The 57,671-nt window shown below is 69.1% G+C and carries 48 protein-coding genes and 2 pseudogenes (1 of these 50 running past the window's edge); 29 read left to right on the top strand and 21 right to left on the bottom strand.

What is annotated here, in order from left to right; all coding sequences use genetic code 11:
* From CUT39_RS16750 to CUT39_RS20500, 3 genes are all read left to right on the top strand, one after another.
* Nucleotides 1–276 carry the 3' end of a phosphatase PAP2 family protein gene (locus CUT39_RS16750; protein ID WP_100448606.1) on the top strand. The gene continues 414 nt to the left of window position 1, outside the view, so 276 of the gene's 690 nt are visible here — the last part of the coding sequence; its start codon lies off the left edge, out of view; it ends in the stop codon at nt 274–276.
* A gap of 3 nt (nt 277–279) precedes the next feature.
* Entirely contained in the window at nt 280–1,518 is a 1,239-nt protein-coding gene (locus tag CUT39_RS16745; protein ID WP_100448605.1) for an APC family permease, read from the top strand.
* A 286-nt stretch (nt 1,519–1,804) separates the two neighbouring features.
* Nucleotides 1,805–2,137, top strand: a complete 333-nt coding sequence (locus CUT39_RS20500; protein ID WP_157930771.1) for a hypothetical protein — start codon at nt 1,805–1,807, stop codon at nt 2,135–2,137.
* A gap of 564 nt (nt 2,138–2,701) precedes the next feature.
* On the opposite strand, the pseudogene CUT39_RS21885 reads toward CUT39_RS20500, so the two are convergent.
* Nucleotides 2,702–3,481 (bottom strand): annotated as a pseudogene (locus CUT39_RS21885) (HAD-IIA family hydrolase); the annotation flags it as partial.
* 151 nt (nt 3,482–3,632) lie between these two features.
* On the opposite strand from CUT39_RS21885, the gene CUT39_RS16730 reads away from it, so the two are divergent.
* Entirely contained in the window at nt 3,633–4,223 is a 591-nt protein-coding gene (locus CUT39_RS16730) for a nitrobindin family protein (RefSeq protein WP_100448603.1), read from the top strand.
* Nucleotides 4,224–4,366: 143 nt separating this feature from the next.
* On the opposite strand, the gene CUT39_RS16725 is transcribed toward CUT39_RS16730, so the two are convergent.
* Both CUT39_RS16725 and CUT39_RS16720 read right to left on the bottom strand, forming a co-directional pair.
* Nucleotides 4,367–4,804: a hypothetical protein gene (locus CUT39_RS16725; RefSeq protein WP_157930770.1), complete on the bottom strand. Its 438-nt coding sequence runs from the start codon at nt 4,802–4,804 to the stop codon at nt 4,367–4,369.
* 68 nt (nt 4,805–4,872) lie between these two features.
* Nucleotides 4,873–7,200: a DEAD/DEAH box helicase gene (locus CUT39_RS16720; protein ID WP_232805799.1), complete on the bottom strand. Its 2,328-nt coding sequence runs from the start codon at nt 7,198–7,200 to the stop codon at nt 4,873–4,875.
* 114 nt (nt 7,201–7,314) lie between these two features.
* On the opposite strand from CUT39_RS16720, the gene CUT39_RS16715 reads away from it, so the two are divergent.
* The 10 genes from CUT39_RS16715 to CUT39_RS16670 all read left to right on the top strand — a co-directional run bounded on the left by CUT39_RS16715 (nt 7,315) and on the right by CUT39_RS16670 (nt 22,293).
* On the top strand, nt 7,315–7,674 hold the full coding sequence (locus tag CUT39_RS16715) for an STAS domain-containing protein (RefSeq protein ID WP_232805798.1): 360 nt from the start codon (nt 7,315–7,317) through the stop codon (nt 7,672–7,674).
* A 38-nt stretch (nt 7,675–7,712) separates the two neighbouring features.
* Nucleotides 7,713–8,180 carry an ATP-binding protein gene (locus tag CUT39_RS16710; RefSeq protein WP_157930769.1) on the top strand — a complete coding sequence of 156 codons (468 nt, stop codon included), beginning with the start codon at nt 7,713–7,715 and terminating at the stop codon, nt 8,178–8,180.
* 226 nt (nt 8,181–8,406) lie between these two features.
* The gene (locus CUT39_RS16705) at nt 8,407–10,725 is read left to right on the top strand and encodes a sodium-translocating pyrophosphatase (RefSeq protein ID WP_100448600.1); all 2,319 of its coding nucleotides are present in this window, start codon (nt 8,407–8,409) and stop codon (nt 10,723–10,725) included.
* A gap of 132 nt (nt 10,726–10,857) precedes the next feature.
* Nucleotides 10,858–13,632 (top strand): type I DNA topoisomerase, encoded by a 2,775-nt coding sequence (gene topA / locus CUT39_RS16700; protein WP_198587221.1) that lies wholly within the window; start codon nt 10,858–10,860, stop codon nt 13,630–13,632.
* A 234-nt stretch (nt 13,633–13,866) separates the two neighbouring features.
* A complete protein-coding gene (locus tag CUT39_RS16695; protein ID WP_100448599.1) occupies nt 13,867–15,069 on the top strand; it encodes a glycosyltransferase family 4 protein in 1,203 nt (400 codons plus the stop codon).
* A 118-nt stretch (nt 15,070–15,187) separates the two neighbouring features.
* A complete protein-coding gene (locus tag CUT39_RS16690) occupies nt 15,188–16,879 on the top strand; it encodes a CDP-glycerol glycerophosphotransferase (RefSeq protein ID WP_157930768.1) in 1,692 nt (563 codons plus the stop codon).
* 161 nt (nt 16,880–17,040) lie between these two features.
* Nucleotides 17,041–17,736 (top strand): phosphocholine cytidylyltransferase family protein, encoded by a 696-nt coding sequence (locus CUT39_RS16685; RefSeq protein WP_100448597.1) that lies wholly within the window; start codon nt 17,041–17,043, stop codon nt 17,734–17,736.
* 73 nt (nt 17,737–17,809) lie between these two features.
* Entirely contained in the window at nt 17,810–19,015 is a 1,206-nt protein-coding gene (locus CUT39_RS16680) for a hypothetical protein (protein ID WP_157930767.1), read from the top strand.
* Nucleotides 19,016–19,462: 447 nt separating this feature from the next.
* Entirely contained in the window at nt 19,463–20,917 is a 1,455-nt protein-coding gene (locus CUT39_RS16675; RefSeq protein ID WP_198587220.1) for a polysaccharide pyruvyl transferase family protein, read from the top strand.
* Complete coding sequence (locus tag CUT39_RS16670; protein WP_100448594.1) at nt 20,914–22,293, top strand: polysaccharide pyruvyl transferase family protein; 1,380 nt, start codon at nt 20,914–20,916, stop codon at nt 22,291–22,293. Before CUT39_RS16675 ends, CUT39_RS16670 begins: the two co-directional genes overlap by 4 nt.
* A gap of 3 nt (nt 22,294–22,296) precedes the next feature.
* On the opposite strand, the gene CUT39_RS16665 is transcribed toward CUT39_RS16670, so the two are convergent.
* From CUT39_RS16665 to CUT39_RS16650, 4 genes are all read right to left on the bottom strand, one after another.
* Complete coding sequence (locus tag CUT39_RS16665; protein WP_100448593.1) at nt 22,297–23,979, bottom strand: CDP-glycerol glycerophosphotransferase family protein; 1,683 nt, start codon at nt 23,977–23,979, stop codon at nt 22,297–22,299.
* Nucleotides 23,976–25,982 (bottom strand): hypothetical protein, encoded by a 2,007-nt coding sequence (locus tag CUT39_RS16660; RefSeq protein ID WP_198587219.1) that lies wholly within the window; start codon nt 25,980–25,982, stop codon nt 23,976–23,978. The genes CUT39_RS16665 and CUT39_RS16660 overlap by 4 nt, the downstream gene beginning before the upstream one ends.
* Before the next feature lie 53 nt (nt 25,983–26,035).
* On the bottom strand, nt 26,036–27,535 hold the full coding sequence (locus CUT39_RS16655) for a bifunctional cytidylyltransferase/SDR family oxidoreductase (RefSeq protein WP_198587218.1): 1,500 nt from the start codon (nt 27,533–27,535) through the stop codon (nt 26,036–26,038).
* Between the two features lie 286 nt (nt 27,536–27,821).
* Nucleotides 27,822–28,631: a hypothetical protein gene (locus tag CUT39_RS16650; protein ID WP_100448591.1), complete on the bottom strand. Its 810-nt coding sequence runs from the start codon at nt 28,629–28,631 to the stop codon at nt 27,822–27,824.
* A 65-nt stretch (nt 28,632–28,696) separates the two neighbouring features.
* On the opposite strand from CUT39_RS16650, the gene CUT39_RS16645 reads away from it, so the two are divergent.
* The 6 genes from CUT39_RS16645 to CUT39_RS16620 all read left to right on the top strand — a co-directional run bounded on the left by CUT39_RS16645 (nt 28,697) and on the right by CUT39_RS16620 (nt 33,177).
* Nucleotides 28,697–29,485, top strand: a complete 789-nt coding sequence (locus tag CUT39_RS16645) for a sugar phosphate isomerase/epimerase family protein (protein WP_100448590.1) — start codon at nt 28,697–28,699, stop codon at nt 29,483–29,485.
* A 158-nt stretch (nt 29,486–29,643) separates the two neighbouring features.
* A complete protein-coding gene (locus CUT39_RS16640) occupies nt 29,644–30,564 on the top strand; it encodes a proline dehydrogenase family protein (protein WP_100448589.1) in 921 nt (306 codons plus the stop codon).
* Nucleotides 30,565–30,654: 90 nt separating this feature from the next.
* The gene (locus tag CUT39_RS16635; RefSeq protein WP_157930766.1) at nt 30,655–32,259 is read left to right on the top strand and encodes a hypothetical protein; all 1,605 of its coding nucleotides are present in this window, start codon (nt 30,655–30,657) and stop codon (nt 32,257–32,259) included.
* A 105-nt stretch (nt 32,260–32,364) separates the two neighbouring features.
* Nucleotides 32,365–32,568 carry a helix-turn-helix domain-containing protein gene (locus CUT39_RS16630; protein WP_100448587.1) on the top strand — a complete coding sequence of 68 codons (204 nt, stop codon included), beginning with the start codon at nt 32,365–32,367 and terminating at the stop codon, nt 32,566–32,568.
* 143 nt (nt 32,569–32,711) lie between these two features.
* Nucleotides 32,712–32,813: a 30S ribosomal protein bS22 gene (locus CUT39_RS16625; protein ID WP_081687713.1), complete on the top strand. Its 102-nt coding sequence runs from the start codon at nt 32,712–32,714 to the stop codon at nt 32,811–32,813.
* Between the two features lie 49 nt (nt 32,814–32,862).
* Nucleotides 32,863–33,177: a DUF2516 family protein gene (locus CUT39_RS16620; protein WP_100448586.1), complete on the top strand. Its 315-nt coding sequence runs from the start codon at nt 32,863–32,865 to the stop codon at nt 33,175–33,177.
* Here CUT39_RS16620 and htpX read toward each other — a convergent pair.
* The 7 genes and pseudogenes from htpX to CUT39_RS20495 form a co-directional block, all read right to left on the bottom strand.
* Complete coding sequence (gene htpX / locus CUT39_RS16615; protein WP_100448585.1) at nt 33,174–34,031, bottom strand: zinc metalloprotease HtpX; 858 nt, start codon at nt 34,029–34,031, stop codon at nt 33,174–33,176. The genes CUT39_RS16620 and htpX overlap by 4 nt on opposite strands.
* Nucleotides 34,032–34,104: 73 nt before the next feature.
* A complete protein-coding gene (locus CUT39_RS16610) occupies nt 34,105–35,496 on the bottom strand; it encodes a proton-conducting transporter transmembrane domain-containing protein (protein ID WP_100448584.1) in 1,392 nt (463 codons plus the stop codon).
* Nucleotides 35,497–36,909, bottom strand: a complete 1,413-nt coding sequence (locus tag CUT39_RS16605) for a complex I subunit 4 family protein (protein WP_100448583.1) — start codon at nt 36,907–36,909, stop codon at nt 35,497–35,499.
* Nucleotides 36,900–38,672, bottom strand: a complete 1,773-nt coding sequence (locus tag CUT39_RS16600) for an NADH-quinone oxidoreductase subunit 5 family protein (RefSeq protein WP_198587217.1) — start codon at nt 38,670–38,672, stop codon at nt 36,900–36,902. The genes CUT39_RS16605 and CUT39_RS16600 overlap by 10 nt, the downstream gene beginning before the upstream one ends.
* A 50-nt stretch (nt 38,673–38,722) precedes the next feature.
* A pseudogene (gene nuoK, locus CUT39_RS21325) lies at nt 38,723–38,962 on the bottom strand (NADH-quinone oxidoreductase subunit NuoK); the annotation flags it as partial.
* A gap of 200 nt (nt 38,963–39,162) precedes the next feature.
* Nucleotides 39,163–40,407 (bottom strand): outer membrane protein assembly factor BamB family protein, encoded by a 1,245-nt coding sequence (locus CUT39_RS16590; protein WP_157930764.1) that lies wholly within the window; start codon nt 40,405–40,407, stop codon nt 39,163–39,165.
* Between the two features lie 40 nt (nt 40,408–40,447).
* On the bottom strand, nt 40,448–40,666 hold the full coding sequence (locus CUT39_RS20495) for a hypothetical protein (RefSeq protein WP_157930763.1): 219 nt from the start codon (nt 40,664–40,666) through the stop codon (nt 40,448–40,450).
* A 144-nt stretch (nt 40,667–40,810) separates the two neighbouring features.
* Between CUT39_RS20495 and CUT39_RS16585 the strand changes: the two genes are divergently transcribed.
* Together CUT39_RS16585 and CUT39_RS16580 are read left to right on the top strand one after the other, a co-directional pair.
* Nucleotides 40,811–41,221, top strand: a complete 411-nt coding sequence (locus tag CUT39_RS16585) for a YciI family protein (RefSeq protein ID WP_100448579.1) — start codon at nt 40,811–40,813, stop codon at nt 41,219–41,221.
* A 13-nt stretch (nt 41,222–41,234) separates the two neighbouring features.
* Nucleotides 41,235–42,416, top strand: coding sequence for an RNA polymerase sigma factor (locus CUT39_RS16580; protein ID WP_100448934.1), 1,182 nt, complete (start codon nt 41,235–41,237; stop codon nt 42,414–42,416).
* Between the two features lie 169 nt (nt 42,417–42,585).
* Here CUT39_RS16580 and CUT39_RS16575 read toward each other — a convergent pair whose 3' ends face one another.
* Nucleotides 42,586–42,891, bottom strand: coding sequence for a hypothetical protein (locus tag CUT39_RS16575; RefSeq protein WP_100448578.1), 306 nt, complete (start codon nt 42,889–42,891; stop codon nt 42,586–42,588).
* A 333-nt stretch (nt 42,892–43,224) separates the two neighbouring features.
* Here CUT39_RS16575 and CUT39_RS16570 point away from each other — a divergent pair, with 333 nt between their 5' ends.
* Both CUT39_RS16570 and CUT39_RS16565 read left to right on the top strand, forming a co-directional pair.
* Complete coding sequence (locus CUT39_RS16570; protein WP_157930762.1) at nt 43,225–44,034, top strand: Scr1 family TA system antitoxin-like transcriptional regulator; 810 nt, start codon at nt 43,225–43,227, stop codon at nt 44,032–44,034.
* The gene (locus CUT39_RS16565) at nt 44,031–44,282 is read left to right on the top strand and encodes a DUF397 domain-containing protein (RefSeq protein WP_100448576.1); all 252 of its coding nucleotides are present in this window, start codon (nt 44,031–44,033) and stop codon (nt 44,280–44,282) included. Before CUT39_RS16570 ends, CUT39_RS16565 begins: the two co-directional genes overlap by 4 nt.
* A gap of 101 nt (nt 44,283–44,383) precedes the next feature.
* Here the strand turns inward: CUT39_RS16565 and CUT39_RS16560 are convergent, their stop codons facing one another.
* From CUT39_RS16560 to CUT39_RS16545, 4 genes are all read right to left on the bottom strand, one after another.
* Nucleotides 44,384–44,842 carry a DUF4279 domain-containing protein gene (locus tag CUT39_RS16560; protein ID WP_100448575.1) on the bottom strand — a complete coding sequence of 153 codons (459 nt, stop codon included), beginning with the start codon at nt 44,840–44,842 and terminating at the stop codon, nt 44,384–44,386.
* 16 nt (nt 44,843–44,858) lie between these two features.
* Nucleotides 44,859–45,362, bottom strand: coding sequence for an SPFH domain-containing protein (locus CUT39_RS16555; RefSeq protein ID WP_157930761.1), 504 nt, complete (start codon nt 45,360–45,362; stop codon nt 44,859–44,861).
* Nucleotides 45,363–45,404: 42 nt separating this feature from the next.
* The gene (locus CUT39_RS16550) at nt 45,405–45,608 is read right to left on the bottom strand and encodes a hypothetical protein (protein WP_100448573.1); all 204 of its coding nucleotides are present in this window, start codon (nt 45,606–45,608) and stop codon (nt 45,405–45,407) included.
* Between the two features lie 141 nt (nt 45,609–45,749).
* Nucleotides 45,750–46,190, bottom strand: coding sequence for a MerR family transcriptional regulator (locus CUT39_RS16545; RefSeq protein WP_100448572.1), 441 nt, complete (start codon nt 46,188–46,190; stop codon nt 45,750–45,752).
* 92 nt (nt 46,191–46,282) lie between these two features.
* Here CUT39_RS16545 and CUT39_RS16540 point away from each other — a divergent pair, with 92 nt between their 5' ends.
* Together CUT39_RS16540 and CUT39_RS16535 are read left to right on the top strand one after the other, a co-directional pair.
* Nucleotides 46,283–46,717: a hypothetical protein gene (locus tag CUT39_RS16540; RefSeq protein WP_100448571.1), complete on the top strand. Its 435-nt coding sequence runs from the start codon at nt 46,283–46,285 to the stop codon at nt 46,715–46,717.
* Nucleotides 46,718–46,963: 246 nt separating this feature from the next.
* A complete protein-coding gene (locus CUT39_RS16535) occupies nt 46,964–47,494 on the top strand; it encodes a DoxX family protein (protein WP_100448569.1) in 531 nt (176 codons plus the stop codon).
* A gap of 39 nt (nt 47,495–47,533) precedes the next feature.
* On the opposite strand, the gene CUT39_RS16530 is transcribed toward CUT39_RS16535, so the two are convergent.
* Complete coding sequence (locus CUT39_RS16530) at nt 47,534–48,118, bottom strand: hypothetical protein (protein WP_100448567.1); 585 nt, start codon at nt 48,116–48,118, stop codon at nt 47,534–47,536.
* 328 nt (nt 48,119–48,446) lie between these two features.
* Between CUT39_RS16530 and CUT39_RS16525 the strand changes: the two genes are divergently transcribed.
* The 3 genes from CUT39_RS16525 to CUT39_RS16515 all read left to right on the top strand — a co-directional run bounded on the left by CUT39_RS16525 (nt 48,447) and on the right by CUT39_RS16515 (nt 56,701).
* Nucleotides 48,447–54,296 (top strand): hypothetical protein, encoded by a 5,850-nt coding sequence (locus tag CUT39_RS16525; RefSeq protein ID WP_157930760.1) that lies wholly within the window; start codon nt 48,447–48,449, stop codon nt 54,294–54,296.
* Nucleotides 54,296–54,772: a hypothetical protein gene (locus CUT39_RS16520; protein WP_100448563.1), complete on the top strand. Its 477-nt coding sequence runs from the start codon at nt 54,296–54,298 to the stop codon at nt 54,770–54,772. The genes CUT39_RS16525 and CUT39_RS16520 overlap by 1 nt, the downstream gene beginning before the upstream one ends.
* A 324-nt stretch (nt 54,773–55,096) precedes the next feature.
* Nucleotides 55,097–56,701, top strand: coding sequence for a carbohydrate-binding protein (locus CUT39_RS16515; RefSeq protein WP_157930759.1), 1,605 nt, complete (start codon nt 55,097–55,099; stop codon nt 56,699–56,701).
* A 13-nt stretch (nt 56,702–56,714) separates the two neighbouring features.
* Here CUT39_RS16515 and CUT39_RS16510 read toward each other — a convergent pair.
* The coding region (locus CUT39_RS16510) for an ATP-binding protein (protein WP_198587214.1) at nt 56,715–57,671 on the bottom strand (957 nt) is incomplete at its 5' end.

Genomic DNA, 57,671 nt, shown 5'->3' with positions numbered 1-57,671 from the left:
GCCTATCCGTCCGGCCACGTGCTCAACACGATCGTCTGGTACGGATTCGTCATCCTGCTCGTCGGCGCCGCCATCCGCCCCTGGCTGCGGCGCCTGATGGTGCTGGTGCCCCCGGTGGTCGTAACGTTCTCGACGACCTATCTCGGCTACCACTGGTTCAGCGACACTCCGGCCGGCATCTTCATCGGGGTGCTCATACTGAGGGTTATACGACGAACATCCTGGGGCACAATGGAACTGCCCAAATGGCTCGAACCAGAGAAACGATATCTTTAGGACATGCCCGCACAATCATCCCAAAGCCGCCCCTCGCCGGCCCTGCGCCGCCGCATCGGACTTCCCTCCGCGATCGCCATCGGGCTGGCCTCCATGCTCGGCGCCGGCGTGTTCTCCGTGTGGGGACCGGCCGCCGCAGCCGCAGGCTCCGGACCGGCCCTGCTGACCGCCCTCGCCATCGCCGGTGTCATCGCCTACTGCAACGCCCGGGCCTCGGCCCGCCTGGCCGCACTCCACCCGCAGGCCGGAGGCACCTACGTCTACGGCACCCGCCGCCTGGGCCCGGAAGCCGGCTTCGCCGCCGGGTGGGGCTTCCTGATCGGGAAGACCGCCTCCGCAGCCGCCATGGCCCTGACCCTCGGCAACTACCTCCTGCCCGACCACCCCCGGGTCCTCGGGATCGCCGCGGTGGTCGCCTTCTGCGCGATCAACCTGCTCGGCGTCAAGAAGACCGCCGTCGCCTCGGCGGTCTTCGCCACCGTGACCATCGCCGTCCTCGCCGCCGTCGTCATCGCCGGAGCCGCCGTCCCGGTCGCCGGCCGGGGCGTCGGCGACGCCGACCCGTGGGGCGTGCTCACCGCCGCGGGATTCATCTTCTTCGCCTTCGCCGGCTACGCCCGCATCGCCACCCTCGGCGAGGAGGTCAAGCGCCCCGAACGGACCATCCCGCGGGCGATCCCGATCGCCCTGGCGATCACCCTGGCGGTCTACGCGGCCGTGGCGCTCACCGCGCTCGGCGTCCTCGGCCCCGGCATGCTCGCCGGATCCGAGGCGCCCCTGGCCGACCTGGCCGCCGCCAGCGCCCCCGCGCTCGAACCGGTCGTAGCCATCGGCGCCGGTATCGCCGTCGCCGGGGTCCTGCTCAGCCTCCTGGCCGGGATCGGCCGCACCGCTCTGGCCATGGCCCGCGACCGCCGCCTGCCCGGCCCGCTCGCGGCCGTGTCCGTCCGGTTCGGCGTCCCGTGGGCGGCCGAGGTCGCCGCAGGCGTCGTCGTGCTGGTCATCGTCGCCACCTTCGACCTGGCCGGAGCGATCGGCTTCTCCAGCTTCTGCGTCCTGGTCTACTACGCGGTCACCAACGCGTCGGCGACGACGCTCGACCCCCGCGCGCCGCTGCCGTGGATCGGGCTGGCCGGCTGCCTGCTCATCGCCGCGAGCCTCCCGCTCGAGTCGGTCCTGAGCGGCCTGGCGGTCTTCGCGATCGGCGCGGTCTGGTATCTCATCGCCGGTCGTCGCGGGTAAGGCCACTGGCATTATGCCTCAGTGAGGCCCTCTCGCGAATTCGAAAAATTTGACTATCAGTATTTGATTCGAAGTTGCAAGTATCCAGGCTCTATATTATGGAGACGCAGTAATCGTGTAGCGAACTGTGGATAGATTCCGGTGTAGGTTGTATTGCAGGCTCGGGTCGAGACCACGACCGATAATCTGATCAAGAGGTGGATGATTTATGGCACGGAGAGCTATCGTTGGAATTGTATATATCGGAATGCTGTTCGCTGCAGCTGGGTGCACAGACTCCTCGACCGTGGCCGAGGAATCCTATCCTGACATGATCGCCAATGGGTTCATGCAGATCTGTCGATCCGGTGAAGAGTCCTCAGATGAGGAAATGGTCTGCGGCCTCGCGCCCATTCCTGACGCTACAGTTGAAGTGATCGCGCATGGTGAAGTCATCTGGGAAGGTGAACTCGGGAGTGATGGAACTGTCGAGGGGTCATTTGATAGCGACGCTCCTTGGCATATAGAACTTTCTGCTCCACTTCTCGAGGAAACACTTGTAAGTGAAGACTTCGATCCCACCAATTCGCAAACCCAGGAATGGTCCTCCTATTCGCCAACGCTTATCGTGCAGTCCTGATTTTTACCTCGATTCTTAGGATCTAAACCCGACGCCTCCGTCATGCCGTCCTGGCGTTATATGGCGGTCACCGTCCAGTGAGAAACCTTTGTAGACTTATGAATGTGTGTGCATGAGGCAGGGTTGAGGATAGGGTGCGATCGCGAGAGCGTTGCGAAGAGCCGGATTCGTGCCGAATTGCGCTCGAATGATGTGGCGCCTCAGCGCCTCGACCGCTCCGCACGGGCTGCTCGGAGCCGCCGGATGACCGCCGGCTGCTCGGCGGCCGCCTCCGGATGGTCGATCAGCCGCGCCAGGTGCTGGTAGTACTGCTCCGGCGTCAGCTCCAACTCGTCGGCGATCGCCTGCGTCTTGGCCCCCGAGGCCCGCCACCACTGGGACTCGAAGCCCAGGATCCGCTGCTCCAGGTTCGTCAGCTTCGGCTCCGGCTCTCGCCGTGCGCCGCCGGAGTCCGATGGTCCGCCGGCCGGCCTCGGTGCAGGCACGAACTCTTCGGCCTCCGCGCGCGTGCGCGACGGGGCCCGGGCCGGGGTGTGTCCGGGGGACATGGTCCGCTCCTAACTCGATCCAGTCAATGAGGTCCGCCACCGAATCCTTGACGTGGTTCGGGCGGAAGGGGTATTTCTCGACCGTTTCCATACTGTCAGTCACCCCCGACATGACGAGGACCGTCTCGAGCCCGGCCTCCAGGCCCGAGAGTACGTCGGTGTCCATGCGGTCGCCGATCATGACCGTCGACTCCGAGTGGGCCTCGATGCGGCGCAGGGCGTTCCGCATCATCAGCGGGTTCGGCTTGCCCACGAAGTACGGATCGGCGCCGGTCGCCTCCGAGATCATCGCCGCCACCGCCCCGGCCGCCGGAAGGATGCCCTCCAGGCTGGGGCCGGTCGCGTCCGGGTTGGTGCAGATGAACCTGGACCCGGCCTTGATCAGCCGCACCGCCGTGGTGATCGCCCCGAAGTCGTAGCGGCGCGTCTCCCCGAGCACCACGTAATCGGGCTTGGTGTCGGTCAGCACGTAGTCGATCTCGTGCAGGGCCGTGGTCAGGCCCGCCTCGCCGATCACGTACGCCGACCCCTCGGGCCGCTGCGACTGCAGGAAGTCGGCGGTCGCCATCGCCGAGGTGTAGATCGACCCGGCCGGTACGGTCAGCCCCGAGTTCTTCAGGCGCATATGCAGATCGCGCGGCGTGTAGATCGAGTTGTTGGTGAGCACGAGGAACCGTTTCCCCGCCGATTGCAGCTTCTCGATCAGCTTGTTGGCCCCGGGCACGGGGACCCCCTCGTGGACGAGCACGCCGTCCATGTCCGAGAGCCAGCTATCGAACGGTCCAGGTGTATCCATGCACAACATCTTGCCATCGCAGGATCGGTTCGGCGAAACGCGTGCGTAGAGTGGGGACCGTGGAGACGGCACTGACCGCCGCGCTCGTCATCGCCTGCGGGGCGCTGGCGGGCGTTTTCGGATACTGGACCATCAGAACCGGGAGGAATCGATGAGCGAGAACGAGGTGCCTCCGGAGTTCGCCTCGACGTACGAGAAGGTCGACCCCTACCCGTTCGAGGAGACGCACGACCTCCGGGAGGGTCCGAGCCTGCACGACGACCTGCTGCCGCTGCTGCCGCTGGTGGGGCGCTGGCGCGGGCGCGGGCAGGGCGGATACCCGGGCACCGAGGACTTCATGTACGCCCAGGAGCTCACCTTCGCGCACGACGGGCGCCCGTTCCTGCATTACACGGCGCGGTCGTGGATCATCGACGCCGACGGCAAGGCGGTGCGCCCGGCGGCGCAGGAGACCGGCTGGTGGCGCGTCATCGGCGGTGACGACCCGAAGAAGCCGGAGGTGGAGGTGCTCCTGGCCCACCCGACCGGAATCCTCGACCTGTACTACGGGCACGTCGACGGCGTGCAGATCGAGCTGGCGACCGACGCGGTGGTCCGCAGCCCGAAGGCCAAGGAGGTCACGGCCGCCAAGCGCCTGTACGGGCTCGTGGAGGGCGCGCTGATGTACGCGGTGGAGATGGCCGCCGAGGGCAACCCCCTGACCCCGCACCTGTCGGCCCGCCTCGACCGCATCGCAGGTTAGGCGTCATTACGTTCGACCTGCCTGAACACACGGCAAGATCAGCGGCAGGGCCGGGGTCCCCTGGGTACCGGAATCCGGCAGCCGCAGCTCGAACCGAACGAGACCGGGCCTCGGCGGCCGGGGACCCACGGCCACCAGGCCGCTTAGTGGCGCTTGGAATCTTTCATCCTGCGTTGACGGTCTTGAGATTCGATCACCCGGATCAGGCGCTCCCGGTCGGCGCGCTCGCAGCCCCATCCCAGGTGTACGAACTTGGCTTTGCCGTCGAGGCCGATTCGTCGGATTCTGCCGTTATCCACATAGAGCCGCTCGCCGTTCTGGGCGCCGAACGTCCATCGGACACGGCGGGTACCGCCCCAGTAAACGAACACGGTCTTTGCCCTGACGTCGTAGGAACAGTAGGGCTTTCGCGCGAGCCAGAGCGAAGCGACGATGGCCGCCACGCCGCCGAAGAGGAAGTGCAGATCCCACCATTGTGCGGCGAAACCGACCGAGCCGACCGCGATCAGCACTCCGCCGCCGACGAGATTTACCACACGAGCAGCGTTTCCGTAGCGGACCTCGATGATTCTCGAATTCATTTGTGCTCCGGGGGTTTTCAGGGGCTCGGGCTCGCGTCACCGTAGCAGATTGCCTGGTCCGGCAGGGTTCAGAAGTCGCCGGGCCAGAGGTCGTCCTCTTCGCTCTTCGCCGGTTCGGGCCGCGGGTCGTGGACGGTCACCGCCGCGTTCTCGTCCTCGGCGGCCAGGACCACCCCCAGGGTCGCCACGGCGTCGGCCTTGTCCAGCGGTTCGTTCCCGTTGCCGCACTTGGGGGACTGGATGCAGCTCGGGCAGCCGGTCCTGCAGTCGCAGGAGGCGATCGCGTCCCTGGTCGCCCCGAGCCAGTCGGTCCACTTCCGGAAGGCCTGCTCGGCGAAACCGGCCCCTCCCGGGTGGCCGTCGTAGACGAACACCGTCGGCAGCTCGGTGTCCGGGTGCGCCGCGGTCGACAGGCCGCCGATGTCCCACCGGTCGCACGTGGCCACCAGCGGCAGCAGCCCGATCGAGGCGTGCTCGGCCGCGTGCAGCGCTCCGGGCAGGTCCTTCACGCCTCCGAGTGCCTCGGGCTCGACCGTCCACCAGACCGCGACCGTTCGCAGGGTCTGCGGCGGCAGGTCGAGCATCTGGGTGTCGATCACCTCGCCCGAGGGGATCCGCCGCTTCTGATAGGAGATCACGGCCGAGGTCACCTCCACCTCGCCCAGGCACAGCGCCACCTCGCCCAGATCGAGGCTCTCCCTGGTGCCCAGGATCTCCAGGTGCGTGATCTCCTGCGGGCTGGTCGTCCACGGCGGCTTGGCGGCGTGGACCAGCGCCAGGCCGTCGTCGAGGTCGAGGTCGTCGACCAGGTAGGTCTCGCCCTGGTGCAGGTAGACCGCCCCGCGGTGCACCAGGCGGTGGGCCGCCGCCGCGTCGACCGTGCCGACGAGTCGGCCGGTGCTCGTCTCGGCGATGTCGACCGCCATCGGCCCCGACCCCCGCAGGGACACCTCCGGGCGCTCCGATCCCACCCAGTAGTAGCGGCCGCCCGGCCGCCTCCGCAGGAGCCTCCGCTCGCACAGGTCGTCGGCGACCTCCCGGCTGCCGGGGATCGACCGGAAGTCGGCCTCGCGCAGCGGCAGCTCCTCGGCGGCCAGGCACAGGTGACCGGCCAGCACGTACGGGTTCGACGGGTCGCAGACGCTCGCCTCGACCGGCCGGTCGAAGACCGCCTCCGGGTGGTGCACCAGGAATGTGTCGAGCGGGTCGTCCTTGGCGAGCATGATCGCCAGCGCCTCGTCCCGGCCGCGCCCGGCCCGCCCGATCTGCTGCCAGAACGAGGCCAGCCTCCCGGGGTAGCCGCACAGCAGCACCGCGTCCAGGCCGGTGACGTCGATGCCGAGTTCGAGCGCGTTGGTGGTCGCCACGCCCAGCAGTCGGCCCTCGCGCAGGTCGGCCTCCAGGTCGCGGCGGTGCTCGCGCAGGTATCCGGCCCGGTAGGCGGCGATGCGGTCGGCGGCCGGATCTGCGCCGAGCCTGGCCTTGGCGTCGGCGGCGATGATCTCGGCTCCGCGCCGGGAGGGCACGAACGCCAGGGTCCTCAACCCGAGCCGGGTCAGGGCCGCGAGCATCCGCGCCGTCTCGCTCAGCGTGGACGCCTTCTGCGGCTCGCCTTCGATCTCGATCGTCTCGGGCTCCCACAGCGCCACGCTCGCTCCCGGTGAGGGCGAGGCGTCGGCGGTCACCGCCTCGGCGGGGCGCCCGGTCAGGGTCGACAGCGATGCGGCCGGGTCGGCGGCGGTGGCCGAGGCGGCGATCACGGTGGGTTCGGCGCCGTAGTGGGCGGCCAGCCGCAGCAGCCGCCGCAGGGTGAGCGCCACGTGGGCGCCGAACACGCCCCGGTAGATGTGGCATTCGTCGACCACCACGTATTTCAGGTTCTTGAGCAGCGATCGCCACCTGCGGTGCCGGGGGAGCACGGAGTGGTGCAGCAGGTCGGGGTTGGACAGCACCAGGTTCGCGAACCGCTGGGCCCACCGGCGGTGCTCGTACGGGGTGTCGCCGTCGACGATGGCCGGCAGCAGCCCGGGGGCGTCGAATTCGGCGACGGCGCGGGCCTGGTCGGCCGCGAGCGCCTTCGTCGGTGCCAGGTAGAGGGTCCGCCCGTCCCCTTCGGCGGCGGCCTCGGTCAGGACCGGCAGCAGGTAGGCGAGGCTCTTGCCGGAGGCGGTGCCGGTCGCGACCACCACGTCGCGGCCGGCGAACGCGTGCGTGGCGGCCTCGGCCTGGTGCGGCCACAGGCGGAGGATCCCCTGCTCGGCCAGGGCCTCGCGCACCCGGTCGGGCACCCATTCGGGCCACTCGCAGCGCTGGGCCGCGCGAGGGGACAGGCGCCGCAGGTGGCGCAGCCCTTCGTGGTCGGCGCCGAGTGCGCTGATGAGTCGGTCGGAGGACACGGTGGCAATGATGCCGCACCGGGCCGACACCGAGAGCTGTGCTCCCGATACGCTCCCATCGGGAACGCAGTACGCTTATGCGCTAGAACACACCGAACGCTTTGGAGAGTGCGCGTGAGGGGAACATCCAGTGACGGAGCGCCCGAGCCCGAGCTGGGACTCGAGCTGACCCAGGTCGGTGCCTACGCCGTCGTCGCGGTCACCGGCGAGATCGACATGTACACGGTGCAGAAGCTCCGCGAGGCGGTGCGGCAGCTCATCGCCGAGGGCAAGACCCGGGTGGCGATCGATCTGACTCCGACCGACTTCTGCGACTCCTCCGGCCTGGGCCTGCTCATCGGGGCCCGGCGCCGCCTGGCCGACGCCGGGGGAGCGCTGGTGGTCGTCTGCGGCAACCCGCGCATCCGGAAGCTTCTGGACATGACCGGACTGGACAAGGTGCTCGATGTCCGGGAAGCGGTGCCCAGCGAGTGAGCGCCTCCAAACACGACCAGCGCGGGGAGCCGGCGGCCGTGCGGTTCGCGTTCACCCCCGCCGCCGCGTACGTGCGGGCCGCCCGGCTGGTGGCCGCCGACGTCGCCTCGCACGCCGGGGTCGCGACGGGTCTGCTGGACGAGGTGCGCCAGGCCGTCGGCGAGGCCTGTACGCGAGCGATTCTCAGGCATCGTGACTGCGGGCTCGACGACCTCGTGCGCGTAGAATTTTCGATCGGTGATCGTTTCATTGCAAAAATCACCGATAACGCGCAAGATCTGCGCGCGGATTCCGAGGGCGACCACGCCTCCTCCCCCCATCGGAACGAGGCGCGATCGAATGATCATGAAGCGATCGAGGAGGACACCCTCTCCGAGGAGATCACCCTCATCGTCCTCGGCGGACTGGTAGAAGACCTGGTCGTGACCGGTCCCGACCGCGAACACGGCACCACCGTCACCATGAGCTGGCCCCTGCCCGGCCGCTCCCCGTCGGCCGATCACTGACCCCCTGCGGCCGTCCTCCACCCCGCGCGACCGATCCCGCGCCCAAAGAACGCACGTCGTTACACTCCGCACGTTATGCCGACCGCGCCGCAAGGCCCGGAATCCACGCCGCCCGCCCGCCGCGAGCGGCGTTTCTCGGACCTTCGCACGTAGCCGCACCCGAACCGGCAGACCATTTCGATGAATCGCACGCGCGCACCGCGCGACAGTTCTATGGAGGAACGACATGCACACGTTGCTCGCCAACGGCGACGGGGACGTAGGCCAACTCACCGGCTCGAACGTGAGCCTGGTGGTCCTGGCCGCCGTGCTCGCGCTCATCGCGCTGGGCGGCGCCGCCGCGCTCGTCAAGAACATCCTCGGCGCCGGGACCGGCACCGACAAGATGCGCGAGATCGCCGGCGCGGTACAGGAAGGCGCCTCCGCCTACCTGCGGCGCCAGTTCCGCACCCTGAGCATCTTCGTGGTCGCGGCCGTGGTCCTGCTGTACCTGCTGCCGGTCGGTGACGCGGGCACCGACGTCCGCATCGGACGCAGCCTGTTCTTCGTCGTCGGCGCCGCGTTCAGCGCCTTCATCGGCTGGGCCGGCATGAACCTGGCCACCCGCGCCAACCTGCGCGTGGCCGCCTCCGCCCGCGAGGGCAAGGCCACCGGCGCCATGCACCTGGCCTTCCGCACCGGCGGCGTGGTTGGATTCCTCACCGTCGGCCTCGGCCTGCTCGGCGCCGCGATCGTCGTGTTCGCCTACCGCGGCGACGCCCCCATCGTCCTCGAAGGCTTCGGCTTCGGCGCCGCCCTGCTGGCGATGTTCATGCGCGTCGGCGGCGGCATCTTCACCAAGGCCGCCGACGTCGGCGCCGACCTGGTCGGCAAGGTCGAACAGGGCATCCCCGAGGACGACCCCCGCAACGCCGCCGTCATCGCCGACAACGTCGGCGACAACGTGGGCGACTGCGCCGGCATGGCCGCCGACCTGTTCGAGTCCTACGCGGTCGTCCTGGTCGCCAGCCTCATCCTCGGCCGCGCCGCCTTCGGCGAGACCGGCCTGATCCTGCCGCTCCTGGTCGCCTCCGTCGGCATCGTCTGCGCCATCGTCGGGGTCATCATCACCCGCATGCGCGCCGGAGACGCCTCCGGCCTCACCGCCATCAACCGCGCCTTCTACCTCTCGGCCGCGCTCGCGGCGGCACTGACCGCGGTCGCCGTGCTCCTGTACGTCCCGGCCGACTGGGCCGGACTCGGCTCCGGCGTCGACGCCGAAGGCATCCCGGTCAACCCGCAGGCCCTGGCCATCATCGCCGTGGTCATCGGCATCGCCCTGGCGGCCGCGATCATGACCCTCACCGGCTACTTCACCGACACCCGCTACAAGCCCACCAAGACCGTCTCGGCCTCCACCCGCACCGGCGCGGCCACCAACATCCTCTCCGGGTTCTCGCTCGGCCTGGAGTCGGCGGTCTACTCCGCGATGCTCATCGGCGGCGCGGTCATGGGCGCCTACCTGCTCGGCGGCGGCGAACTCCTGGTGAGCCTGTTCGCGGTCGCGCTGGCCGGCTGCGGCCTGCTGACCACGGTCGGCGTCATCGTCGCGATGGACACCTTCGGCCCGATCAGCGACAACGCCCAGGGCATCGCCGAGATGAGCGGCGACGTCGACGAGGAGGCCGCCCAGACCCTGACCGACCTGGACGCGGTCGGCAACACCACCAAGGCCATCACCAAGGGCATCGCGATCGCCACCGCCGTGCTGGCGGCGACGGCCCTGTTCGGGTCCTACACCGACGCGGTCGCCTCCGAGGGCCTGGCCGGCGGCGCACTGTTCGAGGCGCTCAGCATCGCCGACCCGGCCAACATCGTCGGCTTCATCCTCGGCGCCTCGGTGGTCTTCCTGTTCTCCGGGCTCGCGATCAACGCCGTCGCCCGCTCCGCCGGCGCGGTGGTCGACGAGGTCCGCGACCAGTTCGCCCGCTTCCCGGGCATCATGACCGGCGAGCAGCGCCCCCAGTACGGCCGCGTGGTCGACATCTGCACCCGCGACGCCCAGCGCGAACTGGCCACGCCCGGCCTGCTGGCCGTCCTGGCGCCGGTGGCGGTCGGCTTCGGCCTCGGGGTGGGGCCGCTCGCGGCCTACCTGGCCGGCGCCATCGCCTGCGGCGTGCTCATGGCGATCCTGCTGGCGAACTCGGGCGGCGCCTGGGACAACGCCAAGAAGGACGTCGAGGACGGCAACCACGGCGGCAAGGGCTCGGAGGCCCACGCCGCCGCGGTCATCGGCGACACGGTCGGCGACCCGTTCAAGGACACCGCCGGTCCGGCGATCAACCCGCTGCTGAAGGTCATGAACCTCGTCAGCCTCATCATCGCCCCGGCGGTCGTGGTCGCCACCGTCGGCGACGACGCCAACGTCGGGATGCGCTGGTCGATCGCCGGCGGCGCCGTGGTGATCCTGGTGGCGGTCATCCTCATCTCCAAGCGTCGCTCCGCGGTGGTGGAGTCGGGGGAAGGCCGGAGCCCGGAGCCGCGTGAGGCCGTCAAGGTCGGCTAGCGGTCCGGGTTGGACGCAAGCGCGCCCCGGCCCGAGCGGCCGGGGCGCGCCCATACTCGGAGGGCGCCCGGTCGATGCGTGAGCTAACGTAACGAATCGAGTGCAGTTTCCGGTACAGCAACGAGTGGAGTAGTGGGATCCGTGGCCGACCTCAAGCGCCTGGTCATCGTCGAGTCGCCGGCGAAGGCCAAGACGATCTCGTCTTACCTCGGCCCCGGCTACATCGTCGACTCCTCCCTCGGGCACATCCGCGACCTGCCGCGCAGCGCCAAGGAGATCCCCAAGCAGTACAAGGACAAGCAGTGGTCGCGCCTGGGGGTCGACGTCGAGAACGACTTCGCGCCGCTCTACATCGTCAACCCCGACCGCAAGGACCACGTCAAGAAACTCAAGGCCTACCTGGCCGAGGCCGACGAGCTCTACCTCGCCACCGATGAGGACCGCGAGGGCGAGGCGATCGCCTGGCACCTGATGGAGGCGCTCAAGCCGAAGATCCCGGTCAAGCGCATGGTCTTCCACGAGATCACCCCGCAGGCCATCGCCGACGCCGTGGCCAATCCGCGCGAGCTCAACCAGGACCTGGTCGACGCCCAGGAAGCGCGCCGCATCCTCGACCGGCTCTACGGCTACGAGGTCTCCCCGGTGCTGTGGAAGAAGGTCATGCCGCGCCTGTCGGCAGGGCGCGTCCAGTCGGTCTCCACCCGCATCGTCGTCGAGCGCGAGCGGGCCCGCATGGCGTTCCGCTCGGCCGACTACTGGGACATCACCGCCCGCCTGGCCACCGACGAGGACCAGGTGTTCAAGGCCAACCTGGCGGCCGTCGACGGCGACCGGGTCGCCGGCGGCAAGGACTTCGACGCCGCCACCGGCAAGGTCAAGGGCAACGTCGTCCACCTCGACGAGGCCGGCGCGCGCGGCCTGGCCGAGCGCCTGCGGGGGCGGGACTTCACCGTCCTCAAGGTCGACAAGAAGCCCTACCGCCGCCGCCCGTACGCCCCGTTCATCACCTCCACCCTGCAGCAGGAGGCCAGCCGGAAGCTCCGCCTGTCGAGCTCCCAGACCATGCGCGTGGCGCAGCGGCTGTACGAGAACGGCCACATCACCTATATGCGGACCGACTCGACCAACCTCTCCGAGACCGCCGTCAGCGCCGCCCGCTCCCAGGCCGCGCACCTGTACGGCGGCAAGTACGTCTCGCCCGAGCCGCGCCGCTACTCCCGGAAGGTCAAGAACGCCCAGGAGGCGCACGAGGCGATCCGCCCGGCCGGCGACGAATTCAGGACCCCCGACCAGCTCAAGGGCCGGCTCAGCGTCGAGGAGCACCGCCTCTACGAGCTGATCTGGCGGCGCACCCTCGCCAGCCAGATGGTGGACGCCACCGGGAACTCGACCTCGGTGCGTTCGCGCGCGACCTCCACCGCCGGGGAGGAGGCCGATTTCACCGCCACCGGCAAGTCCATCACCAACCCGGGCTTCCTGCTCGCCTACGTCGAGTCGATCGAGGAAGGCGACGCCGACGACGCCGAGAAGCGCCTGCCCGAGCTGGCCGAGCGCCAGCACCTCAGCGAGCGCGGCCTGGACGCGGCCGGGCACACCACCCAGCCGCCCGCCCGCTACACCGAGGCCAGCCTGGTCAAGGCCCTCGAGGAACGCGGCATCGGCCGCCCCTCCACGTACGCCTCGATCATGCAGACCATCACCGACCGCGGCTACGTGTTCAAACGCGGCCAGGCGATGATCCCCTCCTTCCTGGCCTTCGCGGTGGTCGGCCTGATGGAGCGGCACTTCCCGCGGCTGGTCGACTACGACTTCACCGCCGGGATGGAGAACGAGCTCGACGAGATCGCCGCCGGCGACGAGCAGCGGCTGGACTTCCTGCGCGCCTTCTACTTCGGCGGCGCCGACCAGGAGGGCACCGTCGCCGCCTCCGGAGGGCTGCGGCTCCTGGTCGAGCAGGAGCTGGGCCGCATCGACGCCCGCGGGGTCAACTCGATCCCGCTCTACACCGACGAGGCCGGCCGCAAGGTCGTGGTCCGCGTGGGCCGCTACGGCCCCTACCTGGAGCGGACCAGCCCCGAGCAGGCCGAGGCCGGCGAGACCGGCGAGCGCACCTCGGTCCCGGAGTCGCTGGCTCCCGACGAGCTGACCCCGGCGAAGGTCGAGGAGCTCTACGAGCTGAGCGCCGGCGAGGGCGAACTGGGCACCCACCCGGAGACCGGCGAGCCGGTCCTCGCCAAGACCGGCCGCTACGGGCCCTACGTCACCTCCGGCGAGAAGTCGTCGTCGCTGCTGACCGGCCAGAAGCTCGCCGACCTGACCCTCGAAGACGCGCTCAAGCTGCTGACGCTGCCGCGACTGGTCGGGGTCGACGACGACGGCGAGGAGGTCCGCACCGGCCTGGGCCCGCACGGGCCGTACGTGGTCAAGAAGCGCGACTACCGGTCGTTGGAGAACGAGGACCAGTTGTTCACGCTCACCCTCGAGGAGGCCAAGAAGCTGCTGGCCCAGCCCAAGACCCGCGGGCGGCGGCGCGCGCAGGCCACGCTCAAGGAACTGGGCGCCGACCCGGTCACCGCCAAGGAGGTGACCCTCAAGGACGGCCGGTTCGGTCCGTACGTCACCGACGGGGAGACCAACGCGAGCATCCGCAAGACCGACACGGTCGAGGCGATGACGATCGACCGCGCCGCCGAGCTGCTGGCTGAGCGCCGCGAGAAGATCGCGGCCGGCGGCGGCAAGAGGCCCGCGAAGAAGGCCGCCAAAAAGACGGCCAAGAAGGCCGCCGCGAAGAAAACCGCCAAGAAGGCCGCGAAGAAGACCGCGAAGAAAGCGGCGAAGAAGTCCACCGCCAAGAAGGCCGCGAAGAAGACGGCCAAGAAGACCGCCAGGAAGCGCACCTCAGGGTAGGCCCGCCGCGCGCCCCGGCGGCTGTGGCCGATCCGACAGCTCCACCCGGTTTGGGAAGCGGCAATCCTGGATTCCCTGTGCCGTAAGGGGGACGGCGATCGAACTCGGTTCCGAAGCCGAGACGGCCGGCGGTCCCGTCGGAGCGGCCGAGCACCGCGGGTCGACGGCCCGCGCCGGACGGCGGCCGTCCACCCGGGAAGTCGAAAATCCGTTTCAAGCTGGGGCTGCGAGTTCATGCGCATCACATTTCTCGTTCGCAACATCTGGGGCATCGGCGGCACCATCAGGACGACGCTGAACACGGCGGAAGCCCTGGCCGACCGCGGACATCAGGTCACGATCGCCTCCTGCGTCCGCACCAAGGAGCGACCCGACTTCGCAATCGACCCCCGGCTGGAGATCGTCACCCTCTGGGACCGGCGCCGGCCCGAGAACGGCGGCGAGTGGCCCTCGCCGGCCGACCGGATCAACCGGCGGCTCCCCTCGTACCTGGACGCCGACAACGTGAACAACATGGACGAGTCCTCGCGGCTGCTCGACCGGCGCGTCAAGGGCTACCTCCGGCACGTCGACACCGACGTCCTGGTCAGCACCCACGTCAGCCTCAACCTCTACCTCGCCCGCTGGGGCAGGTCCGACACCGCCAAGGTCGCCCAAGAGCACCTCTTCCTCGACCACTACCGGCCCGCCGTCCGAGACCGCATCGTCGGGAACTACGGACGGCTCGATTCGATCGTCACCACCACCGAGGCCGACGCCGAGGCCTACCGCCGCGCCCTCCCCGAGCACGCCGGCAAAGCCGAATGCATCCCCAACTCCATCCCGCCCAACCCGAACCCGCCGTCCGACCTGACCGAACCGGTCATCATGACCGCCGGGCGCCTCACCGGCATGAAGGGCTTCGACCGCCTCATCGAGGCATTCGGCCGGATCGCCGACCGCTTCCCCGAATGGAAGGTCCGCATCTACGGGCGCGGGCGCGACCGCCGGAAGCTCCAGCGGATCATCGCCGAACACGGCCTGGACTCCCGAGTCGAACTCATGGGCGCGGTCACGCCGCTGGAAGCCGAATGGCGCCGGGCCTCCATCGCCGCAGTCCCCTCCCGGTTCGAACCGTTCGGCCTGGTCATCGTCGAAGCCATGGCCGCCGGACTGCCGGTCGTGTGCACCGGCGTCAAGCACGGCCCGCGCGAGATCGTCGACAACGAGGTCAACGGCCTGCTGGTCAAACCCAAGAACCTCAACGCGCTCGCCGACGCGCTGGCCCGGCTCATGGGCGACCCGGAGCTGCGCCACAAGCTCGCCGAGGCCGGCCGGTACACGGCCCGGCACTTCGAACCGAGCGCGATGGTGGGCCGCCACGAGCGCCTGTTCGAGTGCCTGCTCGCAGCAGATGCAGACGTTTCCGCTTCAGGTGAACTCCGGGCATTTCGTTGATATCGTGAAGAAAAATCAGGAATGAACAGACCAATCCGGTAGTTGCGAAAGCCCTCCGAATGCGAACCGTTCGGCCCGCCCCGGTCCGACCGATCTCGATAAGGAGTCGCAGCCGAACATGAAGAGTGTTCTGATGTCCTGGACCTCCAGGCTCAACCTGATCGCACTGGCCGCCGTCGCAGCAGCGGTGACCGTGTCATCCCCCCTGCCTGCCTTCCTGGCGGCCGCAACCGTGTTCGTCGTCGTCGCCTGGCATGATCGACGCGCAATCGCTACCAGGCGAATCGCCCGCATTCTCGGCGCCCTCGCGGTCCTCATCGCCGCCTGGCGCGACTCCGGACTCGACCGCTGGCCGCTGCTGGCCGCCGGCGGCATGCTCGTCCTGTACTTCACCTACACCGACATCGTCAAGCGTGCACTCGATATCTACCACCTCACCACGCGACACCTCGATGTGCACCGGACGAGGCGGGAGCAACTGTCCGCTCCGGCGTCCATTGCTTTCGCGGTCAACGGCCTCTGCCTCGGATTCGTGTTCGCCGCGGTCGTCGGCACTTGGCCCTGGGCCGCCGGGATCGACGTCGTGGCCCTGGTCGCGACGGTCGCCGTCCTTGGCTGGACCGCGTCGGTCGTGCTGTCCAACGCGATCCGACGCCGTGCCGAGTCGCACCCGGTCGACACCGCCGTCGCCGAGGCCGTCGCCGACCTGGCGCCCCGCTTCGTCGTCCATTTCGCAGGTGCGCCCCGCTCCGAATACCAGATTCGCATGTGGCTGCCCTACTTCGACCTCGTCGGCGACCCCTACCTGGTGATCGTCCGCGACCGGTACCTGCTCAGGCGTGTCGCCTCGGCGACCGAGGCCCCGATCGTGCTCGTTTCCGACCAGTCGGTGCTCGACCGCCTCTTGCCTGAGAGCGTCGGCGCCTGCTTCTACTCCAACCACGCGGTCAAGAATGTCCAGATGATCAAGCTGAGCGAGTACATGCACGTCCAGCTCATGCACGGCGACTCCGACAAGGCCATCAGCCGCAGTCCCGTCTCGCTCATGTACGACCGGGTCTTCGTCGCCGGACGGGCCGGCGTCGACCGCTACCACCGCAACGGCGTCGACCTCCCCGAGTACAAATTCCGTCTCATCGGCCGCCCCCAACTCCACGGCATCAGCGTCGGGCCCCGCGAACGCGACGCCGACGAGCCGCCTACGGTCTTGTACACGCCCACCTGGGCGGGCTTGCACAGCGACACCGACTATTCGTCCCTGCCCGAAGGCCGAACGATCGTCGAGGCCCTGCTACGCCGCGGCGTGCGAGTCATCTTCAGGGCCCACCCGTACACGGCCACCAGCAAGGCCTACCTCGAACTGGCCGACCGCATCCGCGAACTGCTCGCCGAGGATGCCGCACGAACCGGGCGCGACCACTGGTGGGGCCGGAGGGCCGACGCCGAGTCGACGCTCACCGACTGCATCAACGCCGCCGACGCCGCCGTATCCGACATCAGCGGCACCGCCTCCGACTGGCTCTACTGCGGGCGGCCGCTCGCGATGACCGATCCGCGCGGCTTCCGGGACCGCTACGTCGACCAGTTCCCGCTGGCGCGGGCCGCCTATCTCCTCGAACCCGACGCGGGCAACCTTGAGCAGGTCCTCGACCGGATCCTCGTCGACGACCCCCTCCAGGCGGTCCGGGCCGAAGTTCGCGAGTATTATCTCGGCGACATCGCCCCTGAGGACCTCATCGACGTCTTCCGGGACGAGGTCAGGGCCACCTACCTGGAAGAGGCCGCCGACTCGGCGTTCGCGTCGGGCTGACCTCCGAGAGGCGAGGGCCAGAGCCCCGCGCCTGGCCATATATAGCCAATGTGGATCAGGAGGTCGTGGCCGCTCGGTGGACCTGTCGTTATCTTGGTCGCCTCGTGTTCAACTGGGTAAACTCAGAGGATATTCGCCGATCAACCACTTGAGGTGTAAACGTGACCACGAACATCGTCATTCTGGCCGCGGGAGTGGGATCGCGTCTTGGAAAACCGCACCCGAAGCCGCTCACCCCGCTCGACACCGGTGAGACGATCCTGGGGCGGTCGCTGCGCCTGCTTACCTCGCGCTTCAACCTTCATTCCATCCACCTGGTGGTCGGGTACAAGAAGGAGATGATCATGGAGGAGGTGCCCGACGTCGGCTTCATCTACAACCAGGCGTACGGGGACACCAACACCTCGAAGAGCCTCCTGAAGGCCCTGAGGATAACGGGACCGGGAGGCCTCCTCTGGCTCAACGGGGACGTGGTCTTCGATCCGCAGGTGCTCGATGCGCTGCTGCCCCACATCGCGATGGACAAGTCATTCATCTCGGTCAATACCGCGCGGGTCTCCGATGAAGAGGTCAAGTACACCCTCGCCGCGGACGGCTACATCAGCCGCCTCTCCAAGGAGATCGCCGACGGAGCCCTCGGAGAGGCGGTGGGGATCAACTACGTCTCGTCCCTCGACCGCACGCCGCTGGCCAACCGGCTCGAAGGGGTCGGCGAACAGGACTACTTCGAGGCGGGCATCGAGGCCGCCATCGACAAGGACGGCCTGCGCTTCGAGGCGGTCGACATATCCTCGCACAACGTCGTCGAAGTCGATTTCGACTATGACCTGGCAGACGCGAACCGGCGGTTCAAATGAGGACTCGGACGCGATTGTTGCTCGCAAGTTTGCTCTCGGCGGTCGACGCGTTCGCAGGCGCTAGCATGCTGGGATGAACAACGGTGATTCTGGCAAGTCCGAGGGTGTCGGTCTGCTCGGGCTCGAGCCGGGGGCGGTGCTTCTGCACATAGGCCCCACCAAGACCGGCACCACCGCGATTCAGCACGCGCTCCATAACGCCCGCGGCGAACTGGCCGGGCACGGAGTGTTCCTGCCCGCGAGAACCCGGCATCCGATGAACGTGTTCGGCGTGGCCGCCGGAAGACGCCCGCAGGCGGGAGACCCGGAGCGACTTCTCTCCAAGTGGCAGGAGATCTCGGCGGCCACATGTGCGGCCTCCGACAGGATCTCGGTCCTCAGCGGCGAACTCTTCGGGGATGCCGACGACGAGTTCGCGCGGAGGCTCGTCGACGACCTCGGCGGCGCCGAGCGAGTCCATGTACTGATCACATGCCGTTCCCTGCCGGGACTGTTGGCTTCCCAGTGGCAGCAGTACGTCCAGAATGGCGTCCGGAACTCATACGACGACTGGCTTACCGGCATGCTCCGAGAAATACCTTACGACAAGCCGACGCCGTCGTTCTGGCGCCGTCACCGGTACGATCGGCTGGCGTCCCGCTGGAGTGAGGTGGTGGGTGCCGATCGAGTATCTGTTCTAGTCGTGGACAACTCCCAGCCCGAGGGGCTGCCGAAGGACTTCGAATCGCTGTTGGGACTCCCTGAAGGGGTGCTCGAAGTGAGTCAAGACTCCGGCAACCGATCGTTGACCTGGGGTGAGATCGAGGCGGTTCGGCAGTTGTACATCATCGCGAAGGATCCAAAGATCGCGGGACGCACAAAGGTCGACACCAATATTCTGCGCCACAAAATCATCCCGAGATTTCAGCGGGCGCACCGGCCGGGCGCGGACGAGCCTCGAATCGTGACCCCGGACTGGGCGTTGGACGAAGCGGCCGCTGTCGGCGAGGAGATCGCCGCCGGGCTCACCGAATCGGGACTCCGTGTCATCGGCGACCCCGCCTTGCTTTCCCGGCGGCCGAGTCGCCCACAGACTGAGCGGCCGGAACGGCCCATGGTCAGCTCCGAGGCGGTGGCGAAGCTCATGTTCGAGTCGCTGGTCGAAGCGACCGACCGTCCGCGACGGCGGCCGCGGCCGACGATTCCAAAGCAGAGCCCTCCACCCGTCGAAGACAAAGTCGAGCGGCGCTTTGAACGGCTCGTCAAGCGCTTTCTCGGGAGATTCGCCTCGAAAGCGTAGTTCCTTGGACCTGGGAGTAGGGGCCGATGTGCGCGTGATCTTCCGGGCTCATTCGCGAGCGGTCTCTATCAATGCCTATCAGGAAGCGGGCGCTGTGATCCGAGCAATGATCGCCGCCGAAGTCGGTCGCTGGGGTTCCGTGTGACGGGACTGAAGCGACGCTCACCGACTGCATCAACGTCTCAGACGCCGCCGTTTTCGACATAGTGGTACTGTCTCGGACAGAATCTACTATGGATGGACGTTGGTGATTGCCGACATTGCGGACTCAGGGAGCGGCAAATCCGACCACGATGGGGGCCGCCCGTGACTACGACATGACCGGGTCGTCGTCCGGTACTCGAGTTGCTCGAGCGTTTGCGATGGCGTCGTTGAGGCCGCGATCGTGGCACTGAGCAGCGGCCACGGCCCTGGGGACCGACTATGGTCCCTGTTAGGCTCCACGATGTGAAGAAGATCCTGATCAGGGCCGCTAAACATCCCTTCGACGCCGCCTCCGCGGCGGCGACTCTGAAGCAGAACACCATCGCCACCAACGTCGGCAACCTGATCTTCAGCAACGCGGTCTTCAAGCACCTCAAGACGGCCGACACCGAGGTCGAGGTGAACGGACCCAGGCTCAACGGCGACCCCGCGGATGCCGAGGCGATCAACGAGCGCTATGACGCGTTCGCAATCCCGCTGGCGAACGCCTTCAGGCCGAGTTTCATGCGGCATCTCGACACGCTCACGCGCTTGGTGGAGCGGCTCGACATCCCCGTCGTGGTCGTCGGAGTCGGGGCCCAGACCGACGTCCACTACGACCTCGACGCCGTGAGTGGTCTCAACGAGCAGGTGCGCCGCTTCATAACCGCGGTCCTCGACCGTTCGGCCTCGATCGGTGTACGCGGCGAGTTCACCGCCGACTACCTTCGCCGACTCGGCTTTAACGACGTCGAGGTCATCGGCTGCCCGTCGATGTACACACACGGCCCCGGCTTCCGCATTCCCGGACCGACCGGCACGCTCGATCCAGAGACTTCAGTCGCGCTCTCCTACACCCCGTGGGCCGACGACGAAGGGACTGCCGCGGCGCTCGTCGAGTCGGCACTTCGCGAACATAGCCGGGTCACCTACTTCCCGCAGGAGTCCAAGGATCTGTCGCTGCTGTACTGGGGCGACACCTCGCAGCTCACCGGCACTTCGGCCGAAGCCCCGGTCCACCTGACACACCCGCTGATGCGACCCGGCAGGACCGTCTTCCCACTCGACCCGCGAACCTGGATCCGCGAGCTGGCCGAACACGACTTCGCCTTCGGCACCCGACTCCACGGCAATGTCGCGGCCCTCCTCGCCGGGGTTCCTGCGATGCTGCTCGCCCACGACTCCCGCACGCTCGAGCTCGCCCGGTACCTGGGCCTCCCCCACCGCAGACTGAGCGAAGTCGAGGGTGGTACCACCGTGGCCGACCTCTACGAACAGGTCGACACCGGTGATTTCAACCGAGGCTATGACAAGCGGTTCGAAGCATACTCTGCGTTCCTGTCGAAGAACGGCCTTGACAACTGCTTCGCGCACGGTGACGGGGGCGCCGCCTTCGAGGCCGAGATGGCGCGCACGGTCTTCCCACCTCCGGTGCGCCCATGGGCCGAATCGGCCGACCCCGAGACCGCTACCCGCATAGCCTGGCTCAAGGAACGCGTCGACAACGCAGGACAACGCACAGGTAAACTCTCGGGACGCCTCAACGCCATGGAGATTGCCCAGGCCGACAACACTCGGCGACTCCTTGACGTCGAGGACCGTCTCGAGGACATGACCAAGCGCGTCGCGCGACTCGAGCGAGCCTGGCCGCAGCGGCTCGCCAAGCGCGTACGCCGAATCTTGCGCCGACGTCAACGACCGAACAAGGAGCGCTCATGAAACGGATCCTGATTCGGGCGGCGAAGCACCCCTTCGAGCCCGTTTCGGCGCTGGGTACGATCAAGCGCAGAACCATTGCCACCAACGTCGGCAACCTTCTGTTCAGCGACGCGGTCTTCAAGCACCTGACCACCCCCGAAGTCGAGGTGCACATCAACGGCCCCCAGCTCAACGGTGATCCGCGCGACGCCGAACGCATCAACGAGGAGTACGACGCCTTCGTCGTCCCGCTCGCCAATGCCTTCCGCCCGTCCTTCAAGGGACCGCTCTCGCAGATGACCAAGTTGATCAAGCGGCTGCGCATTCCGGTCGTCGTTCCTGGCGTCGGCGCCCAGACCGGGCTCGCCGGCGACCTCGAGCGGCTCAAAGCGGTCGAGGAAGAGGTCATCGAGTTCGTCCGCGCCGTGCTCGACCGCTCTGCGACCATGGGCGTGCGCGGAGAGCTGACCGCCGATTATCTCGCCTCCCTCGGCTTCAAAGACCATGTGGAGGTCATCGGCTGCCCGGCGATGTTCGCCCACGGAAAGGGCTTTCGCATCGAGAAGAAGGTCGACAAGCTCACCGCCGATTCATCCGTCGCCCTGTCCTACTCGCCGGCTTCGCGAGGTCTCGGCGCGTTCCAAGAGCTTGTCGAGTCGATGCTGTCCGAGTACTCAGACCTCACCTACTTCCCCCAGAACGACGTCGATCTGGAGATGCTGTACTGGGGCGACACTTCTCGCCAGTCGGACTTGGCCACGTCCGGCACGGCCCGCAACCTGGCCGACCCGATTCTGCGCGGCACACGTGCGGTATTCCCTATCGATCCGCGGCCGTGGATGGACGACCTCGCCGAACGGGACTTCGCGATCGGCACCCGTATCCACGGCAATATGGCCGCGATCCTGGCGGGGACCCCGGCCTACGTAATGGCGCACGACTCGCGCACCTTGGAACTGGCGCGATACCTTGGTATCCCGCACCGCGACCTCAGCAAGCTCGAAGCCGGCGCGACCGCGGCCGACCTCTACGAGGAGCTCGACTTCAGCGGATTCAACGCGGGTTACTACGAGCGCTACGAGCGCTACATCGCCTTCCTGACCGCGAACGGGTTGGACAACTGCTTCGACCACGGCGACGGCGGCGCCGGGTTCGAGCGTCGCAAGCGCGAGACCAACTTCCCGCGTCTCGTCGAGTCCTGGGCCGACACCGTAGACGAGGGGATCGCCGAGCGGATCGCGTGGCTCAACGAACGGGTCAGCGCCACCGAGAAGCTTGAGAAGCGGGTCGCCGAACTCGAGGCGACCGTCAAACGTCAGGGAAACAGAAGGGCCGACGCCTCCTTGCGGCAGCAGGTCGCCCGCCGTATGAAGCGGATCAAGCGCCGCCTGCGCTGAGGGTCAGGCTTCGAGCGATTCACGGACGGCTCTCACGAACCGGTCGAGGGCGTCGGCGGCGTCGCCTTCCCCGAGGAAGTACCGGCGGGTCGCCTCCCGCTCCCCGGCGCGGCTGTCGGTCTTCAGCAGCTCGTCGAATACGGTGTCGAGTCCGGTGGCTTCCACGCTGATGTGGTAGGCCCCGCGGGCGATCCAGAACTGCTCGGCGAAGGCTTCCTCACCAAGACCTCCCATGTCGCAGATCGCGAACGGCCTGTTCGAGTACAGCCAATCGACTGCGGCGCCGCTGACGTCGGTGACGGCTATGTCGGCGGCGTTGATGCAGTCGGCCAGGTCGACGTCGTCGATGGCCGGACCCCACTGATGCTTGCGGCCGGTGCGCTGTCGGTCTGAGCGAAGCAGCTCCTCGACCTCGGCCAAATGGCGCGCCGAAGCCGCGTTGCGGCGGGTGTAGGGGTGCGGACGCAGCCACAATGTCACCTCCCTGCGCAGCGCCTCGGCGACGATGTGCTTGCCGATGACCAGCGAGGAGTAGTCGAACTCACCGGTGAGCCCGGCCCAGGTGGGTGCGTAGAGCATGGTGACCGTTTCCGACTCGTCGGTTTGGCGGGCGCCGACCTCGACGGAAGCGAGTTGGGGTCGACCGACGATGCGGAACTTGTGGTCGGGGATGTCGACGCCGCGCGCGCGGTACCGGTCGACAGCAGCCTGCCCGGCGACGAAGATCTGGTCGTAGATCGCGGTCACCCGATTGAAACTGGAGGCCTTGTCGGACTCGCCGTGGAACAGCTGCACGTGGGTCAGATCTCCGAAGCGCAGCAGTTGCGTGTTCAGGGCGGCGTTGTTGACGTAGTACACGGCCCTGACGCTGTCGACGAGCATCTGCTCCAACGCGGCGATGGTGGGCGCCAGCACGATCGGCCTATCGGTGTGGTCGCGGAGGTCGTCCAGGTGCTCCCGTTCGCGGCAGACGATGAGGTAGGGCTCTCCGACACGATCGAGGTGTGGCAGCCACATGCGCAGTTGATAGGCGGAGTTCGACGGCCCGGAGAAGTGGACGATGAACCGCGGCCCGAGCGTGGCCAACGCCTCCCGGACGGCGCCGTCGCCGGGGTGGGCTGAACTGCGCCGCTCTCGCCAGGCCGCCGCCGTCCCGGCGGCGAGTGCGACCGTGAGGGCTGCCGTGCATGCGGCCGAGATCCACATCGGTGCCTGTACGGAGGTCAGGATCGCGGCGGTCGCGGCCGCGCCGAAGACCACGGTGGTGGCGGTGACGGCACGGCGCACCGGGGCCGGGCTGAAGCTCCGACCGGCGCGTCCGCGGCGTACCGAGAGGTTGGCAGATTCGAGGTGACCGGTGGCGACGGCGGCAGTAAGGAGTCGTTCGACACCGATGATGAGTGCCAGCCCGCCACCGCCGATCGCGGTCGCCCAGCTCGCGTCGGGGACCTGCCCGGACGCGCCGACACTGAGGGCGCCTACGGCGAGGATGCGGCCGATCTGGTCCTCGGGCTGAATCTGCGCACGGCGTCGTCCCAGTATGAGCGCAAGGGCTGCGGCGGCGCAGACCAGGCCGAGCCAGCCTGGCGCGCCGACGATGAACGCGGCGAGTGCTGCCGCGCCGATCGGCACCGGAGCGGCCGTGGAGATCGGATTCGAGGTGAGCAGCCGACTCAGGCGTTTCATCTGGACACGGACTCCTCGGCCGCGAGTTGTTGTTTTCGGTTGCGGGCCTCTGCCTGCTCGGCGAGGTCGCGGACGGCCGCGGCGAACCGTTCCTGTGAGGGCGGCACGTCGGGGCCCAGGAGATACCGTTTGAGCGCGTCGCGGTCCTCGCGCAGCGGGTCGGCTTCGTGATCGCGCACTGCCGCTAGCAGCGATTCGAGACCTCCGCCGTCCCGGTCGAGGATGAACGCGGCCCGGGCGGCTGTGTTGTCGCGCTTGAAGACCGCCTCGCCGAGCCCGGCCGAGTCGGCGATGGCGTAGGGCTTTCCGCTGGCGATGAAGTCCGTTACGACGCTGGAGACGTCCGCGATCAGCGCGTGCGCCTGGTTGAAGCAGTCGTAGACAGTCGGTTCGGCGCCGGTGATCACCACGTGGCCGCCGGTCGGACGGGAGGACCAGAAGTCCGCGTCGCGTTTCGCGGCGGCCCGCCGGTTGGCTTCGACTTCGGCCGTCGAAGTCATGTCGTCGCGTGAGAAGGCGGCGTCGACGCGGCTTGCCTGCGACTGGGCGGCCTGGGCCCGCCTCACTCCGGTCGAGTCCGTGTCGGCACCGGACTCGTGGCCCCGCCGGCGGTTGGCTGCCTCGATCATCTCGACGATGCGGTCGTTGGCGGTCCTGGCGGCCTTCGAGCGGATACCGGTGAACGGGTGGGGTTTGTAGACCAGTCGAATCGGCGGATCGGTCCGGAGGAGTGCGGCTACGATCGCCTCGCCGACCTCGACGAGGCTCGTATTGCCCGGTTCGTCGGTCCAGCCCTCCCAGGTGGGCGCGTAAAGGATGGTGGGAATCTCCGCGTCCGGAGCCGCGGTCCGGATGGAGTGAAGCTGTGGACGTCCGACCGACACGATGGCGTCGTCGCGGACGCCGACGTCGGCGCGTTCCCATCGTTCCCGGCCCGCTTCGCCCGCGGTCCAGAGCTGGTCGTATGCCTTGCCGAACGGATTGACGCTGGCCACCTTGTCGCTGTCGCCGTGCCCGAGGAAAACGTGCTTCATGGTCGGCACCCGCAGCAGGTGCAGATTCTTGCCGACGTGCGCTGGATACATGGCGACTCGGACGGTGGACAGGTCCATATTCATCAGATGGACGGCGCTGGGCACACAGACTACCGGCAGGCTGGTGTGCTGGAGACCCGGAAAGGTGTGCTGCTCCCGCATGATCACCAGGGGCCGCTCGCCGTCGAGACGCTCCAAAGGCTCCAGCCACATGTTGAGCTGGTAGGTCGACTCCTTGGAACCGGAGAAGTAGAGAATGGTCGTCGGCGCGTATTCACGAAGCCACCTGTCGAACCAGTCCAGTGTCCGCTCCTCCTTGGGCACCCATTTGGATGGCCGTAGCCACAGGCTCGTGACCAGGACATAGCCGACGGCCAGGATCATGGTCGCCACAGTACCGGCGACGCCGAAGGAGGCCCTCCCGGTGGCCGCGGTCGCGAGCAGCCCTGCGATGAGCGGCAGGTCCATATGGAGGATTTTGTCGCCGGCCCGGTTGAGTAGCACGGCGGGCGGGGCGTCGCTGATCTTCATTCCTGACAGGTCGATGTTCTTCGTCGAGATCGGTAGTCGTCGGGTCTTGCGCACGACCGCGACTAGACCGCCGTGCACGGCTTGGAGGCCGTAGAACGCGACGCTCGCGACCGCCGCGAGGACGACTGGCCCGAAACCGATTTCTCCGGTGGCAGCGAGTCTCGCCAGGAGGCTGATCACCAGCAACTGACGGACCGCCACTCGGTTCGAGACACCGAACCGGAATTGCCGCAGGTGGCCGGCGACGCTGCTCTGCCCTCGCAGCAGGGACAGGTCGACGACCAGGCTTACGGCGACTGCTCCGATGAAGACCGGGGCCGACGGGATTATCGCAGCGACCAGCATCACCGGGTAACACGTGATGAGCAGCAGCGTGAGCGCCATGTCCCAGGTGCCGATGCCGCTGAGGAAACGGCTGGTGCGCGTCGCATCGGACATGTTCTCGAGTCTCGCTTTCCGGAGGCGGGATCGGTTGGAGTAACGGGCCGTCTTCAGCCCTCGAATCCGGTGTCGAGGATCCGGGCGATCGCCTGTTCGAAGTTGTCGGATCGATCGGCCGTGGCCGTCGGGTCTTCGCGCCGCACATCGATCACCGCACCGTTGAGGCTTGACAGGAGCACGTCCAGCGAGGTCCTGGCGACTTCGGCGGAGTCCAGAAGGGTCTCAGGGTCCTCCCGGCCGAATGCGTTGGTGCGCATCGGGGTAGCGGTGCGTTCGGGATTGATGCAGTTCACCTGGATGCCGTCGTCGCTCCATTCGTCGGACAGCGCCTGCGTCAGGTTGACCAAGGCGGCCTTGGTGGAGGAGTAGAGACTGTAATTGGCTCGCCCGCGCGTATAGCTGGAGGAGGTGTAGTAAAGCAATTGCCCCTGGGTCTCGGCGAGGTACGGGAAGGCTTCGCGTGCGATCTGCACGGGGGCGAGGTAGTTGACCTGAAAGGTCTTCTCGAGGTCCTCGGTGCCGGTCTCATTCAGTCGTCCGACCTGCAGAACACCGGCGGTATTGACCACGTAGTCGATTCGGCCGGTCTCCTGGTGGGCCTTCTTCAGGGCCGCGGCGATGTCATCGGGGTTCTCGACGTGCGTGCCGGTGGTCGAGCGGGCGAAGCGGTACACGTCGGCGCCGTAGGATTCGGCCAGTTCGGCCAGATCCCCGCCGATGCCGTACGAACCGCCGAAGACCACCAGGGTCTTGCCGGCCAGACGAGTCCGGTAGTCCTCGTCAGTGGACGGCGGCACCGCGGTCGACGCCAATTGGAACAGCTTGTCCGCGATGTAGAGGTCGACCGGCTGGGTCACCTTGAGGTTCCACTCGTCGCCGGTGACGACGTGGACCGGAACGCTGGGCAGGTACTTCAGCACGACCGAGCAGTCGTCGGTGGCCTTGAAGTTGGGGTCTCGGTCCGCTTCCCGGTAGGCGGCGCGGATCGTGGCGAGTTTGAACGCCTGGGGCGTCTGTCCGCGCCGCAGGCGTGCCCGGTCGGGGACGTCGGTGATGAACTCACCGTCCTTGCCGTGCGTACGCGTGACGATGACGGTATCTGAGGAGGGAATGGCCACGTCGACGGCGTCGTAGCGCTCGAGGGCGGCCACGGTCTCGGAGATGACGCGGCCGGAGATGAGCGGTCGCACCGCGTCGTGGAAGATCAGGCGCCGGTCATGGCTGGAGCCCGGGCGGTCCTCGAGGTAGGCGACGGCCGCCTTGGTGCTGTCCGACCGGGTGCCGCCGCCGGGGATAACGTCGACGACCTTGGTGAGACGGGCCTTCTCGACCACGGCCCGGACGTCGTCGATGTATCCGGGGGCCATGAGCACGAGGATGTCGTCGATCTCGTCGGCCAACTGAAAGGCTTCGAGCGTGTGCTGGATCACGGGCTTGCCTGCGATCTTGATGAGCTGCTTGGGGATGCTCAGGCCGACGCGTTGACCAGTGCCTCCCGCGAGGACCACTGCGGTGACACCCGGCCGCTGTCCCTGCCCACGGTCCGACAATGCACTTCCTCCTCATGTTCATTGCTCCGGTTGTGATGGAGCTTCGACGCCGTTGCAGAACGCGGTCGCCCCATATCAACACCCGCTGCCGGGACGGTGATGGCGACTGGGGGGACGCTGTAGGGGCGGTCGAACGGCAGGTGGCCGAACGGCTCGACTCGTGCGTGGATCTTAACATTGCGCCTATTGCCGTATTCCTGGAAGCTACCTGCTATTCACCTGGTTATCCAGGGGTGGCGAATGGATCCCTCATATGTCGCGAGCGAACTCACTGGAGAAACGGCACTCAGCGCCGCTTGGGGTCGGGGAGGCTCTCGCGGTTCGCCTCCGTGGCCGGGTGCGGCGCGACCTGGCCGCGCTCGGCCCGCACCGCGCACAGCTCGGCCAGCCTGTCGTAGGCGGCCTTGCCCAGCAGCTCGGTCAGCTCGGACTCGTAGGAGACGTAGACGGGGTCGGCGGCGGTGTGCGCCAGCGGCGAGCCGGTGCACCACCAGTCGAAGTCGTGGCCGCCGGGCCCCCACGAGGCCCGGTCGAACTCGGTGATGAGCGTGACCTCCACGGCGGTGCCGTCGGCGCGCTGCTCGGACTTGAAGTCCCGCTTGACCGGCAACTGCCAGCACACCTCGGGCTTGTACTCCATCGGGTGGACCCCGTCGCGCAGCGCCTGCTGGTGCAGCGCGCAGCCGCTGCCGGTGGCGAAGCCGTCCCGGTTGTGGAAGACGCAGGCGCCGTCGACCACGGCGGTCTTCTTCGCCGGCTCCTCCTCGCCGTCGTCGTTCTCCAGGGTGTCGTCGACGATCGTCTCCCGCCAGGGCCGGTGGAGCTGCCAGGTCTCGGGCGTCAGCTTGCGGGATGCGGCCCGCACCCGCTTGATGTCGTCGGAGTCGGTGTAGAACGCCCCGTGCAGGCAGCACCCGTCGGCCGGGCGATTGTGGTCGATCCCGGGACAGCCGCCGACCTCCGGACTCTTGCCGAAGATGCACCCCCACCGCGACAGCAGCCAGGTCAGATCCGCTCGGACCAGCGTCCCCGGGTCGTCGGGGTCGTAGAACTCGACCCACTCCCGGTCGAAGTTCGGCTCCACCTCGTCGGTCATCCGTCCACCGTACCCGCGGCGGCGCTGTGTCAATCCCGACGCGCGGCGCGGCGTACCCTGGTGTCGTGACCCAGTCCGTCCCGGTCCTGCTCTCGACCACCTCCGTGTACCCCGAACCCACCGCGGTGGGATTCGAACTGGCGGCCGATCTCGGCTACGACGGCGTCGAGCTGATGGTCTTCACCGACCGCATATCGCAGGACCCCGCGGCGGCCGCGAGCCTCTCGCGCCACTACGGGGTCAGGATCGGCGCCGTCCACGCCCCGTGCCTCCTGGTCACCCAGCGGGTGTGGAGCCCCGATCCCTGGACGCGGCTGCGCCGCTCGGTCCAGGCCGCCGATCACCTGGGCGCGCCGGTCGTGGTCATCCATCCGCCGTTCTCCTGGCAGCGCGACTACGCCCGCAAGTTCTCCGCCGTGCTCGCCAGCCTCGAGGCCCGCTACCCGAGGGTGGCCATCGCCGTGGAGAACATGTTCCCGCTCAAGGTCGGCCGCCGGAAGCTGGTGCCCTACAGCCCGCACTGGGACCCGACCCGCCACGGCTACGGGGCCTACACCCTGGACCTGTCCCACTGCGCCGCCGCGGGGGCCGACGCGCTGGCCATGGCCGAGCGGATGGGGGAGGGCCTGCGCCACGTCCATCTGTGCGACGGCACCGCTCCCGGTTCGGACTCCCACATGGTGCCCGGCCGCGGCACCCAGCCGTGCGCGGAGCTGCTCGGCAAGCTCGCCGCCTCCGGCTGGAGCGGCACCGTCACCGTCGAGGTCTCCACGCGCAAGTCCGGCAACCGCACCCGCCGGTCGGCGGACCTGGCCGAGTCGCTCCGCTTCGCCCGCGAGGGGTTCGACGCCTGAGCGGCCCTTCCCCTCAGTCGCCACTTCCCAGGAATCAACTGGCGATAACCTTTGAAACAGTTGTCACAAGCGGCTCAAGCGCTTTCTTTTTAATGTCTCGATCCACGCGTTATGTCACCGTGACCGGATATTGAACCGCGGGAGGCTACGCTGCAAACATGCTGCGTTCAGTCATACTCGCCGCCGCCCGGTCATCGAAGATCGAGCAGCTCGTAGGTACCGCCCCGGTCAGCCGGTCGCTCGTGCGCCGCTACGTCGCCGGGGAGGCCACCGCCGACGCGGTCGCGGCGGCCCGCGCCCTGGCCTCCGACGGACTGCTCGCCACGCTCGACTACCTGGGCGAGGACACGGTCGTCGTCGATCAGGCCGACGCCACCCGGGACGAGTACCTCGACCTGCTGGCCGCCCTCCGGGCCGACGGCCTGTCGGAGACCACCGAGGTCAGCGTCAAACTCTCGGCCCTGGGCCAGCGGATCGACCCCGAACTGGCCTACGACCGCGCCCGCGCGATCTGCGCGGCCGCCGGCGAGTCGGGGACCACGGTCACCATCGACATGGAGGACCACACCGTCACCGATTCGACCCTGGAGATCGTCGAGCGCCTCCGCGGGGACTTCCCCGACACCGGGGCGGTGCTGCAGGCCTACCTGCGCCGCACCGAGGACGACTGCAAGGCCCTGGCCGGGCCCGGTTCGCGCATCCGCCTGTGCAAGGGCGCCTACAAGGAGCCCGAGCCGGTCGCCTATCAGCGCAAGCTCGACGTCGACCGCTCGTACGTGCGCTGCGTCAACGCCCTGATGGCAGGCGAGGGCTACCCGATGCTGGCCACGCACGACCCGCGCCTGGTCGAGATCGCCGTCGACCGCGCCCGCTGGTTCGACCGGGAGCCGGGCGACTTCGAGTTCCAGATGCTGTACGGCATCCGCCCGCTCGAGCAGCTCCGCCTGGCGGCCGAGGGCCACCGGATGCGCGTCTACGTGCCCTACGGTGATCAGTGGTACGGCTACCTGATGCGCCGCATGGCCGAGCGGCCCGCCAACGTGGCGGTGTTCGCCCGGTCACTGTGGAGCAGGTCCTGACGCCTGCGCGCGTCCGAGGGGCCGGTGACGCGGTTATCCGCCCCAGGTCGCGAGTCGCGAGGTTGGCGTTCAACGATTACAGTTGCGAGGGTGACTCAAGCCCCTGAGGACTTTCCCCCGGAGCCGTCTGCGCACCGGCCCGGTGCGGAGGCGGACCCGGCGCCCCGCGTGCCCGGACAGCGGCCCCGGCCCGAGCCCTCGGAAGCCCCCGGCCCGCCGGTCCGGATGGCCCCGCCGCCGAACCCGTACCGGCCCGGCCCCTACGTCCCGTACGCGCCGCGCCCGCAGCGCCGGCGCTCCCGGTGGGGGACCATCCTCATGGTGCTGGTCCTGACCGCCGCGGCGGTCGCGGGCGGCGGCGTGGCCAACGGCTGGCGGCCGGCGGCGCCGTCGGCCGAGACCGGCACCATCTCCGGCGCCCCGGTCATGCCCGGCGAGGGCCTCCTGCCCAGCCCCGGACCCGACGCGCCCGAGCACGAGGTCCTGGCCTACCTGCGCGAGCAGACGCAACTGGTGCTCGACGCCCACGCCGAGTCGCTGTTGGACGGCAGCCTGGAGGGCTGGCTGGCGGCGTTCGAGCCGACCCTGCACGAGGAGATGACCGGCCGCTACGAGTCGCTGCGGGCGATGCAGGTCAGCCGCTTCGACTACAAGATCGCCACCGGGCCGATCGAGAACGACTCCGGCGCGGTGCCGCTGTACGAGCTCACCGTCGTGGTCACCCACTGCTTCGTCGAACCGGCCGCCGAATGCGATCCGGCCGATGTGGTCTTCGACACCACCTGGCGGGCCGGCGACGACAGCCTGGTCATGGTCGAGACCGGCACGTCCGAGGGCATGGAGGGACCGCACCCGTGGGAGGTGGAGGACCTGGCCGCCGTCGTGGGCGACCGCACCGTCGTGGCCGCCCCGCTGGACATGAGCGACCGGCTCGACGACGCCCTGGAGGTCGCCGAGGACGCGGCCGCCAACGCCGACGAGTGGGCACTGTGGGAGGAGCCCGACCGCTACGTCGTCTACATCGCCACCAACGACCACTTCGACGAGTGGTTCGGCGGGATGTTCGACGGCGACGACGTGGTCGGGTTCGCGCTGCCGCTGGAGGGCACCGTCGGCGACGAGCGGCGGCCGTCGACGTACGCCACGGTCATGAACGTCGACCGCACCGGCTGGGGCTACGACCTGACCAGCGTCATCCGGCACGAGCTGGGCCATGCGGTCACCCTCTGGGGAGCGCAGTCGGAGAACTACTCCAACGACACCTGGTGGATGGTCGAGGGCATCGCCGAGTACATCGACCACGGCGACAAGCCGCTCGACGACTACGACCGCTCATGGGATCTGGAGAACCACGTCGCCGACGGCGGCTGCGCCGACGAGCTCGTTCCGCCCGAGGAGGACGACGACACCACCGCCGGGTCCGGAAAGTACGGGTGCGCCTTTCTCGCCGTCCACTACATGATCGACACTTACGGGTTGGAATCGTTCTCGGAGTGGTTCGGCCTCACCGCCCGAGACGGCGAGCCGGTGGCGAGGGCGGCTGACGACGTATACGGGGAGAACTACGCCGACATAATGGCGGAGATTACGTCTTTCATCGCCCAGACCGCCTTAGACCGGCTGTTGCCGGGTGGGGCGGACTGCCGTAACATGAGCAACATCCCAATCGAAAGACATCAACGTCACGGACAGTGACGACCGAGCTGTTTCGGTTCATATGGGCATTCGCGTCCACCGCACCTCCTAACACATCACACAACCCCACGTCCTCGAAAAAGCCCTCGACAGAACGGTGAGACCATGAGCGAACCCGGGGACCTCCTCGATGAGGTCAAATTCTTGACGGTGACGGAAGTGGCCGACCTGATGCGCGTGTCGAAGATGACCGTGTACCGGCTCGTCCACAGCGGTGACATCGCGGCCGTGCGGGTGGGGCGCTCGTTCCGCGTTCCCGAGAGCGCTGTCAAGACCTACCTTTCCGAGGCGCTCCAGAACGAGGAGTAGCCCCGCATCCCGGCCGCAGGCCCCGTCGCGCGTGAGCTGTGACGGGGCCTGCGCTTTCGCAATCCCGGCATCGGAGCGCGCCCGAGTCCGCGTTAGGCTTGTCGCGCTCTGAATCATCGAAGTTCTACCGGTAAGGAAGCTCTATGGGCTCGGTCATCAAGAAGCGACGCAAGCGCATGGCCAAGAAGAAGCACCGCAAGCTGCTGCGCAAGACCCGTGTGCAGCGTCGCAAGCTCGGCAAATAGTAGGAGCCGAGCCGACCGGCTCTCGAGTCCCTCCTAGTAGGCTGGAGTCATGCCAGAGATCGAAGCCGCCTTTGTGTTCGAGATCCGCGCCGTCGTGTGGATGGTCATCGGCTACGGGGCCGCACTGCTGTCGCTGATCGCGTCGGTCCACTGCGCGGTGCAGAAGCCCGAGGCGTTCAACGCCATCGGCACCCTCACCAAAGGCACCTGGCTCGGCCTGCTGGTCATCAGCTTCGGCCTGGCGCTGATCTTCGGCGGCTTCGGCCGCCTCGGCCTGTTCGGGCTCATCGCCCTCTGCGCCGCGCTCGTGTACCTGCTCGATGTCAGGAACGGCATCAAGGACATCGGCGGCAGCGTGTACTAACGCCCCACGCCGCGGGCGATCTCGCGCAGGCGCGCCACCCGCTGCTCGGTCGGCGGGTGGGTCGAGAACAGGCCCGACAGGCCGCCGCGCAGCGGCGACTCGATCATGAGGTGCGCCTCCGAGGCCAGGGGGCTGTCCGACCGCGCCGGCATCGCGTCGACGCCCCGGGAGATCTTCTGCAGCGCGCTCGCCAGCGCCAGCGGATCCCCGGTCAGGCGCGCGCCGTCGGCGTCGGCCTCGTACTCCCGCGACCGGCTCACCGCCATGCGGATCAGCCCGGCCGCGAGCGGCCCCAGCAGCATCGTCAGCAGCAGCACCAGCGGGTTGGGCCCGTTGCGGCCGCCGCCGAAGAACGGCAGGAACCAGGCCAGGTTCGCCAGCGCGGTGATGATGCCCGCCAGCGCCCCGGCGACCGAGGAGATGAGGATGTCGCGGTTGTAGACGTGCGACAGCTCGTGCCCGATGACCGCGCGCAGCTCGGCGGGGGTGAGGATCCGCATGATCCCGTCGGTGACCGCCACGGCGGCGTTCTCGGGGTTGCGGCCGGTCGCGAACGCGTTGGGCTGCATGGTCGGGGCGACGTAGAGCCGCGGCATCGGCTTCCCGGCCCGCTGCGACAGTTCCCGGACGGTCGCGTACAACTGCGGCGCCTGGGCCTCGTTGACGGGGCGGGCTTGCATGGACCGCAGTGCGAGCTTGTCGGAGTTGAAGTAGGCGTAGGCGTTCATGCCGACCGCGAAGACGGCGGCGATGACGATGCCGGTCGATCCGGCCCAGGCGTAGCCGATCGCGATGACCAGTGCCGAGAGCGCGCCGAGCAGAACCGCGGTCTTGAGGCCGTTCCGGTGCTTCATCGTGAGTCAGTCTCCCGTTTTTAGTGGGCGCAACGCGCTGATACCCACCAGTATTCCGCGCTCAACTGGGCTGCTACCGGGAAAGCGACGTGAATTCGAGCACGAGTTGCGGCGCGAGGCTGACCGCGGCCAGCGCTGCGCCCGCCGCCAGCACCGCCAGGCCGAAGCGGCGCCGGGAGACCGCGCCCCGCCCGAGCAGCACGGTGCGGGCCAGCCTCAGGTAGTAGGCGAGGCCGACCACCGCCCCGGCGACCACGACCACGGCCAGCCACACCGCCGCGGAGGCGAGCCATTCGAGGACGGCGACCTTCGCGAAGGTCCCGGCCAGGGCCGGCGGCAACCCGGCTAGGCCGATCACGGCGATGAGGAAGACGGTGGCGGCGCCGGGCGCGGTCCGCCACAGCCCGCCGAGGTCGGCGATCGCGCCGCCGTCGCGCTCGCGGACGGCGGTGAGCGAGGCGAACGCCCCGGCCTCCAGGAGCACGAAGAACACCGCGTAGGCGAGCGCTGCCGAGGCCGCCCCGGCCGCGTCGTCGCGCCCGGCGGCGGCGCTCAGGGCGCCGAGCGGGGCGAGGAGGTACCCGGCGTGTGCGATGCCGGACCAGGCCAGGAGCCCGACGGTGCGGCGCTGGGCGAGCGCGCCGAGGTTGCCGACCGCGATGGAGGCGACCGCGAGGACGGCCAGGACGATCCCGGCCGCGGCCCCGGCGCCCTCGGCGAGGCCGAAGTGGACGACCCAGATGACGGCGACCGCGCCGCCGAGCTTGGAGGCACTGGCCAGGTAGGCGGCGATCGGGAGCGGGGCGCGTTCGAGGACGAGCGGCGCCCAGGCGTGGAGGGGGGCGGCGGCGAGTTTGAATCCGAGGCCGCCGAGCAGGAGCGCCGTCCCGGCCGCGGCGAGCCCGGGGTGGCCGTCGGCGAGCGCGCCGAGCCCGGCGAGGTGGACCGACCCGGAGGCGGCGTACAGCAGGGCCGCGCCCATGAGGGCGGTGGCCGAGGAGGCGATGGAGGCGATCAGGAACGTCACGCCGGCTTCGGCGCCGGTGCGTCCGGGCTTGGCGACCAGCACGTACAGCGGCACGGTGAGGGTCTCGACGGCGACGAGGAGGGTGATGAGGTCGCGGCCGGCGGCCAGCGTGATGCCGCCGGCGGCCGAGACGGCCAGCAGGAAGCAGTACTCGGCCGACCGCCGTCCGCTGACGGCGGCGACCAGGACGGTGAGCCCGGCGAACAGGGCCGCCAGGCCCATGGCGGCGTCGTCGGCGACGAAGGAGTGCCGTTCACCGACCGCGAAGGTCGCTCGGGTGGGGCCGGCCAGCAGCCAGAGCGCCGCGGCGCCGGAGGCGCTCAGCCCGGCCGTGAGCACCGCTCGGGCGGCGCGCCCGGCGAACAGCGCGACCGCGGCGGTCGCGGCCGCCAGGTAGAGCGGCAGCAGCGCGGCGTGGTCGATCGTCTGTGCCGCCATTTACAGCACCCCCGTCGCCAGCAGGTCGAGCAGCGGCCCCGGCGCCAGGCCGAGCGCGAGCACTGCGGCCGCCAGCGGCGACCAGACGGCCAGTTCGCCGGCGGTGGCGCCGGGGATGCCCTCGACGGCCGCGGCCTGCGGTCCGTGGCTGACGTGTTTAAGCATCCGCAGCAGGTAGGCGGCGGTCAGGAACGCGCCGAGCGCGGCGATGGCGGCGAGCGCGATCCAGGCGCCACCGCGGTCGGCGGCGGCGTAGACGGTGAACGCCTCGCCCCAGAACCCGGCCAGCCCCGGCAGTCCGAGCGAGGCGAGGGCGGCGAAGCCGAGCATTCCGGCCAGCGCGGGGGCAGCGGTGCGGAGCCCGCCGAGTTCGGCCAGTTGCCCGGTGCGGGTGCGGGTTTTGAGCGCGCCGGCGAGGAAGAACAGCAGCGGGGTGATCAGTCCGTGCGCGAGGTTGGCGAACAGCGCCGCCCTGACGCCGGCCTCGGTGCCGGTGGCGAAGGCGAGGACCACGAACCCCATGTGCGCCACCGAGGAGTAGGCGATGAGCCGCTTGATCTCGGGTTGGGCCAGGCAGACCAGTCCGGCGACGATGATGCCGACCGCGGCGAGCGCGGCGATGACGGGCGCGGCCTCGGCGGCGCCGTCGGGGGCGATGCCGCCGGCGACGCGGATGAGGCCGTAGGTGCCGAGCTTGAGCAGCACTCCGGCGAGCAGCACCGAGCCGACCGTGGGCGCGGCGGTGTGGGCGTCGGGCAGCCAGGAGTGGAGCGGCCACAGCGGCGCCTTGACGGCGAAGCCGATGGCCAGCAGGACGAACACGGCCAGCGACACCGGTTCGCTCACGCCGCCGGCGGCGATGACGTCGCCGAGTCCGGCGGTGCCGGTGTCGGCGACGGCGGCGAACAGGCCGGTCGCCATCAGCAGGGACCCGGCGACGGTGAACAGCGCGAACTTGCCCGCCGCGTGCCGCCTGGTCGCCTCGTCGCCGTAGCGGTGGATCACCGCCCACATCGGCAGCAGGACCGCCTCGAAGGCGATGAAGAACAGCACCAGGTTGTCGGCCAGGAACACCGCCGTCGAGGCCCCTTGGACGGCCAGCAGCAGGGCGGTGAGCACCGGCGAGCCGGTCCGGGCATTGTGGAGGCAGCACAGGAGGCCCAGGAGGGCCGTCAGGAGTGCCAGCGGCCAGGAGACGCCGTCGACCGCGAGCGCGAAGTCGAGCCGGATGAGCGGCGCCCACGCGAACTCGACCGCGTGCCACCACCGCTCGTCCCGGCCGGCCGGCAGCACCGCGACCGCGACCAGGGCCAGTGCCGCGGCGGCGACGCCGATGCCGCTGCGCCGCAGCCACCACGTGAGCGCCGCCCCGGCGAAGGGCAGCGCGACGGCGGCGATGAGGATCAGGCCCACAGGTTCACCCCGATCGCGACGACGGCGAGCAGGAGCGTCCCGGCGATGCTGAGCCGCAGGTAGGTGACCAGCCCGCCGCGGTGTCCGGTCGCGGTCCGGCGGGCGGCGAGGACGGCCGCGCGCGCCGTGCCTTCGACGGCGGCGCGGTCGACCAGCCGCTCGTCGAGCAGCCGGGCCGCGCCGGTGGCGGCCTGCGCGGTCCGCCGGGCCGCGGCGGTGGCGAACGCGTCGCCGCCGAGCCCGGCGGCGAATGCGTGCTTTGTGGAGCCGAGGAGGCGGTCGGGGTCGCGGGCGCGGTCGCGCCACCAGGAGTCGCCGACCACGTAGAGCCCGGCGACGGTCGCCATCAGCATCAGCGCCATCAGATCGAGGTGCAGTTCGGGGACGTGCAGCGGCCCGGTGAAGTAGACCGCGCCGATCGTGGCGGTCCCGGCCAGCAGGGTCCACAGTGCTGCCGCTTCGGGGCGGGGCGCGGTCCGCCGCTCCTTCGGCCCGCCGCGCCAGAACAGCAGCAGCCACAGCCGGCCCGCGTAGGCGGCGGTGAGGATGCTCGCGACCACCCCGGCCCAGAACACCACCACGCCCGCGCTCGTCCCGGCCTCATAGGCGGCCCCGAGGACCGCCTCCTTGGAGAAGAACCCGCCCAGCGGCGGCAGGCCCACCATCGAGGCGAGGCCGACCGTCATCGACCAGAACACCAGCGGCGAGGCCGACGGCCTGATCCGGGTCGTGCTCAGCGCCCCGTCGGTGGCGGCCAGCGCGATCACGACCCCGGCGGCCAGGAACAGCAGCGCCTTGAACGCGGCGTGCGACAGCAGGTGGAACAGGGCCGTGTCTCCGGCGGCGACCGCGACGGCGGCGAACATGAACCCGACCTGGCTGACCGTCGACCACGCCAGGACGCCCTTGACGTCGGCGGCGGCGAATGCGCACAGCCCCGCCCCGACCATCGTCACCGCCGCGACCACGGCCACGACCGGCAGCAGCTCGGACGGCCAGACCGGCAGCAGCCGGGTCAGCACGTACGCCCCGGCCGCGACCATGGTGGCGGCGTGGATGAGCGCGCTGACCGGCGTCGGCCCGGCCATCGCCGGCGGCAGCCAGACCTGCAGCGGGAACTGCGCCGACTTGCCGATGCAGCCGAACAGGATCAGCAGCATCGACGCCGCCGCGACACCCGGGCCGACCTCGCCGAGCTCGCCGATGCGGAACGTCCCGGCCGCCGCGCCCAGCAGCATCACCCCGACCACGAAGCCGACGTCGCCGAACCGCGTCACCAGGAACGCCTTCGCGGCCGCCCCCGGGGCCGACGGCAGCTTCGCGTAGTGGGCGATGAGCAGATACGAGCACGCCCCCATCACCTCCCACCCGATGAGCAGGAACACCAGGTCGTCGGCGGCGACCACCAGCAGCATCGCGGCGCAGAACAGGTTCACCTGCGCCGCGAACGGCACGTAGCGCGGATCGTCGCGCAGATAGGCGACCGAGTACAACTGCACCAGCGTCGACACCAGGGCGGTCGCCACGGCCACCGCCCCGGCGGCCGGCGGCACCTCCAGCGCGGCCTCGACCCGCACCGACCCGAAGTCGGCGATCGTGTAGGACACCGCCGGACCGGTGAACGCCGCGACCACCGCGCAGACCAGCGCCCCGGCCGGGGCGCCCACCGCCGCCCAGACCGCGAGTTCGCGCCGCCGGACGGCCAGACCGGCCAGTCCGGCCGCCGCGGGCAGCGCGACCAGCGCCCAGGCGAAGGCCCCCATAATCGCCGACCCGTCCGTTCTTCCCCGAGGTCCTCGGGCAGACCGTCGGTGTCGATCGTCGCCCGCGAACGCCACAGGTTCAGCACCAGCGCCAGCCCGACCCCGACCTCGGCGGCGGCGATCACCACGATGAACAGCGCGAAACTCTGCCCGGTGTAGGCGTCCTGGACCGCATCGGTGGTGGCCAGCACCAGGTGGACGCCGCCGAGCATCAACTCGGCCGCGGCCAACTGCATCACGGCGTTGCGTCTGGTGAGCACCCCGTACAGCCCGATGGCGAACAGCCCCACGGCGACGAGGTAGCCGATCACTGGATGCACGGGTCCTCCAGAGCGACGGCTAGATCGGTCGTACGGGGGCACATTGCCTCATCTTGGCCCACCGACCCCCCTGAAGTCCAGCGTCGAGACCGTGTCGATACAACTTCGTCGATCCCCGTGATCACCCGGCGGCGCAGGGACTTCGGGCCCGGGCCGTGGGGCGCCGCCCGTCAGGGCGCGGCGTACACGCGACTGCACCGCTCGCCGCAGTGGCCGCTCGTTCCCCGGCCGGGGAAGGGGGCGGCGATGGTGACGGTGATCGTTCCGTCCGCGGCGTTCGAGACTGTGACCCATACGTCGGAGCTGTAGCTGAAGGAGTCGCGGTCGTATTCGGTCAGCGTCAGATGCTCGTCAAGGTCGATCGTGGCGGCGGCGAGTTCGGTTCCGTCCGCGGCGTCGTAGGCGACCAGTTCCCGCGTCGTCGCATCGCCGATGTCGCGGCGCAGCGCGTAGACGCGGCCGTCGACCAGCCACGGACGCCCCTGGGCCATCCAGGTCCCGTCGGTGGCGACCGACCACAGTTCACTGTTGTCGGCGACATCCCAGGCCATGTAAGCGATATCGCCTTCCTCGGTGGCGTCCGGACTGTCGGCGACCAGCAGCTCCCCGTCGCCGTCGTGGTACGAGGCGAAGGCATCACCGGCCGGCGGCACCGTGGCGACCCGTTCACCCGAGTCGGCCGAGTAGACAACGGTCTCGCCGAACAGGTCGGAGACCCCGAACCGACCCTCGCCGAACCGCACCAGGTAGGTCACGTCCCCCGAGTCGACGCCGGTCGGCTCGCCGTCCGGACCGACGAGGGTCACCCGGTCGCCGTCGTTTCCGCAGCCCCGCTTCACCACGATCGCGCCGCCGGTCGCCAAGGCCCTGTTCAAGCCGCAGTCCCCGGGTAGGGAGGTCGACCACGCCCGCTCGCCGTCCGAGGCCCGGAAGCCGGTCACGTTCGATTCGCCGACGACCGCGACGGTCTCGTCGGTCGCCCGGAGGTATCGGACCCCGTCGGTGTCGTCCGACTCGGCATGCCATGTCGGCTCGGCGGTCCTCGGATCGAATCGAACCAGCAGGCCATCGCTCCACAGCGCGTAGACCTGGCCGTCCGCCACGGTCAACCGGGACAGATCGGCGCTCTCCCGCCGGTAGCTCCAGTACTCTTCGCCGGTGCGCAGATCGAAGGCGGCGACGCCGAGGTCCTCGGTGTAGTCGTCCTGATCGAAGTCGACCCTTTCGACGCGGAGGCCGTCGACGATGCGGGGATCGTTCGCGAGTGCGACCACGTTCGACAGGTCTTCCGGTGCCGTACTGCCGAGGGCCTCCGGGTAAGCGCTGTTCGGTCCTTCGATCTGCTCGTCGTAACCGAGACGGTCGGCCACCAGGTACACGCCGCCGGCCACGACTACGGCGGCGACAACGCCCATGACGATGAGGCGATTTCGCTTCCACCGGCCCATGTTCCGGTCACCCTTCCAGCATTCCCGAGGCGTCGTCGCGGCCCCGACCGCTCGATGCCAACGCCATGAGCTGCACGGCCGCCGCGACGGCGGCACCGACGAGCCACCGGGAGCCATAGTCGGAGAGCACCGACCAGGCCACATCCGCGAGCGAAAGCACCGGCACCAGGGCCGATACGGCGGCCAGGGAGAGCAGCCATGCGATCAGGACTCGTTTCACGGTCACGAGCCGAGGCTAACGCTACCCCGCCATACCGATGCTCCGAAGAAACCGGAGATCGGGCGCCGGTCGATGTCGAAAACCGCGGCCCGGCTCCGTCACAGGAGTGTCGGCGGCAAGAGCCGCCGCCCGAGAACGGAGGATGGAACCATGGCCAAATACCTGTTGCTCAAGCACTACCGCGGCGGCCCGCAGCCGCACCCGAACGCCGAGACCCAGATGGACCAGTGGACCCCCGAGGAGATCTCGGCCCACATCGAGTTCATGGGCAAAGTCGCCGACGACCTGCGCGAACGCGGCGAGTTCGTGGACGGGCAGGCGCTCGCCCCCGAAGGCGAGTTCGTCCGCTACGACGGCGAGGGCAGGCCGCCGGTCACCGACGGCCCGTTCGCCGAGTCCAAAGACCTCATCGCCGGGTGGATGGTCATCGACGTCGACTCCAAGGAGCGGGCCTACGAGGCCGCCGCGTACCTGTCGTCGGCCCCCGGCAAGGACGGCAAGCCGCTGCACGAGTGGCTCGAGGTCCGGCCGTTCATGGGCGAGCCGCCGGTCGTCGAGTGACCCGGCCGAAATGATCGACGAGCATCTGCTGCGGGATCTCACCCCGCGAGCCCTGGGCGTCCTCGTCCGGCGCGGAGCCGACTTCGCCTCGGCCGAGGACGCCGTCCAGGACGCGCTCGCCGAGGCCGTCCGCCGCCCGCCCGCCGAGGCACCCGACGAGCCCCAGGCTTGGCTGGTCACCGTGGCCTGGCGCAAGTTCCTGGACGCCCGGCGCTCGTCGTCGGCCCGCGCCCTCCGCGAGGTCGCCGTGACCCGCGAGCCGCCGCCGGGCCCTGCCGAGCAGGCCGACGACACGCTGCTGCTGCTGAGCCGCTGCTGCCATCCGGCACTGACACCGGCATCGGCCATCGCACTGACCCTGCGCGCGGTCGGGGGCCTGACGACCGCCCAGATCGCGCGCGCGTTCCTGGTGCCGGAGGCGACGATGGCGCAGCGGATCTCCCGCGCCAAGCGGACCCTGGCAGGGGAGCGGTTCGCCCGGCCCGGCGACGTGCGCGCCGTCCTGCGGGTGCTGTATCTGATGTTCGACCACGGGTTCGCCGGTGCGACCGGCCGCGGCCGGAACGTCGGCGACGCCGACCTGGCCGCCGAGGCGATCCGCTTGACGCGGCAGTTGGCCGCCTCGGTGCCGCACGACCCGGAAGCCGCGGGTCTGCTGGCGCTGATGCTGCTGCACCACGCCCGCCGCGCGGCCCGGTTCGACGCCGCGGGCGACCTGGTGGCGCTGGCGGATCAGGACCGGTCCCGGTGGGACGAGGCGATGATCGCCGAAGGCGTCGACCTGCTGCAGCACGCGCTCGCGCGCGATCGACTCGGCGAGTACCAGGCGCAGGCCGCGATCGCCGCGCTGCATGACGATGCGGCCTCGGCCGATCAGACCGACTGGCCGCAGATACTGGAGTGGTACGACGAGCTCGTGCGGCTCGTCCCGGACAATCCCGTGGTGGTGCTCAACCGCGCGGTCGCGGTCGGACACGTCGACGGACCGCTCGCCGGGCTGCGGCTGGTCGAGGAGCTGGATCCCGGCCTGCCGCGCCGGGACGCGGTGGCCGCCTACCTGCACGAGCGGGCCGGGGACCGCGCCGAGGCGGCGCGCCTGTACGCGGCGGCGGCCCGGGACGCGCCCAGCACGGCCGAGCGGACGCACCTGCTCAAGCAAGCGGCCCGGTTGAACCGGAACCGCGGCGGGCAATAGTGGACGGTCGTAGGGGCCGACCGATCGCGAGGATCGGCCGGCCCCGTTCCTTCCCTCGGCCCAGGGGACTCTGTGCGGGGACCTTCCGAGGGAAGCCGGTCGGGCGCGGCGGCCTTGCGGGAGGCCTGGGGACGTGTCACTTCGAGGCCGCCGCGCCCGAGTCTGGAGGTCATCGCCGGTATCGCCAGGTCCGGTAGAGGGCGATGACGCTTTGGCGCAACTGTTCACGCGACTCGGGCGTCGGGAAGCGCCAGCGTTGCTTGTCGATCAGGTGCAGGTTCGGGCTGTCGGTCTCGATGCCGGCGACGACGCCGAGATACTGCGCCACCTCTCCGGGCGCGATCCGGAGGCAGAGCACGGAGCCCCAGTCGGGGTCGAAGAGGCAGCGGAGTCGGATCGGGCCGACCACGGTGATGCCGACTTCGAGTTCCTCGGGTTGCGGCGGCTGGTGCACGGCCGCGCTCGGATAGTGCATTGGATACTCCATTTCGGAATGTCGGATATCCGATTATTGAACGCCCGGGGGTCGCATGCAATGCGGGAGGCCGCGAGCCCCCGGGCGTCTTACCCACCTCCCGCGAGCATCCGGATTGCTCGCGGTGATGACCAACTTAGGTGGTGTTTTCGCAGCTCACAAGAGGAAACTTGTGCAACCCGCGTTACCGGACGAATGGCCGACCACGAAGATTTCGCCCCCGTTCGTTCCCGGTGCGGCGTACCCGATTCGACATTACCGGGATTCGCTATCGAATAGGACTGTGCGATAGTGATGGAACGGATCAGTCGGTTCCTATGCCGGGGGGCACGGATGGCAGAACAGGACATGGGTTGGTGGTTCCTCAAAACTGTCGCGAGGAAGGCTCGCAATGCTTCGGGGAAGTCGCAACGCGAGGTGGGCGACGAGATCTACCGCTCGGACGACACCATCAGAGGCTGGGAGAAAGGCAAGACCGACATCCCGCTCCAATCGATCGAACCGCTCGCCAAGGCGTGCGGCATGAGCGACGAGCTCACGAAGTACATGACGGTCGTGGCCGAGGCCCGGAAGCAGGGTCTTCCGATCGAGGCTGACATGCGCTACAACGTGCTGTTCATAACCCTTGCGGAGGAATATTCACCGTTCATCTTCAAGTGGGATGCCCTGCTCATCCCCGGACCGCTTCAGCAGGAGTCGTATCACTACAGAGTGGTTCGCATGGCGGAGAATGCCGCCGACGAGGCCCTGGATCGAGGATGGGCTTCCAAGACCGAACGTCGCGAGATCCTTGAATCTCGTACGGACGGCCCGCTCGTCCAGTTTCTCATCGGCGAGGCAGCGTTGCTGCTTCTGAAGGAAGTCTCCGAGGAGCTGTGCCAGGAGCAGCTTGCCCACCTCAAGGAATATGGCACGCGCTCTGGATGGGAGGTTCGCATCCTCCGGGAACCTGTGCCTGCACGGAATAGTGCCTTCAGCATCTACAATAGCGGTGGAAGCGGGCTGGCCTGTCCGGATTTCGTCTATACAGAGGGGCATGATCGGAGCTGGTGCATCGATGACCCCTCCAGGGTCACGGGTTACGATGATTTCCGCGAGCAGAAGTGGAAGACCGCGACCCGAATTGAGGACTACCAGCTATGACGACCGACGTGACCGCGTGGCGCAAGAGTACCCGCAGCGGCGCCGACAACAACACTGACTGCGTCGAGGTCCGTCGAACATGGCGTAAGAGCACCCGCAGCGGGGCGGACAACAACTCAAGCTGCGTCGAGGTCTCCGCTTGCTCCGACGCCGGCTTCCACCTCCGTGACTCGAAGCTCGACACCGCCTCCCCGGTCTTCGACCTGACCCCGAGCGACCTTGCCGCCCTCCTCAAGGCCACCGGCTAGTCTCACCGCTGCTCGTTAAGGCGGGCTATGGCGTTCGCCTCGGATCGAGGCCGGACTACCGGCGCAGGGTGATCGCGGCACTACCGGTGAGACAACCCGGATCAATCGGCGTTCCTGTCCGGGACGGAGGCGCGGGCGGCGTCCTCATCTTCGTCCGGGCCGTTGTACAGGTCGACGAACAGACGTATGCCGCGGGATCCGAGGGCTTCGAGGGTGTCGGCCTCGATCGTCGCTCCTTCGTTCCAGCGGTGCATGAACCATCCGCAGAAGAGGTCCAGATCGAACCTCGCGCCGAGATCGGACCACACCGCCATGTCATCGGTGAGGCGGCCGAGCAACTCCTCGACCTGCGCATCGAGGTCGGCGGGCGGGGTGTCGGCGGCTGCCAAGGACCAGAGCCCGAACCTTCTGATCCTGGTCGGCCCCTGCTCGGAGTGGATCTTGTCTCCGCGCGCGAAGCTGCGTGTCGGGTCGGACCCCAGGCGAGTCGTGATCTCGGCGGGCGACAGGTCATCGCCCACGATCCGAAGCGACGCACGGGCCCGGTCCAGTTCCACCATGTCGATTCCCCGGCGCTCAGCGCGACTCGACCGAAGGCACCTCGACGCGGGTCACCTTGAGCCCCCACTGATCGACGGGCCTTTCGAGCTCGGCCGCGATGCGGTCTCCGATCGCCGCGCGTCCGGCGACGGCCTCCTTCAGGTCCATTGAACCCACGACGTAGCGAAGCGCGGCGACGGCCTGCCGTTCTAGGCCGGTCGCGAAGTCCTCAATGCCGTAGACCGCGTCCGACGGTCGGTCGATGAAGAAGTGCGCGACGAGCTCGACCGCGACGGTGCGACCGTCGGCGGTGGCGACTTCCTCTGTGAGGGTGGAGACCTGCTCGCGAAGGTCGACTCTGGTGCCGACCCTGTCGATGAAGGGCGCGATGAACCCCACGCCGGGTTCGAGCGTCCGGCGGTACCGACCGAGCCGTTCGATGACGAAGTTCCGCTGGTTCGGAACGATCGTGACCGACCGTGCGAACAGGACGACCAGTACGATCGCGAGAACGACCGCGAATACCACGATTGATTCCATGCCCGGCAGCCTCCAGTCGTTCTCCATGGCTCCCTTGGCTTTCTACCAGGTCCTTTCGGACGACACTGCGTGAGGCTCAGCCTCGTCCCGCGCTTGGCGATCCCGCGTTGGCGCTCTGGTCGATTCCGTGCAGGAGTTGTGGACCGTGTCCCATTCGGCCACGGCCGCGTCGAGGTCGCCCTCGGCGCCGATCCGCTCCAGGAACGCCGGGAACTGCTCCTCGGCCCGCTCCAGCCAGATCGTCATCGAAGGTCGTCCGCGCAGAAGGCGTCGATGTTCGCGGTGACGGTGTCGACGTAGGCGCGGCACACCTCCAGCCGCTCGCCCTCGGGCCAGTCGCGGTCGTGTTCGGCACGGTAGCGCCCGCCGTCCGGCGAATCGTTCGGGCTATGCCGGGCCGGTCGTCGAGCGCCGCGGTGTCGCCCCCGGGGTCGGACCGGCCAGACTCGGCCGCTGCGCTCGACGAGCGGTCGCACCCACAGGCTGCATGGGGCACCCGGTCCCGACTCGCTGTTCGAGCTCGGCGCGGAGCGAGGTCAGTTGGGCCATGCGCCGGTCGATGACCTCGATCTTCTCCTCGAACAGGGCCGACAGCTCCGCCGCCGAGTCCGGCGCGTCGTGTAGCTGCCGGCCGTGTTCGGCGATCTCGGCGAGGGTGAAGCCGAGGCGCTGGGCGGTGCGGACGTAGTCGAGCCACGGGAGGGTCTCGGGCGGGAAGTCACGGTAGCCGTTGGGCAGGCGGCGGGACTCAACCAGACCGATCTTCTCGTAGAACCGAACGGCGTCCTTGGTCAGGCCGGCCCGCTCGGCCAGCTCCCCGATGCGCATGCGCAGCACCTCCGATTCGCGACTTGACGTTGGAGTGTACTCCACTGTTTACGGTGAGGCGTCCGCGCAACACAGCGAACAGGAGTACCTTCATGAACAGCAGCCTCACCGTCACCCGTCCCGCCTATATCCGGCTCGTCCGCGCGAGCGCCTGGTACGACCTGGCGATCACGACGGGATTCGCCACCCCGTGGACGTTCGCCCTGGTGCATGAGGTGTTGTCGTCGATGAGCGAGGGGCTCGGCCTGGGGGCCATGCCGCCGCTCAACCCGATGACGACCCTCTATGCGACGCTCATGGGTTCGGTGGTCGTCGTCTGGTCCCTGCTGCGGATCGTTCGGACGCAGCGCGTCCACGGCCTGTTCGACGGCGTCACCCGCATGCTGTTCACCGCATGGATGGCCTATGCGCTGGTGCAAGGCGCACCCCAGATTGTCTGGGGATTCCTGGTGGTCGAGGTGGCCTGGGGAGTCCTCCAGCTCGCGCCGTGGCTTCGCGCCCGAATCGCGGCCGGTGAATCGGCCTGACCGAGAACCGGCTGGGCTCGCCACCGCGTGGCGAGCCCAGCTTTCCCGCGAGCGAAGGCGCGGGCGGCGATCGTCGGTCGTCCGACGCCGGGGCTCCCGACCCATTGCCTTCGGAGTGTCCACATGCTATCTTGGGAGCGCTTCTACCACAGTGTCGACGATGGTCAGCCCTTCGCGGACGGCCCGGACCGAGTGTGCCGTCCGCCCCGATCCCCGCCGTCGTCCCTGACCCCGAGGGAACCGAGCATGACTACGAACGCTTCGACCGACACCCCCGCCACCGAGGTTCCGGCCCCGCACGCCGACACCCGACCGCCGCGCACCCTCGCGGTCGTCCGGATCGTCCTGGGCTGGATCTTCCTGTGGGCCTTCCTCGACAAGACCTTCGGCCTCGGCTACGACACCGCCGCGGACCGCGGGTGGATCGACGGCGGCAGCCCGACCGCCGGCTTCTTCTCCGAGGACGTCGGCGGCATGTACAGCGGCGTGGCGGGGCAGGCATGGGCCGACTGGCTGTTCATGGGAGCCCAGGCCGGGCTCGGCCTTGCCCTCGTGCTCGGCGTGTGCCTGCGCCCGGCGGCGATCGGCGGCGCGGCACTCATGATCGCCATGTGGATCTCGATGCTCCCGCTCGAGACCAATCCGATCGTCGATCCCCATTTCGTCTACGCGACGATGATGATCGCCTTCATCTTCACCGACGCCGGCGACCGCTGGGGCCTGGGCCGCCACTGGGGGAGGCTCGGCTTCGTCCAGCGCCTGCCGATCCTGCGCTAACAACGGGCGGAACCGAACGCGACGCCCGGCCCGCGGCGCTCACGTCGATGCGGGCCGGGCCTCCTGGTCGCGATCGGGCGAGGAGTTGTGGACCGTGTCCCATTCGGCCACGGCCGCGTCGAGGTCGCCCTCGGCGCCGATCCGCTCCAGGAACGCCGGGAACTGCTCCTCGGCCCGCTCCAGCCAGATCGTCATCGAAGGTCGGTCCGCGCAGAAGGCGTCGATGTTCGCGGTGACGGTGTCCACGTAGGCGCGGCACACCTCCAGCCGCTCGCCCTCGGGCCAGTCGCGCTTGCGCTGGACGATGCCGTGCGCGAAGGCCCTGATCATCGAGGCGCGGTTCGGGTTGTCCCACCGCCGCAGGTAGCTCTGCGCGACCGCCTCCGGGTCGCGCCGCAGGTGCACGTACAGCGTCCGGTCGTCATCGAACCGCTCAGCTAGCGGTCCGAAGAACCAGCTCAGCCGGTTGTCCACCTCGATGTGCCGGTCGGGGTAGTCGAACCGGGCCGGACCCGACTTCCGCGACAGCGACTCATGGGCGGCGGTCCAGTTCGTCAGATGGCCGCAGGCGGCGGCGAAGGTGACCGAACCGCAGCGGCCGGTGGACAGCACGAACACACGCATTCCCCGACCCTAGACCACCGCCCCGCGGGGTGATTCCGCTTGCGAGGTGCCATCACCGATGCATTGGAGTCGTTTGTGTACTTCTGGTCCGCAATTTGTTTCTGAGGCCGACGATGCCCGGAAGCTTCGATTCATCGGAGGCTATGTCGTTGCGCGGCAAACGTTCCGGTATTCGCCGGTAGTCGATCGGTTTTGCAATCTCGTGCCGGTCTGAAGGTATCCGGAATCGTTGGACCCCATTTGCGTCCTTTGGCTGATAATTTGGTTTCCGGTCAAACATTCATGTCCCACAAGATCATCCCCCCAGACCCCCGATCGGACTGTGATCATGAACGCGACTCGTCGACGGCTGCTCACCCTGTCCACCCCGGCCGTACTGGTACTGGCCTCCCTCGCCCATCCCGGCCATTCCCAGGCCCAGGAGACCGATCCCGCCGAGGAACCGGCCGCCGAGGACGTCACCACCCAGGACTCCCCGGTCCTTCCGCAGCAATTGGAGGACCTCCCCGAACTCGACCTCCCGGACGAGCAGATCGCCGTCGACCGCGAGCCGAACCGCGCCACCGAGCAGATCCCCCCGCTCGACCCCCTCGCGCCCGCCACCGGATCGCCCTCGGTGGCGATGGAGGACGTCGACCCCGAGCCGCCGGTCGAACCGGCCGCGCTCGACCTGCCCACCGCGCCCGCGCAGGACCTGGTCGACGCCACCGCCGCCGACGCCGTCGACACCCTCGACGCCGCCGGTCGGCTCAACGACGACGGCACCCCCGATCTCGACGCCGGAGACCTGCAACCCCAGGTGTCCTCGGCCCAGGTCGTCGACGACACCGTCCCGGCCACACCCGAAGGGCTGCTCGACGCGCTCCTGGCGGGCGACCTCCCGCCCGACCTGGGCGTCGACCCGCTCGCCCTGCTGGAGGAACTCCCCGACGGGATCCCCCGCATCACCTACCGGGTCTGCTCCGAATCGGAGACCAAGGAGGTCTCCTGCTCGGTGACGCTGCCGCTCGGAGTGCCCGCCATCGTGGACGCCACCGGGGACGGCACCCCCGACGTCCTGGCCGACCTGCTCCCCGCCGCGGCCCTCGACGACGTCGTACCCGCCGCCCAAGAGGTCCTCGACCTCCAGGAACTGCTCGAGGAGACCGAGTCGACCCTCGAGAACCTGCTCGAACTCATGGAGGACCCGCTCTGGCTCCTAGCGAACCCCTGGGCGGTCGTCGAGGCCGCGAACCTCGAGAACCAGATCGAGACCCTCACCGCCACCCTGGCCGACAAGACCGCCGCGCTCCTCGACATCATCCACGTCGGACTCGCAATGCTCGAGGTCCGGCTGCCCACCAGCGAACTCCACGGCGAAGACCTCCCGGCCCACGTCTGGGCCGTCTACGACATCCCCGGCGCCAACCGGCTCTCGGTCGGATACGACGGCCACACCCGCGGCGACTCCCTCTCCACCGCCACCCTCGGCGTGTTCACCTTCGCCCCCTTCAGCACCATCGCCGGTGAATACGACATCGAAGCGACCCTGGTGAACGCCGGATCGGGCGACTCCATGGCCGTCACCGCCGGCCTCGCGGGCGTGGCCGACACCGACGAGGGCGAAGCGGTCGACCCGACCGTCGCCAGCGCCCGATTCTCCCCGGTGCCGACCGTCTTCAAAGTAGAGGCCGAGATCAGACCCTCCACCGAGGAGTCCGACCAGGTGGCGCGCGTCGACGCCGGCAGCGACGTCCCGACGCATCTGGACGCCGTCATCCTGTCCAACGACCGCACCGGCCCGGACCCGGTCGACCGCTTCGTGCAGGCCGGCGTGGACCAGGTGCCGACGGACGTCTCCGCCCTCCTGACCTGGACCGACACCGGCGACCACGCCGAACTCGACTATCAGGCGTCCTCGCAGATCGGCGGCCTGCTGTTCGCCGACTTCACCTACGCCGGGGGCACCGACCTGATCCAGGCCACGCAGGCCCGCGCCGCCGACCTGCCCGCCACCGTCGAAGCCGGTCTGACCACCGCCGACAGCGGGCGGATCACACTCGACTACCTCGCCGACAGCCGCCTGACCTCGCTGGAGGTCGCCTACTTCGACCTGGCCGGCGAGATCGTGCTTCGCGGGTCACTGACCGACCTGCCGACGTCGATGCAGCTCTACTCCGACACCGACGCCGGACGGGTCAGGTTCGAAGGCGCCGAAGCGCTCGGCCGGGCCGCGGTGGACGCCTCGCTCGGACTGGCCGAATACCCGCCCGCCGAAGGCGACCACGCCACCGTGGTGACCTCCGGGACCGACATCGGCGTCAGCGCCCAGGTGTCGGGCATGCAACTGGTCGACGCCCACTTCGACGACCACCCCCGCCTGACGACGGTCTTCGACCCCGGCGGACAGCCGTTCCACGCCGAAGGCGACCTCGACGGAGTCCACAAGGCCCGCGCCGAGGTCTCCAACCTGCCCGCCGAGGCCGAACTGGAGGTCGACACCGCCGCGCAGCAGGTGCGGTACGAGGCGAGCGACGTCATCGACCTGGCCCGATTCGACTACACCAACACCGAGACCGGCCCGACCGTCCTGGCCGCCGTCCACGAAGTGCCCGAATCGGTCGCCCTCGACTACGAGACGGGCGACGTCTCCCGCCTGCTCTACGACGCCTCCGGCGCGGTCCCGCAGGTGGACTTCTTCGCCTCCTTCGACCACATCGAACAGCTCGATCCGACCGGCCACGAGTACCTGTCGGCGCGGATCGAAGAACTGCCGGCGACGATCGACGTGGCCATCGACTTCCCCGCCCGCCGCCTGGAAGGCGCCCTCTCCTCCGAACTGGGCGGCATCGACGTGGTCGCCCGATTCGGGCTCGAGGACCGGGTGTGGACCGGCATGGCCGCCCTGACCGGCGTCCCCACCCGGTTCGACGCCGACTGGGACGGCGGCGGCATCCGGGCCCGGGGCCTGACCGGCGCGATCGACACGATCGACCTGGCGGCCGCCAACCACCCCGACGCGACCGCCCCGGTCGGCCTGCGGCTCGCCGCCCACTACCGGGAGACGACCGGCGACATCGACGCCGCCGTCTCGACCCGCGACCTGTCCCATGTCGAATACGCCGACGACGGTGAGTCGCAGTCGTTCCGGCTCGACACCGACACCGGCGGCGACCCGGTGTTCGTCGACATCGACGCCCTCCTGGCCGACCCGGACGACGCCACCGTCGACGACCTGCGACTGGCGCTGCTGGGCCGCGTCGACGACCTCCCCTCGACCCTGAACGTCGAATTCACCGGCGACCGCCTCAGCTACACCGCCGACCGGAACGTGGGGCTGGAGCTGGAAGCGCGGCTCGGCAAGCTCGCCGCGCTCGACGGACTCGCGGCGCCCCTGTACGACAACGGCATCGGCGCCGTCGCCCGCACCTGCGAGACCGGGACCGGATGCGCCGAGGACGAAACGCCGTTCTGCCCCGACACCGGGTGCCTGGGCGTGGTGGCGACGGTCAACCTGCCGGGCCTGCCGACCGAGGCCGCCGTCGACCTCGACTCCCGCACCGTCGAACTCACCGGCTACGAGCCCCCGGCCGCCGACCTGCAGGCGTACGTCAGGCTGATCGGCCTCCTCGACGACCTGCCCGACCTGAGCGCCGAGGCCACCCTGTCCGACCTGCCGCCGTCGCTGGACTTCGCCGTCGGACCGATCACGTTCGGCGACGGCGAGATCGACCTCGCCTACAGCTCCTCTGAGCCCCTGGGCGACCTGACGCTGGAGGCCAACGCCGACACCGTCCACCCGGACTTCCCCCACCTGCGGGCGCTGGCGAGCCTGACCGGACTGCCGCAGACGTTCGACCTGTCGGCCGACCTCGCGGCCCGCACCGAGGTCGCGATGGACAACGCCGACCCGGTCGATCGGCTCGCGCTCACCGTCACCGGCGCCGACGAGGGCTACCTCGACGGCGCGCTGGACGACATACCCGCGCAGGTGAACGTCGTGGTCGACACCCCGGCCTCGCAGGTCACCGGACAGATGTCGGCGCCGCTGGGCGGCATCGAACTGCTCGCCGCCAACATCCCGTTCGAGGGCGACCGGTGGGGCGCCTGGCTCGGCATCACCGGCGTACCGGCCGGATTCGAAGTCGGATGGGGCGGCGGAGGCTTCCGGTTCGAGACCACCGGCGGACCCTTGGCCGAGGCCGCCGCGGCGGTCGCCAACCACCCCGACGCCGTCGCGCCCACCGGCTCGCACTTCGCCGCGAACTACCGCGAATCCACCGGCGATCTGGATGCCAGCGCCTCGGTGTCGGACCTGACCCGGGCCGCCTACACCACCGAGGGCGACGACCAGTCCTTCGACCTCGACATGGCCTCCCAGAAGATCGCGCTGGACGCCGACGCGGTGTTCGCCGCCGACGGCGTCGACGACACCCGCCTGGCGCTGATCGGCACCCTGGTGACGCCGGACGGGCTGGACGTGGTCGTCGAGGACGGCGTGATCGCCGTCCAGACCCGGGGAGCCAACCTCGCCGCCGAGCTCCAGGCGTGGGCCGGCAAGGTCGAGGCCCTCGAAGGCCTGGGCACGCCGATCTTCGACAACGGGATCGCCGCCAGGGCGGCGGGCTGCCAGCCCGGTGAGGGCTGCTCGACCGACACGTTCCCCGCCTTCTGCGAGGTCTTCGACGAGTGCTTCGGCGCGGCCGCTTCGGTGAATCTGCCGGGCCTGCCGGACGAGCTGACCGTCGACACCGCGAACCAGCAGGTGAACCTCGGGGGCCTGGAATCGCCGGGGAACAAGCTGGAGCTGTTCGTCGAACTCGACGGCGTCCTTAGCGACCTGCCGTCGACGGCCGGGCTGCTCACGCTCGAGGAGCTGCCGGACACGCTGGATCTGACGGTGGGGCCGTTCCAGTTCGGCGGCGACGGCTGCCGGAACGGCTCGGGGGAGCAGCGGGACATGTGCCTGGCGTACGAGGCCTCGGAGACGGTCGGTACCTTGACCGCGCAGATGCAGGCCGAAACCGCCGACTACGGTGATTGGCTCGGGAGCATCGACCTCGATCCGGTCCCCAGGTCGCTCGAGGTCACCGGCGTGTTCGGAGAGGAGAGCGAGGTGACGACCGTGCTGAGCGAGGGCCTCGACGATCTGACCGTGCGCGCGATGGCCGAGGGGCTGACCGGGCTCCCCGAAGGCGATGGCTCGGCCCTGGCCCGGTTGGAGCAGGTGCCCGCCGACGAGATGAGCTTCACCGTCCGGGGCTTCGGCGAGGAGGCGATGGGGGTTCCGACCGTCGTCTACCGGGCCGCGGAGTCCACCCTCGACGGTCTGTTCGAGGTCGAGGCGGACCTCGTCGCGGCCTTCCCCATCGGCGATGAGGCGATCCCCTTGGCGGGCAATGCGGTCGCCGAGTTCGAGAACCTCGGAGCCACCACGGGCGTGTCGATCCTCCAGAGCTCGGCCGTGGCGATGGAGTCGCAGCCCGGGACCGAGAGCATCACCCTGGGGGCGCGGATCAGCAGCAGCTACGACAGGCAGGAGATCGACCGCGAGGTCTTCTCGTTCGAATGCCTCGACATCGGGCTGGCCAGCGGCCGGGTGACCGGGCACTACGCCGTCCCGGAGTTCGAGGTCGACGATCTCGAGCTGACCGTCAGCGGCCTCGAAACGCTCAACCTGCTCCCGAGCCAGAACGTCACCTATCTGGCGACCGGTCTGACGGGCACGTACGACCGGATCGCCATCGACATCGGCGGCCTTACGGTCGAGCCGGACATCGATCTCGACTTCGATGTGGAAGCGGTGGGGGTCAACGTGTTCCATCAGGACTTCACGCTCGACTCCGGCGACGCGGTCGACGGGATCAACTTCCACGTCTCCAAGAACGGCGAGTGGAACCACGCCGGCACGCTGGAGCTCGACGTGCCGGGCGTCGGACCGGTGCCGGTGCCGGTCTACACCGATCCGGGCAAGACCCACACCGGTGTCAACCACATCGAGATCGACGGCGACGACGGCGAGCAGGTGCTCAACTACCTCGATCTGGAGCCGTTCCCGATCGACGTCTCGGAGGACTTCCAGTCGGTGATGATCCACCTGCTGACCATGTTCGTGCTCAACCCGTTCGGTGCCTCCGACGAGGACGGGGCGGAGCCGGACGATCCCGAGGACCCGGACGACGACGGGATCTGCTCGTGATGGGCGCCAGGCGGCTCTGCGCCGCGGCGCTGCTGGCGGCCCTGCCCCTGGCGGGCTGCGGGATCGCCGGCGACGGGCAGGGCTCCGGCTGCGTCGACACCGAGCTGGAGGCGCGGGACGTGGCGGTGGGGGAGGAGACGGAGCCGTTCACGCTGACCGGTGTCCTCACCGCCGGCGGCGAGCCGGTCGAAGGCGCGGAGCTGGGCTTCTTCATGCACCGCGAGGAGGAGGACGGCCACGTGAAGGTGACCACCGCCGGTTCGGGTGTCACCGACGCCGAGGGCCGGGCCGAGCGCTCCTATGAAGGCGGCCCGCGCGATATCGGGGCGTTCAGCACCGAGGAGGTCGTGGGCTACTCGGTCGAGTACCGCCAGGTCGACCTCATCGACGAGGTCCGCTACTGCGATGCCCGCAGCGGACGGGTCGAACTCGAAGTCCCGTGCGCCGGGTTCGGATGCGAGTTCGGAGAGGGATGAGCGAACGCCGGGGCCGAGCCGGACTCCTCGGCGCCGCTCGACTCCGGTGACGGCTGCGGCACCGGTCCGATGGAGACGCGCACGATGCGGTGTGCCGCGCCTGCGGCGGCGGAGGCGCGTGTCCGGTGCCGTCCACATTCGGGAGAGCGGTCTCTCGTCATGATCGTCGTGGCTGGTCAGGCGGTTCGCATTGGCGGAAGCGGGGATTCAAGAATTTCTATCTAGAAACTTTACAAATAATAAATATCCTTCTAGCCTGAGACGGTGGCCACACCCCCAAGTCACCGAAACTCCTTTCGCCCACACGGCGAGAAAGGCGTGAACATGAGACACCGCAGCGGCATCGCGGTCGGGACCGCGTTGCTCACCGGAGTCGGAGCGCTCATCCTCAGCGCCCAGATTCCCTCGGTCGCAGAAGAACCCGACACCTCCCAGTCCGACGCCGCGCTCATCGAAGCCATGGAGCGCGATCTCGGGCTCACCACCGAAGAGGTCCACGACCGGCTCGCCGCCGAGGACCTGGCCCTCGAAATCGAAGCCGAGGCCGCCGAATCGCTCGGCGCCTCCTACGCCGGTACCTGGGTGACCGACGACGGCGTCGTCGTCGCCACCGCCGGCCCGACCACCCTCGCCACCTCCGAAGTCGACACCGTGGCGGTCGAGCACTCGGCCGCCGAACTCGACGCCTACGCGGCCGACTTCGCCGCGGCGGCCAACTCGCTCAACGCGAACGACGAGATCCACAGTTGGTACGTTGACCTGCCCCGCAACGCGGTGGCGATCGCCGCCGCAGACCGGGCGTCGGCCGACCGCGTCGCCGCCGCGGCCGGACTCGAACCCGACTCCTACCGCGTTTCGGTCGAGCCCGAGGCCCCGGCGCCGCTCCAGCAGGACATCCGCGGCGGCGACGCCTACAACATCGCCGGCGCCTCCCGCTGCTCGGTCGGCTTCGCCGCCACCCACCCGACCTACGGCGAGGGCTTCCTCACCGCCGGCCACTGCGACATCGGCGACGGCTCCATCACCGGCGGCACCGGCGTGGGCGGCCAGTTCCGCGCCTCGCGGTTCCCCGGCGAGGACTGGGCCTGGGTCCAGGCCGGCTCCGGCTGGCGGACTGCCCCGGTCGTCAACCGCTACGGCGGCGCCGACGTCGAAGTCGACGACGGCGACGAGGCCGCGATCGGCGCCTCGGTGTGCCGGTCCGGCTCCACCACCGGCTGGCACTGCGGCGTCATCGAAGCAAAGGGCGTCTCGGTGAACTATCCGGAAGGGTCCGTGACGGGCATGACCCGCACGACCGTGTGCGCCGAACCCGGCGACTCGGGCGGCTCCTACATCTCCGGCAACAGCGCCCAGGGCATCACCTCCGGCGGCTCGGGCACCTGCCCCAGCGGCTGGACGGTGTTCGAACCGCTCAACCGCGCCCTCCAGCGCACCGGCGCCACTCTCACCACCACCGGCGGACAGCCGCCGACCGGGTTCGACCTGTCCCTGTCGCCGACCTCCCGCACCATCGAGGCCGGCGAGAGCACCTCGGTCACGGTGAACACCGAGACGACCTCCGGCAGCCCCCAGTCGGTCTCGCTGTCCGCGTCCGGTGCGCCCTCCGGCGTCACCGTCTCGCTCAGCCCGACTCAAGTGACCACCGGCGAATCGGCGACGCTCACCGTCGACACCGCCGCCTCGGCCACCGCCGGCACCCACGCCATCACCGTCACCGCCCAAGGCGGCGACACCCGAACCGCGACGCTGACGCTGACGATCGGCGACGACGGCGGCGGGGGAGAGACCACCTGGGAGCCCGGCACGGCCTACAGCGTCGGCGACCGGGTCGTCTACGGCGGCGTCGGGTACGTCTGCCGCATCGCCCACACCTCGCAGTCCGACTGGACGCCGGACGCCACTCCTGCGCTCTGGAGTCGCCTGTGAGGTGAGCCGCTCCCTAGCGGGGCCGGTGCGCCGAGTCGGCCTCCGGCCCCGCGCCGTAGATGTCGGCGGGGGCGACCAGGGCCAGATGCTCGTCGCGTTCGGCGTGTTCCCGCAAGCGTTCGGTGAAGCCGCTGCGGGAGAACAGATACCGGCGGGGCGACTCCACGCGGCGTTCAATGTGCGGCGTCAGGCGGTCGAGCAGGTTGAGCTCGTCGAAGTCGACCGGACTGCCGGTCCACTTGCACATGCCCACGACGGCGGCGCGGCCTTCGTGGTCGACGCCGACGACGTCGATCTCGCGCATCTCGACGCGGCGGCCCTGGCCGGTCGGCACCTTCCCCCACCAGCGGCCGACCTTGTACAGGTCGGTTTCGCGGCGATGGGCGAATTCCTGGCAGATCTCCTCCCAGGACTCCGAGACGAAGTGGTCGAACTGCGGCAGCACCGACTTCGCCAGATAGTTCCGCGCGAGCTCGTCGGTGCCGAGGCGGCCGCTGCTCGGGTCGACGAACCGGAAATGGAAGCGCATGAACTGGTCGGCGATGCGGTAGGCGGTCTTCTTCGAACCGACCGGAGCGGTGATGGGCTTCATCTCCGTCACCAGCCCCAGGCGTTCGAGCACCCGCAGCGCCTTCGTGATGCCGGAGGGCTTGAGCCCGGTTCGGTCCGAGATCGTCGAGTTCCGGTTGTGGCCGTGGGCTATCGCCTTGAGAATCGCGATGTAGTGCGCCGGGTTCGGCAGCGACTGCCTCAGTAGGAGCTCCCCCTCGTTCCGGAGGAAACCGGTGGGCCGGAGCACCTCATCGAGCAGGTGCTCCGAGATCGGTGCGTCGTCGCTGAAGCGGTCGAGTTGACTTCCTCCCCGGCCTGAAGGCCGGGGGTTCCTACCACCCGCGAGGCTGCGGGTCTCGGTGGGTTCCCGCTTCGACCCGCTGTGCCCGGCCTCCCGGGTCTTATCAGCGGTCCACGG

Source organism: Glycomyces xiaoerkulensis, assembly GCF_002798405.1.
Taxonomy (GTDB): domain Bacteria; phylum Actinomycetota; class Actinomycetes; order Mycobacteriales; family Micromonosporaceae; genus Glycomyces; species Glycomyces xiaoerkulensis.
The sequence above is the reverse complement of the archived record's forward strand: the minus strand, read 5'-3'. Positions and strand labels throughout refer to the sequence as shown.

What these genes read in the sequence shown, in the direction of transcription:
- CUT39_RS16650 (WP_100448591.1), bottom strand. Translation starts at nt 28,631, where the DNA reads ATGACCGACGAGGTGGAGCCGAACTTCGACCGGGAGTGGGTCGAGTTC.
- CUT39_RS16520 (WP_100448563.1), top strand. Translation starts at nt 54,296, where the DNA reads ATGGGCGCCAGGCGGCTCTGCGCCGCGGCGCTGCTGGCGGCCCTGCCC.
- CUT39_RS16545 (WP_100448572.1), bottom strand. Translation starts at nt 46,190, where the DNA reads ATGCGCATCGGGGAGCTGGCCGAGCGGGCCGGCCTGACCAAGGACGCC.
- CUT39_RS16730 (WP_100448603.1), top strand. Translation starts at nt 3,633, where the DNA reads ATGAGCGAGAACGAGGTGCCTCCGGAGTTCGCCTCGACGTACGAGAAG.
- CUT39_RS16560 (WP_100448575.1), bottom strand. Translation starts at nt 44,842, where the DNA reads ATGGTGGAACTGGACCGGGCCCGTGCGTCGCTTCGGATCGTGGGCGAT.
- CUT39_RS16525 (WP_157930760.1), top strand. Translation starts at nt 48,447, where the DNA reads ATGAACGCGACTCGTCGACGGCTGCTCACCCTGTCCACCCCGGCCGTA.
- CUT39_RS16535 (WP_100448569.1), top strand. Translation starts at nt 46,964, where the DNA reads ATGACTACGAACGCTTCGACCGACACCCCCGCCACCGAGGTTCCGGCC.
- CUT39_RS16690 (WP_157930768.1), top strand. Translation starts at nt 15,188, where the DNA reads ATGAAGAGTGTTCTGATGTCCTGGACCTCCAGGCTCAACCTGATCGCA.
- CUT39_RS16625 (WP_081687713.1), top strand. Translation starts at nt 32,712, where the DNA reads ATGGGCTCGGTCATCAAGAAGCGACGCAAGCGCATGGCCAAGAAGAAG.
- CUT39_RS16590 (WP_157930764.1), bottom strand. Translation starts at nt 40,407, where the DNA reads ATGGGCGTTGTCGCCGCCGTAGTCGTGGCCGGCGGCGTGTACCTGGTG.
- CUT39_RS16680 (WP_157930767.1), top strand. Translation starts at nt 17,810, where the DNA reads ATGAACAACGGTGATTCTGGCAAGTCCGAGGGTGTCGGTCTGCTCGGG.
- CUT39_RS16725 (WP_157930770.1), bottom strand. Translation starts at nt 4,804, where the DNA reads ATGAATTCGAGAATCATCGAGGTCCGCTACGGAAACGCTGCTCGTGTG.
- CUT39_RS16540 (WP_100448571.1), top strand. Translation starts at nt 46,283, where the DNA reads ATGAACAGCAGCCTCACCGTCACCCGTCCCGCCTATATCCGGCTCGTC.
- CUT39_RS16515 (WP_157930759.1), top strand. Translation starts at nt 55,097, where the DNA reads ATGAGACACCGCAGCGGCATCGCGGTCGGGACCGCGTTGCTCACCGGA.
- CUT39_RS16575 (WP_100448578.1), bottom strand. Translation starts at nt 42,891, where the DNA reads ATGCACTATCCGAGCGCGGCCGTGCACCAGCCGCCGCAACCCGAGGAA.
- CUT39_RS16620 (WP_100448586.1), top strand. Translation starts at nt 32,863, where the DNA reads ATGCCAGAGATCGAAGCCGCCTTTGTGTTCGAGATCCGCGCCGTCGTG.
- CUT39_RS16570 (WP_157930762.1), top strand. Translation starts at nt 43,225, where the DNA reads ATGGCAGAACAGGACATGGGTTGGTGGTTCCTCAAAACTGTCGCGAGG.
- CUT39_RS16640 (WP_100448589.1), top strand. Translation starts at nt 29,644, where the DNA reads ATGCTGCGTTCAGTCATACTCGCCGCCGCCCGGTCATCGAAGATCGAG.
- CUT39_RS16705 (WP_100448600.1), top strand. Translation starts at nt 8,407, where the DNA reads ATGCACACGTTGCTCGCCAACGGCGACGGGGACGTAGGCCAACTCACC.
- CUT39_RS16695 (WP_100448599.1), top strand. Translation starts at nt 13,867, where the DNA reads ATGCGCATCACATTTCTCGTTCGCAACATCTGGGGCATCGGCGGCACC.
- CUT39_RS16745 (WP_100448605.1), top strand. Translation starts at nt 280, where the DNA reads ATGCCCGCACAATCATCCCAAAGCCGCCCCTCGCCGGCCCTGCGCCGC.
- CUT39_RS16565 (WP_100448576.1), top strand. Translation starts at nt 44,031, where the DNA reads ATGACGACCGACGTGACCGCGTGGCGCAAGAGTACCCGCAGCGGCGCC.
- CUT39_RS16555 (WP_157930761.1), bottom strand. Translation starts at nt 45,362, where the DNA reads ATGGAATCAATCGTGGTATTCGCGGTCGTTCTCGCGATCGTACTGGTC.
- CUT39_RS16630 (WP_100448587.1), top strand. Translation starts at nt 32,365, where the DNA reads ATGAGCGAACCCGGGGACCTCCTCGATGAGGTCAAATTCTTGACGGTG.
- CUT39_RS16660 (WP_198587219.1), bottom strand. Translation starts at nt 25,982, where the DNA reads ATGTCCGATGCGACGCGCACCAGCCGTTTCCTCAGCGGCATCGGCACC.
- CUT39_RS16670 (WP_100448594.1), top strand. Translation starts at nt 20,914, where the DNA reads ATGAAACGGATCCTGATTCGGGCGGCGAAGCACCCCTTCGAGCCCGTT.
- CUT39_RS16610 (WP_100448584.1), bottom strand. Translation starts at nt 35,496, where the DNA reads ATGGCGGCACAGACGATCGACCACGCCGCGCTGCTGCCGCTCTACCTG.
- htpX (WP_100448585.1), bottom strand. Translation starts at nt 34,031, where the DNA reads ATGAAGCACCGGAACGGCCTCAAGACCGCGGTTCTGCTCGGCGCGCTC.
- CUT39_RS16665 (WP_100448593.1), bottom strand. Translation starts at nt 23,979, where the DNA reads ATGAAACGCCTGAGTCGGCTGCTCACCTCGAATCCGATCTCCACGGCC.
- CUT39_RS16585 (WP_100448579.1), top strand. Translation starts at nt 40,811, where the DNA reads ATGGCCAAATACCTGTTGCTCAAGCACTACCGCGGCGGCCCGCAGCCG.
- CUT39_RS16550 (WP_100448573.1), bottom strand. Translation starts at nt 45,608, where the DNA reads ATGACGATCTGGCTGGAGCGGGCCGAGGAGCAGTTCCCGGCGTTCCTG.
- CUT39_RS16530 (WP_100448567.1), bottom strand. Translation starts at nt 48,118, where the DNA reads ATGCGTGTGTTCGTGCTGTCCACCGGCCGCTGCGGTTCGGTCACCTTC.
- CUT39_RS16600 (WP_198587217.1), bottom strand. Translation starts at nt 38,672, where the DNA reads ATGGGGGCCTTCGCCTGGGCGCTGGTCGCGCTGCCCGCGGCGGCCGGA.